Here is a 57,671-nt window from a genome sequence, read left to right on the forward strand (position 1 = left end):
TCATGCTTATCTTTCGTAAAGCGCGTGCCTTCTAAATAGTTCAACAACGTAAAAGGTTTGTCTTTTAACAATGCACAAGCACGCTTCGCTTCCTTAATATCTTTACCTTTTAAAGCAGGATTTTTAGCAACCGCTTTTTTAGAGTGACGACGCATCATCGGGAAATCTAAAAAGTAAAAAGCCTGACCAACAATTGGGATGTAAATCAGCTCAAATTTTGTAAAAAATCGCGTGAGGGGTAAGCGTTTTTCGCTAATGTACTGCACAATACTGGTATCAACCCAAGATTGATGGTTACTGACCAGCAGATATTTGCCATGCATATGAACGTCATCAGGTAGAGTAATGCGCCAGTCTTTACGTGGTAAGAGATTGTTTATTAAGGTATTGTTACTGCTAATCCAGTGATTGGTAATTTTAATCACCGTTTGATCTGCAATGGGCGCGCCAGTGATAATTTTGCCCATACCCATCAACCACAAGGGAATACTACCACCGAAGCTATTGGCAGCAATGACACCCGTTGCCGTTGCTAGCGAAACCGCTTTGCCCAACTTTGGGGCGCGTTGATGGAGTTTTTGCATGGTGGCGTTCAGGCGCATGCCCCATTCCTCTCTGTTAATTTTATAAGTATATCAATAGTATGTTTTAAGTATTGCTAACATTACATAGCCACAAAGGCTTATCTTGCAAATAATAAAAACGACGTGCTAAGTTGGTTTTTTACTTATTATGATTTTTTGATAATATAGCTATAGTCACTTAGTCTACAGACATCGCTAATGCTAATAGCTGACGATAGCCCTTCATAAATAAAGCTTTGATAAGTAAAGAGTCCTCTATGTAGCGTTATTTCTTTTCTGCTCTTTAGCACTGACTGTCAATAAAATAGCATTTGAGTGATGGGATACTTAGTCTGGTTCTTGTAATGTTGCTGAGTGATTTTATCAGAAAAGAGTAGAGTGTACGGCTGTAAACATGACTTGCGATAGCAAATTATGAATTTAATAAAGTGGTATTTATCAACACTTATGCACTTCTCATACATAGATGTGACAAAATATTACACAGAATGAGCATGAGATTGCCATAATGTTTTTAGTGTTTATGAATACCCAAACAATATGGTTAATGGCTGATTTGTCATTGGCGTCTGTCATAAAAGTAACATTATTTTTTCAACTTAAGAGGACATATTATGCGTAATACATTAATGGTTGCAGCAATCGCTTCAGGCTTGGCTCTTACCGGCTGTGTGACTGATCCTAACACTGGACAACAACGTCTTAACAAGTCTGCGATCGGCGCTCTAGCTGGTGCTGCAGGTGGTGCCACTATCTCAAAAGCGACTGGTGGTGATAAAACGGGTCGTGATGCTGCTATTGGTGCTGCATTGGGTGCTGGCGTTGGTTATTATATGGAGCGTCAGGCTCGTCAGCTTGAGCAACAAATGGCGGGTACTGGTGTGACAGTTACACCAAACGCTAATGGTAACATTGACTTAGTTATGCCAGGTAGCATCACTTTCTCGTTTGATGATGCGACTTTGAACAACTCGTTTAAGCCAACGCTTGAAAAGCTTGCCTCGACGATGAATGAGTATAACCAAAACACCATCACTATTGCTGGTCATACAGACAGCAAAGGTACTGATGCTTATAACACGAAGTTATCACGTGACCGTGCTTATGCAGTAGCGAACTACTTAAGTGCACGTGGCGTATCATCTAACCGTATCAATGTAGTTGCTTATGGTGAGTCACGTCCTGTTGCTGATAACAATAGCGAGTTTGGTCGTCAACAAAACCGCCGTGTTGAGCTAACCGTTAACGCACCACAAAGCGTTCGTTAATTTTAAATGATTAGCTAACAGTTAATATCTAAAAAGGGTCAGCATAAAGCTGGCCTTTTTTTCGCTTAAAATCTATCTTCTATTTAGAAATTATATTTGATAATAGTTATCAATAACATTATAATTCCCATGCATTTATCTTGCAGATATTTGTTTTTTTAGTTTTTAAAAGCAAGCTGATAATTGCTAGTATCTATAATCAAGCTATAGGTAATCCACTTTTAAAAAGGTACAGAACTAATGGGGTTAATTATTCGCAGCTTCTGTCTGCGTAGGCACAGCAAGCAAGAAAAATTAACCCTAGTAGTATTTTATAACATTTGTACTTCTTTTATTTAGGATCGACTATATTTCAATGCCGACATAGTGCTGGTTTTGCCTATTTTTAGTACTAGTATCGATGTGAAAGATTTATTTTATCTCTTCTTTATTTTGTTGTAGCCTATCAAGGACATCTATGAATATCATGACAGTGACAAGCCGTAAAATCTTACCGACTACTTTAGCTGCTGCACTGGCAGGGATATTGATGGTGTCAGGTTGTAGCAAACAGTCTGATGAAAAAGCGAACACAGATACGCCAGTTGAAACCGCAGAAAAGACAGCTAGCAAAACTTCATCAGCAGCTGATCAAGCTCATATGGATCGCTTGCTTATTAGCTACGCGGATATGGCGAATGCTGCATACAAAGATTCGTTAGAGACCGCAAAGCTTTTACAGAGCGCCGTTAATACTTATGTAGAAACCCCGACACAAGAAAATTTGGATGCCGCAAAAGCCGCTTATAAAGCCGCGCGCCAGCCCTACTCACAGACTGAAGTATTTAGATTCGATGAAGGTTTTGTGACTGCCAATGACCAACGTAAAATTGACAGCACGGACAGCTGGGAGGGGCAGGTGAATGCTTGGCCTTTAGATGAAGCCTTGATTGACTACGTAAGTGCTGACTATGAAGGCGAGTACAATAGCAAAGATAACATCATTAATAGCGATAGCATTAGCGTTGGTAGTATCAAGCAAGATACCAGTACCATCGCCCCTGAGCTGCTCGCAGAGATGAATGAGATTGGTGGTAGTGAATCCAATGTGACCACAGGCTACCATGCTATTGAGTTTATGCTATGGGGTCAAGATACCAATGGCGTCGCTGAAGGTGCTGGTAATCGCCCGTTCAGTGACTACCTCACGACAGATGGTCAATGTACTAGCGGCGAGAGTGTCAATCCTGAGGCTAATATCTGTGAGCGCCGTGGACAGTATTTAAAAGCAGCAACTCAACTACTGGTTGATGATTTGACCGCGATGGAAGCGCAGTGGCAACCTGACAGTGAAAATACCTTACGTAGCGACATGATGGCACGTAAGGATAGCAATAGTCTGCGCCAAATTATGTATCAAATGGGCAGCTTAGCACTTGGGGAGCTTGCCTCTCAGCGCATCCAAGTAGCGTTCGTCACTGGCTCTACTGAAGATGAGCATGAGTGTTTTAGTGACTTGACACACTTAAGCTACGCCAATAACGCTCGCGGTATCCAAAATGTCTTTAATGGCAGCTACAAAACAGTCGCGGGCAAAACAATAGGTGGTTACGGGCTCAAAAACTATCTTGTCGATACAGGCAACACTGAAGCGGCGGATAAGCTAGCGGCTGACTTTGCACGAGTAGAAGCGGCCTTTAATGTCATTGTTGAAAAAGGTGAAAAAGAAAACATCAAGATTGATCAGATGATTGCTACCGTAGGACAGGCGAGTAAACAGGGTGTGACGGCTGAAGAGCAAAACAAGCGCCGCGGTTGGATTGAAACCAGTATCACAAGTCTGCAAGAGCTGACAGCTGGTATTGAAAATGCCGCAAAAGCCGTCGGTATTGACAATTTAGATGCAGATGCAGGTTCGCAGTTTTAACTCGTCACTAATCTACTGGCTTAACAGCGAGCATTGCATTGATGGATTGATAGTGCCTGATGAGTCGCTATCATTGAATGAGAATTATTTTCATAAGAAAATAATGTAGGTATAATAAACACGTTGTCAATTTTGCTTGGCACCGTGTTTTTTTATAGTGTATTAAAATAGCCAGGTAAGTCAGTGTGCCGCTGCCACTTATCGACTAGAAGTGAAAAACTTTATAGCACGCGATTTTAATGGTTCTATACTAGAACTAAGGTACTCTATGCACATCCAAAAAGCTTTCAAAGCCAAGCCACGTCCCGCGATTTATTCTTCTTTTATATCCAAGTCTATAACCACATCTACGCCCATATCTGCGCCGTCGACACTATCGCTAGCGCTTGTATGTGCCCTGTCAATCAGTGCCTGTCAGCCAAGTACAGACGTTGCTAATGATAGCGCTGAAAATAACCGCAAAATTCAAGAGCACTCACAATCTCAGGCATTGACTCTTGAACGTGCTCAGACGATTGAGGCATTAGCTGGCGTACCTATGCAGCAGCTTGCAAGCTTTGATGCGCAGGAGATCAAGCAAGGCGGTGATACGGGTATCAGTATTACCAGTAGTGAGAGCTACTCTAAACCTTCATCAAATATCACCGCATCTCGCAAAGGCAATTTTTTTATTGGTAATGCGTTTTTTCGTCAGCCGTGGGTGATTGCGCCCGCCAGCACCGATAGCCGTGATGGTCTTGGCGCATTATTCAACGTTGCTGCCTGCCAGTCATGTCATGTAAAAGATGGACGTGGTCACGCTCCGATGAACGCCGATGACGATGCCGACAGCTTACTGGTTCGTTTGGCGATGCCAGCCACTACCGACGAGCAACGCCAACAGTTAAAAAGCTCGCTCATCGAAAAAGTCGCTCATCCTATGTATGGTGGTCAGTTGCAAGACCGCGGTATTCAAGGCGTGCCGGCCGAAGCAAGAATAGCTGTAAAGTGGACAGACAAGCCGGTTACCTTTGCCGATGGATATGTGGAAACCTTGCGCGCGCCGACCTTTAACTTAACCAATCCAGGTTATGGTGCGTTTGATGAGGCGCTCATGGTATCGCCACGCGTTGCTTTACCGATGATCGGGCTTGGGCTGCTCGAACAAATACCAGATGCTGATATTAAAAAACAAGCGGTTAGCAATCATAAAAATAGCAATGATATTACAGGTAAATTCAATGTGGCCATGGACCCGCGAACGGGTAAAGTTGCCTTAGGGCGCTTCGGCTGGAAAGCGGGGCAAACCGAGCTGATTACCCAAAACCAAAGTGCTTTTAATGAAGATATGGGTTTGACGTCAAATATTCGCCCACATGAATCATGCATGCCAACGCAAACCGCTTGTAAGAATGCGATAACGGGCGCGGATGAGCAAGGTAGCGGTAAATCACCGGTTGAAGTTAGTGATGAAGTGGCAAAATTTGTAGAGTTTTATACTCGTAATTTGGCAGTACCGCATCGCCGTAATGCTGACGATAAGCTGGTACTGGCTGGCAAAAAACGCTTTTATGATATGGGCTGTCAAAGCTGCCATACGCCAAGATATCAGCTACCAAAAACTGCTGATGATCATCTTGAGCAGCATGGACAAGTGATTTATCCCTATACAGACATGTTGTTACATGACATGGGTGATGATCTTGCGGATCGCACCATCGCTGGCAAGCTACCGGCAAAAGACTTGCAGGTTGAGTTTTTGGCAAATTCGTATGAATGGCGTACGCCGGCTTTATGGGGTATTGGACTTGCCCAAACGGTTGATTCACAAGCGACGTTTTTACATGATGGACGTGCGCGTACGCTGATGGAGGCGGTACTGTGGCATGGCGGTGAAGCAAAAAAACAACAGCAAAGAGTGTTGAAGCTAGATAAACAAGGGCGTGCTGAATTAAATGCGTTCTTACAATCATTATAATAATTTTATTACTTAATTTTAATGACTGAATAACAGCTTGATAAGGTTATCCGCTTTATCAAATGAGAGACATAACGCACTAAATAATTATTAATAATATTACTGAGAAACTTATGAAAATAAACCATGCTTTAGCAATGGCACTGTCGGCATTAAGTGCGGGAATACTCATTAGCTGCGTCAAACCTGCTGATGACAATAAAGCGGCTGAAGTAGATAGCCAAGTTGAACAAGGCAGCGCTGCGCCAAAAACTGGCGAGAATGCCACGGTTAATGGTAGTGCAGATAAAAATGCTGAAAAGATAGTTACTGTGGATATTAGTGCTGAGGTGGGGAAAACGTATTTAACCCATGTGGCTAATGATATTGTCATTCCAGCGTATACGGATGCGGCGAAACAAAGTGATTTGTTGCATGATTTGGCACAAAAGCAGTGCCAAAAAGCACCAGTAACCGGTGACGAGTTGCAAGCGCTGCGCGATCAATGGTTAGTATTAGCGCAAGCATGGGCAAATGCCGAGATGGTCAATTTCGGTCCTGCGACTGCCAGTATGAGCAATCTATACATTAACTATTATCCTGACGAACGTGGTCTGATACACAAGGGCGTTGCAGACCTTATCACCGCCAATCCAAAACTGACCGCTGAGCAGTTGACCAATGAAAGCGCAATTGTTCAAGGTGTGCCAGGATTAGAAGAAGTGCTTTATGCCAATGACAGCTTGGACTCGGGTCAGTGTGCGTATGTTATAAGCGCGAGTAGTGCACTGAGCACACGTTTAAAAGATATCGAGAAAAACTGGCAACAAAATGCGACTAAGCTATTAGCAATTGACAAAACTGCTGAAAGCGACCAAGGATTGAACCAATGGTTTAATTCTCTGCTATCATTGCTTGAAACTATGAAGACCAATGCTATTGAGCAACCATTAGGTTTGAGTGGTAAAGCGAAAGGTCATCTACCAGCCGCGACCGCAGAGCAAAGCCGTGCGATTATCAATGCAAAATTAGCGACTTTAAATAAAGCCATGACCGATCCGGTACTGACTGCTATCTTGGGCAGCAATAGTGAAAATGACGTGGCTGACAATCTATCGACTGCGCTCGCTGATACCACGACACTATTGGCGCAAATGCCAGAAGATCTAGCCACTGCCGACAAAGCCACGCAGCAAGAGCTATTTGATCATCTTACGAGCGTTACGCGCTTAATTAAGCGTCAATTGATTCCGGCACTTGGTCTCCGTGTCGGCTTTAACAGTAACGACGGTGATTAAATAATGGCTATTATCAAAGCGAGTCAAAAGGTCTCAGTGAATAAAAATAATAGGCAGTCGTATGAGCTAAAAGCGAAACCGTTTAGCCATGAGCTGCTGACAACCTCACTATTGACAGCGCTTGGTACGGCAACATTCGTCGGTATTCATCATCGTTATCGTAAGCAGCGCCTAGCCGATGCTCGCGTACAAGATTATGTCACTGGCATTTATACTCAATTGAATGCTTTGCAATCAGCTGCTGCTCCGAAGTCAACGCTCACGCGTTTTCGCTATGCTTGCCAGCAGGCAGCGTCTGCATGGCAACAAGCGTATCGTCTGCCAGTCAATCATGAGCAGAACAGTGGCAGTGGTTTGGCTGCCAATGATTTTAGTGTAATGCATAAAACTACGATGCTTGCTCGTCGTGTGTGCTGGGTCAGCGGCGTCACTTCTATGCCAAAAAATATCTCATTGATAAATGATGAAAAAGAAAGCGGTTTTGGCGTGGTCGGTGTCGATGCCGATAGAGAGTTAGTATGGCAAACCACCATGCCTGAGCGCGTCCATGATATTGTCGTTCAACCTGTCTTTAGCGATAAAGACAGTACGGTCAACGATCATCTAAATAATCATAAAAATCGTGATGTAGTGGTCATGGGTCGTCGTCCTAGTGAAAAATTCTGGGTGCTTGATACGGCGACAGGACAAGTAATATTTGCTATTAGTGCTGCAAGCAATCGTCATTTTTATGGTCATGCTTGCTATAGCTTGGACGGCTCAATATTATATGTGACTGAAAATGACACGCTAAGTTTAGATGGCAAAATCGGTGTTTATGCCGCTGATAGCGGTTATAAAAAAGTAGCAGAGTTTGACTCGTACGGTATCGGTCCGCATGAGCTTATTATGCATCCAGATGGCGAGACTTTGGTCATTGCCAATGGCGGTATCAAAACCGAGCAAGCCTCACGCGAGGAGTTGAACCTTGATACTATGTGTCCCTCATTGGTCTATCTAAATCGCTATGATGGCACATTGCTTGAGCAAATCACTCCTGAACACAATCAGATGAGTGTGCGTCATTTGGCGATGCACGATGATGAGACGGTGATGATTGGGATTCAGTTTCAAGGTGAGAAGCATATCAATGTGCCGTTGGTCTTGACCCATAAGCGCGGCGACATCGATTTTACTCCTTTGACGATGCCCAATAATCAGTGGCAACGCTTTCATCAATATATCGCCAGCGTGGCAGTTGATAGTGAATGCAACTTGTTATGTGTAACCACCCCGATAGGTGGCTGTGCGGCACTATTTGACCTCACCAGCCGTACATTGATGGATGCTGTCAGTTTGCCAGATTGTGCAGGGGCATCTGTTTATAGCAGTCAGATAGAGGCTGATAATAGCACTCATCGTAAAAATAAAGAATCTCGCTTTATCGTTAGTGATGGGCAAGGTCAATTGACTGTATTAGGTGTCAATGATTTGACAGGGCTAGAGTCAGATATTATCGTCAACGACAGCAAACGCCATATGATGTGTTTTGATAACCATTTACAAGCGCTATGATATGAATGTGCCACCTGAGTATCATAGCCCCTTATTGCAAAGCGCGATTCACTGTTTGTCTGAGGCAGGTATTGAGCTGCAGGTGAGCAAAAAGCGTGTCAAAAATATCAATTTTCGCTTAAAGCCTCATATACTAATGGTGTCAGTGCCCACATTTATTAGCCCCGCACAAGTGGCAGAGTCTATTACTAAGCGAGTGCCGTGGGCGATACAAAATCACGCGCAAGTTTTAGAACAATATAAACGTAAAAAAAGCACCTCGTCCGAGTATTCAGTTGCTGACAGTCCCGTTTTATTGTGGGGCATAGCGCAATCCTTCAGTTTAAGCCACGATAAGAAAATAGCCTACTATCGACAAGCACTGTCTAAAGTCACCCCTGTATTGTTTGATAAGTGGCAGCCGATTGTCGGGGCGAACGCCAATGAGATACGCTTAAAAAAGATGCATACGCGATGGGGAAGTTGTAATACCCGCGCGCGCCGTATTTGGCTGTCTGTTTATCTGCCTGCTTATCCTATTGAATGTACCGAATACGTCATCGTCCATGAGCTGTGTCATTTACATCATGCCAATCATAGTGCTGCGTTTTGGCAAACGGTTGCGACAGCGATGCCTGACTATCAGCAATGGCATAATATGCTGGCAGGCAAAGGTGGTCAACTCGATTAGAAATAATACTTAGGTAGGTTCAATAATGTCGATAAGCTTGATATGATTACTAATAACGATAAAAATCGTCTTATTTAATAAAAATATTATGTAAATAAAGTTAAATAGACAAGGATGTCTTATGGAAAATGTTAATCAAGCTCAGTTTTGGCAACAGCGTTACGAGCAAGATAGTATCGGTTGGGATATGGGACAGGTATCGCCGCCACTAAAGGCTTATATTGACCAGTTAGCTGAAGCCGCTAAAAATCAGGCTATCTTGGTACCAGGGGCAGGCAATGCTTATGAAGTTGGCTACTTGTATGAGCAAGGTTTTACCAATGTCACTTTGGTTGATTTTGCCTATGCACCGATTAGAGACTTTGCTGAGCGTCATCCTGATTTTCCATCTGATAAGCTAATCTGTGCAGATTTTTTTGATTTATCAGATGAGCAATATCAATTTGATTGGGTGTTTGAGCAGACGTTTTTTTGTGCGATAAATCCTGCTCGCCGAGATGAGTATGTAGAGAAAATGGCACGATTGCTTAAACCAAATGGTCAGCTGATTGGTTTGCTATTTGATAGAGACTTTGGACGACAGGAGCCGCCGTTTGGTGGTACAAAAGAAGAATATCAGCAGCGTTTTGCGACTTATTTTGACATTGAAATCATGGAACCGAGCTATAACTCGCATCTTGCGCGGCAGGGTAGTGAGCTGTTTATCAAGATGCGCGTAAAAAACTGATTTCACGCTTAATGTTTTTTCGCGCTTGCATCTCTAACCGCTCGTGGTAATACGCTGTCAGATAGAGTGATGAGTGCGCGAGTAATTTCTCCAAGACCACAATGCGCCCAACGCGGTAATTTTCTTTTGCTACATGTACATATTCTTTACGGACGGCTTGTGCATACTGATCATACTCAGACCAAGGCGCACCTAAAATACTTAAGTCCATATCTAGTAAATAAGCGGCATCGCTGATTTTATCCTCATGTGCCAACGTATCCATTTGATGAGTGGCAGTCATCATAATCAGTGCGTAGATAGGTTGGCATTGATCCTCACTTAGAGAGCACCTTAACGCTTCTATCGCATATTCTGCACTTTTTAACTCATTATCTGAGCGCCTTGGGTCATAGATGACATCATGATAATAAAGCGCTAAGGCGATGAGATGCGGCTCATGCAAGCGTGGTTTGATTTGTTCAAACTGTCCAAATAGTTGCTTGAGATGGTCTAAGGTATGATAAGCGCGCTGCGGCTCGCTATAGCGAGTCGCGATATCCTGCCAAAGCTCTGTAATTGCTACTGGCGTGACAGCATCATTCAGCGCCGATAAGTGCATCGAGAAATCCTTTCCTAGCTCACACCTCACCTGTGAAAAATCAGCCATATAGTTGTTCCACTGTTAAAGAGTACAGCACTACTGAGGTTAATGATTCGCCGCCTCTGTCGGCTAGCTCTACAGCAAGCAAGAAAAATTAACCCCAGTAGTGCTTGATAATATTTGTATTTCTTTTACTTAGGACTGACTATAGTTAAGCTATCTGCTTAAAAACCCTCATTATTCATGATGGTTTTTATTTTCTATCATCGTGGTCTTAGTCCTTGTTGGCAGCACCTTCAAATGCCTGTTTAAATACTTTACCAAGCAAATTGACATCATCGACGCGGGCATAATTTAGACGCGTGACAAAGGCAATATGACGATGGGGACCTTTTTCTGCTAATGGTATAGCTACCGCATTTTGGTTTTGTAGATGCAATTGATTGAGGGCCATTTCTGGTACTAGCGTCGTACCCATATTGGCAAGTGCCATTTGGATTAATGTATTTAAGCTGGCATCTGAAAAGCTGGATTTCATCTGCGCGCGGTCAAAATGGCAGACAGATAGCGTTTGGTCAGTTAAGCAATGCCCTTCGCCAAGTAGCATAAGATTTGCCGTTGCCAGTTCATCAGCGTTGATGGTTTTGAGCTTGGCATGCACATCATCTGTTGGGAACACTGCAAAAAAATCCTCGCTCCAAAACTCAAAGCTATGCAAGCCATCTACCGCATAAGGCAGCGCAATAATAGCGGTGTCAATATGACCGTAACGCACTTGTTCAATTAAGCGCTCAGTTTGTTGTTCGACGATGGTCATGCGAAATTCTGGATAGTACTCACGCAGCGCAGGCAACACTTTTGGTAGCAGATAGGGCGCAATCGTTGGAATAATCCCAACGGTCATAGGATAGGCAAGCGGCGATTGATGGCTATGCGCGCGCGTGGTCAAGTCGTTGACTTCAGAAAACACCCGCTGCGCCCGAACCAAGATATCTTCACCAATAGGCGTAATTAATACTTGCTTATTATTGCGCTCAAAAATCTGGGTATCGAGCTGCTTCTCTAACTCTGCAATACCGAGGCTTAATGCAGACTGTGAGATATTGCAATCCTCTGCTGCGCGCTTAAAATGGCGGTGTTTAGCGACGGCTAAGGCGAACTCGAGTTGACGTAAAGTAATCATAAAACCTCTCTATAATTGGGTTTTTCATGTAATTTGTTTTACTCATTTATCTTGTGTACACTATCAATTTAATACTGATGTACGGATAAAAAAGCAGATAGAATAGTTTAACAAGTTTAATAAAACAAAACATCACATTAAAAACTTTTAACTGGATTAACCATAAGATTCGCGTATAGTTTGTCAGGTAGCCCAGATAGTAAAAGGGTTAATAGAAACAAGCCTATCAATAAATTCCAATCAACCTAACTATAAAGGAGCCACTCATGGCGTCTATTATCAATCAAGAAATCCCAGAATTTTCAGCAGATGCGTTTGTAAACGGTGAATTCAAAACTATCACCTCTGAAGACGTAAAAGGTAGCTGGGCGATTTTCCTATTTTACCCAGCCGATTTTACCTTTGTTTGCCCAACAGAACTTGAAGACATGGCAGCTCATTACGACGAGCTAAAAGGCTTAGGCGTAGAAGTGTACTCAGTATCGACCGACACCCATTTCACCCATAAAGCATGGCATGATTCTTCAGAAGCAATCGGTAAAGTAACTTACCCAATGATCGGCGATCCTACTGGTCGTATTACTCGTGGCTTTAACGTCATGATTGAAGAAGCAGGTCTGGCTGAGCGCGGTACATTCTTAGTAGATCCAGATGGCTTAATTCAAGTTGCTGAGATTCATGCTGGCGGTATTGGCCGTAGTGCAAAAGACATGCTACGTAAAGTAAAAGCGGCACAATACGTTCGTGAAAACGACGGCGAAGTTTGCCCAGCCGCTTGGGAAGCTGGTCAAGAAACTTTAAAACCAAGTCTTGATCTGGTTGGTAAAATCTAAGCGACAATCGCTTGGATAGTGTGAAAAAAGGCAGTATCTGCTTATTCATCATGCTAAATAAAGTATAAAAAAGACCCCATTAACTTATGCTAATGGGGTCTTTTTTTATTTTAATCTTATAAGCTTCTATGATATCTAATCATCTAAAACGGCCGTTATCTAGGCATGAGATCCTAATTTATTTTTATCGATTATTTTATAAAGCTCATCTTTTAGATGCAGCTTGCGCCGTTTCATCTGCTCGATTTCTTCTTCACGGCTAGCGTGCGTGACCACATCTTTATCAAGCTGATTGATTTGCTGGTCTAGCTGGGTATGCTCATCAAAGATAGTTGCAAAGTGACTGTCTTTTTGCTTAAGCTCGCAAATAATATCTTTGTTATCTTGCCATGTATCTGTCTTTCTCATCTTGTCATCCTTGTTATGAAGCGCAAGCCTGCATAAGCATTCGCGCATGGTCGTAAACTTGTTTTGATGAATTACTATGATTATGAGACTTAGATTTTATGGAACCAAACCGTTATTTAATTGAGTAACGATGAGGCTTAATGCCAGCGAATTTACTTTTTAAAAGTACGGTTAATAAACAGGGTTATCAAATACTTATAAAAGTAAATCTGCCATAACACGCCTAGAATTCCTCTATTCGCATCATTCGATTGTAGCGAAAAAAATACCTAGATACTATAGTTAGTATTGATTATCATTTAGAGGTAATTTTAAAATTAAATATTAATAACGTTTTATGATAGGTTTTATAAAACATAAGGTTTGAGTTTATCCGCTTGCTCCAAATCCTCAAACCTTTGATAATAGACCAATCAGAGGTTATATGCCGCCTATAAATAGCAGTATTGGCATATGACTCTTACCTATTTAAATGCGTAGCTTAGACGCTGACGTTACATATTCGATAATAACAAGGAACAATTATGATAGACCAAAGCTTATTAGATGCCGTAAAGAGCTATAGCGTAAATATGACCCGCCCAATCAGCTTTGTCTTAGGTAATGGCGAGCACAGCAAGCGTGCTGAGCTTATTGATTTTTTGACTAAAATCGCTGGTACGACCGATAAGATTCATTTTGATACACAAGCTAACGATGATAGCTTACCAAGTCCAATCAGTTTTAAAGTAATCAGTCATATCGAGGGTGCGTTGACGGATACGGGTATAGTCTTTAGTGGTATTCCTGGTGGTCATGAATTTACTTCATTGATATTGGCGATTTTGCAAGCGGGTGGTCATACGTTAAAACTCGATGAAGGCATTCAAAAGCTGATTAAACGCTTTAATAAGCCACTACAGTTTCAAACTTATGTGTCGCTTTCTTGCCACAGCTGTCCAGAAGTTGTGCAAGCGCTGAACCAATTCGCGCTGCTAAACGATGATATCAGCAATGAGATGATCGATGGTGCATTGTTCCAAGAGCAAGTCGATGCCAATAACATCCAAGGTGTTCCAGCAGTATTCTTAAACGGTAAGCCATTTGCTAATGGTCTGATTGATACAGCTAAATTGATTGAGAAGTTACAAGAGCAATTCCCTGATTTGTTAGCAGAAGCTGATGATGCTGAGCAGTTAGAGCAACAAGATGTGACGATTATTGGTGCGGGTCCTGCTGGGGTTGCTGCGGCGATTTATACCGCGCGCAAAGGTCTAAAAGTGACGATGGTTGCTGACCGTATCGGTGGGCAAGTAAAAGATACCCAAGATATTGAAAACTTAATCTCAGTACCTTTAACGACAGGTGGTGAGCTATCGGCAAACTTTGAAACGCACTTGCGCGAATATAACATCACGCTTAAAGAGCACGTCAGCGTCAAAGAGATTAGTGAAACGGCTGATGAAAACTATCGCATTCATCTAAATACCGGTGAGACCTTTGAGACGCGTAGTATTATCTTGGCGACTGGTGCGCAGTGGCGTAAGCTTGGGGTCGCTGGCGAAGAAGAAAACATCGGTAAAGGCGTGGCTTTCTGTGCGCACTGTGATGGTCCATTCTTTAAGGGTAAAGATATTGCCGTCGTCGGTGGTGGTAACTCTGGTATCGAAGCGGCATTAGATTTGGCTGGTATCGTGAAGCATGTGACCGTGCTTGAGTTTGCTAATGATTTGAAAGCGGATCAGGTATTGATTAATAAAGCCAAAGAAAAGGCAAATATCGATATCATTACCAGTGCAGCGACCCAAGAAATCAAAGCGACTGATGGTAAAGTGTCGTCCATCGTCTATCAAGATCGTGGTAGCAGCGAGAATAAAGAGCTTGATGTTGCAGGGGTGTTTGTGCAGATTGGCTTAATATCCAACAGTGATTTTGTCAAAGGCTTCATCGATTTAAACCGCTTTGGTGAGATTGAAATTGATGAGCGCTGCCGTACGGATCGCAAAGGTATCTTTGCTTGTGGTGATGTCACGACCGTACCGTTTAAGCAGATTAACATTGCGATGGGTGAAGGTTCAAAGGCGGCATTATCAGCGTTCGAATACTTGGTTATGCAGTAAGTCAGTCTTTAATATCTTCTAAAATAAAAAGCTCCGATATCCTAATAGGTATCGGAGCTTTGTTACTTATAGACGTTAAGTAAATGTTATTTAGCTAATATCCCTTCTACAAATAGTATTTCACCTGCCTCATCTTCTTCAATGATGCGAGTTTCTTTAAGTGCTGCTTTTTGCCATGCTTGGACATGGGGATTGTTTAGAATAGTCTGACAATATTGTTCAGTAAGCGGTGTTAATATGATTCCTGAAGCCTTGACGTAGGTTTGTAGCCGTAAAACAACAGGAGCAAAAAACGCATCAGCGGCAGTAAAATGACCAAACAAATAGCTATCTGATGATCTGTTTGTTAAACACTCTGCAAAGATATGCTCAATACGGGCAATATCGGCTAAGCAAGCGGCACTCGGACGTATTTTAGCAGTCGCTCTGATGTTCATCGGCATGTCACTACGGATACCCATTAGCCCTGAGTGCATCTCAGCGATGATGCTTTGACAATAAGCGCTATTTATTCTGTTGCTAGTATCGCTCTCAGTATTAGACTTACTCAATCCTGTCCAAATATCTAAGTCTGTCAGATAATCATTGGCATGAATGGCAATCGCTAACGTATCCCATATCGTAACTTTTTCATCACCTTGACCATAGACCAAAACCGGCACTTTTCCTGTTGGCGCATGTTCATTGAGAATGGGTGTCGCTGATGGATGAAACAGCTCAATCAGTTGCTCATCGAAGTCAATATTGAATGCCTTGAGTAGTAGCCAAGCTCGCAGTGACCATGATGAATAGTTTTTATTACCGATAATAAGTAGCGGTTTTGCATCATAAAATCCTATTAGGTCATATTAAGTAGCGTTTTATTATATTCTCAATATTAGAGATCAACCAGTCTATAGTTCAGTAATTTCAAAAAAATGCCCATCCTAAATTTGGACGGGCATAGCTTATAGCTTCGTTGAGGCTTACTTACTCAATGCTTACTTCTAATAAGAAAAATAATGGGCAGCGCAACCCCATACATCAGTACGTCATATACGGCAGCGAGTAGGGCCATGATCTGCAATGTACTGACGCCTATATATTTATAGGGGCTTCTTGGTTTATGGCTTTACGTTATTGATTATGATATCAGTCGTCTAACAAGTCCATGCGCTTGGCTGCTTCGTAGATACCGGTTGAGCGATTACCCGTACGGCAGAATATCAGCATTGGCTGCTCGGCTTGATTAAAAAAGTCAGCAAACTCTTCAACGTGAGTTTGATTAAGCTCACTGCCAGCAAAAGACACTTCTTTGTAAGCAAGTCCTGCTTTTTCAGCGGCAGCAGCAATCTCAGCACTGGTTGGCTGGTTCGGCTCTTCACCATCTGGACGATTATTAATAATGGTTTTAAAGCCATTTTCTGCAATCATCGGTACTTGGTCAGGGGTGATTTGTCCGGTAATACTCACTTGATGGCTCATAAGAGCTCCTTGTATTTTTTATATTAAAATTAAATGGATAGTACGAGAATACAAAGCCTAAGGGCAATGGATAACTTTCTAAAGATAAAGTATGTAAGCTTTATTGCGTTTTTATATCAATGCTTTTATATCAATGCTTATAGCAGCCCTTGCATCAATGCGCTTTGATACAGTAGTTTGGCGCGCGCGCCTGTACCACAGAACATCAATATGGGTTTGGGCATCGTACGATAAAAAGCAGCAAACTGCTCGACAGTTGCCCTACTTAAGCGTTCATCATCAAATGGCAAATGATGATAGGTCAAATTGGCTTTGGCAGTTGCATGTGCCAAATCACAGCTATTGGGCTGGGTTTCTGTCTCGGCATCAGGACGAATATTGAGCACAGAACAATACCCAAGCTCTGCAATTTTGATACATTGGCTTGGATAAATTTGCTTATAAATGGTTAAGTCATCGGTCATAAGTAATATCAATAAAAGTTATAAAAAAGAGTAGAGATTATAATTCGTTTAAAAAAAACTGCGGGCTGGTATTTGTTCTCTACTGGCCCTAATAATTTAGCATAACACAGCTTTTATCATATCTATATGTTATAGATAGCCAATAATTATTCTTGGCCTAATAAATAGCACAAATGACGTTAATGAGTGGTTTTTAAGTCATTAACCGCATCCATAGTGCTTAAATAAACGCGCCCTGATAAATCAGTAATCACTGGTGTGTGCTCAATGATATCCATCACAGGTCCTTTGATAAAGCTAAAGCTCAAATGCTTGTTTTGATTCAAAAGCTCTTTGTTTAAGCTGATTAGCATCTCTTGTCCGGTCAAATCTATATGATTGACCGCTGACATGATAAGAATAATCTCGCTTGCCTCTGGATATTGACGCGTGGCTTGTACCACGTGGCGATGTACCGATTCACTGTTGCCAAAAAACACACTCTCATCAACGCGCAGCATCAACAGATTATGAAAGGTCACGACATCATGACGATTGATATTACGAAAATGCCCCGTACCTGCTAGCTGACCAACGATAGCAACATGCGGTTTGCTTGACTGCCAAATTAGGCTAGCAAACGACACCATAAGTCCAATCACCAGTCCTGTATTTAATCCAAATATCAGCACACCGGCAAAAGCGGCGATAAAGCTCGCTGCATCTAAGCGGTCACGGTGCCATGCCGACTTCAACGTCGCTATGTCAATAAGACTGATGATGACAGCCATGATCGTTGCGCCCAAAATCGCATAGGGCAGTGGAGCGAGCATATAGCCAAATGCTATCAAGGCGGCAATCATAACAAGCACTGTAACCAAGCTCGATAAAGGTGTTTTGGCGCCTGAGTCAACGTTGATGGCGGTACGAGAAAACCCGCCAGCGATGGGGAAGCTTTGAAAAAAGCTGCCAGCTACATTAGCAAGTCCAAGCCCAGTAAGCTCGCGATTGGCATCAAATACCTCACCACGCAAACGCGCATAAGTACTAGCAACAGAGCTGCTCGATACAAAGGCAATCAGCGCCATCAGTCCAGCCGTCGGTAATAGGTTGAGCGCTTCATCAAAGTCTGGCAGATACGGCGCTGTAAAGCTTGGCAGTCCTTGCGGTACACTACCAATAGTGGCCACACCCCTTGTCGTCCAATGCAAAATAGTACTCAAAACGATGGCAATAGTGAGCAGAATCAGTGGAAATAGGCGCTCTGCCCATTTGGCATAGGATGGGGACAGCCAAGAGCGCCAAACCCATTGCTTACCATAACGATTCAGCACCATGAGTATAAAGGCGCTCATGCCAATCACTAACGTCAACGGATGCAGCTGACTGGCATACATTTTCATACTCGATAGATAACCAATTAAGCCATCGCCTGAAATAGGTATACCAGTCAAATACTTAAGCTGGCTTATAAAGATAAGCACAGCGGCACCACTGATAAATCCAGCAGAGACGCCGCGGCTAATAAACTGCATAATCCAGCCCAGCTTTAGCTGTCCTGCCAGCCATAAAATAGCGCCCATCATCAACGCCAGCAAAGCTGCCATCAATACATACTGCTCAGCGCCTTTATCCGCATAAGGATGCAGCGCACTTGCAGTCATAATGGCGGTCACAGCAGCAGGTCCAACAGCCTGTACATTACTAGAGCCTAGCCACGCATACATCGCCACAGGCACGATAGCAGCGTATAAGCCATACACTGGCGGCAGTCCTGCCAATACCGCGTAGCCCAAGCTTTGCGGAATAACGAGCACACCAACCACTATCCCTGCAATCATGTCGGCTGGCAAGGCAGATAACTGGTATTGACGTAACCAAACCGGAATCAGTCGAGTAGCGATAGAGGGCATATACGCAGTCCTAAATAAAAAAAATACAAATGTTATCAATCACTGCTGGGGTTAATTTTTCTTGCTTGCTGTAGCTAGCCGACAGAGGCTGCGACTAATTAACCCCAGTATTGCTGTACTCTTTTAAAAGTGGATCAACTATAGCAGTACGTCCTCACAATAAAAAATGTTCATAAAAACTAGAATCTAGTCAACAAGGCGTAGCCAACCCGCTATGCCTTAGCAGGAGCACAAAAACGCTGATACAACAGCTCTAGTACGGCTAACGCATCATCACTAGCGATACTGTAATAAATTTGCTTGCCTTCACGGCGTGTGGTCACCAGCTCATCTTTACGCAAAATACCAAGCTGCTGCGATAAGCTTGGCTGACCAACGCCAACTAAGCTTTCAAGCTCGCTGACGCAGTACTCTCCTTGGGTCAACTGACACAGAAGTAACAGGCGATTAGGATGCGATAATGACTTGAGCAGTTGGCTGGCTTGCATCGATGCTTGTTGCATTTTTTCAGCAAGGTCTTTTGGCGTAAAGCCATCATTGCTGTCACTATTGGTATCAAATGTGCTCAATGCTGAAGTAGAGGTAATCAGAGCGAACTCCTTAGACAAGATATGAAGAAACAAGATATAAAGGATAAGATAAATAGAAAGTTTATAGATAAGCGTATAGGGTTAATTATCAGTGATATTGTGATATATAGCAATTTATCATTATTTACATTATATAAATTTATATATTACAAAATAATTGCTATATTGATATTCATAGCCAATTAATCAACTTATCTTAATTACGATAGATACCGCCCTATTATACGTAACAATTTATCGAAAATTAGAACATCCCTGGAAAAGTGGAGAGTAGCCATGCAAGTTCATTCATTCTTACATAGCGATACAGAAACCTATACTCATGTGCTTGCCGACGTTGAACAGCAAGTGTGTGCGATTATTGATCCCGTATTGGATTTTGATGCCAAGTCAGGACGTACTAGCACGACGAGCGTCGATGAGGTGGTTAAATTTGTCAAAGAACATGGATGGGAGCTGATCTATATCATCGAAACCCATGCACATGCTGATCATATATCGGCAGCTATTCATGTCAAAGAGACACTTGGCGGGCAGTTAGTCATCGGTCAGCACATCACTGAAGTACAAAAAATATTTAAGCAGATTTTTAACTTTGATAGCAGTTTTCGCACCGATGCCAGTCAGTTTGATGTTTTGACCGATGATGGCGATACTTTAGCGCTTGGTGCCATTACGATTACCGCTATGTATGTCCCCGGTCATACGCGTGCTGACATGGCTTATCTTGTCACTGACGATGAAAAAACCCTGATGTTTGTCGGTGATACTTTGTTTGCCCCTGATGTGGGTACGGCGCGCTGTGATTTTCCAGGCGGAGATGCCAAAACTCTATATCAGTCGATTACAAAACTGCTCGAATTGCCAGACGATACCATGATGTACCTGTGTCATGATTATCCAAGTAAAGGTCGCAAACATTGCCCAACCACGACGGTTGCCGCGCAGAAATTAGGCAATATCCATGTAAAAGATGGTATTAATGAAGCTGAGTTTGTAGAGATGCGTGAGCGCCGTGATGCCAATCTTGAGATGCCAAGGCTTATTATTCCAGCAGTACAAGTCAATATCGATGCCGGTCATTTCCCGAAACCTGAGGACAATGGTACACGTTATCTAAAAGTACCTATCAATATCCTTGGAGAGTAACTGTATGGAGACAAGATTGTGGTATATTTACTAGAAGCGGCTGAGCCGTGCAAATAAAAGTAAAAGAGCAAAAATACTAAAGTAGGAGATATAAAATGAGTGAGCCAAACTCTCACGTGGTATGTCCACATTGCCAAGCGACCAATCGCGTACCAGCGACCAAATTAACGGCAGCCGCAAAATGCGGTAAATGTGCTCAGCAGTTATTCACCGCTATTCCTCATGAGCTGAACGGGCAAACCGTTAATAAAGTCATCCAAAAAAATCAAGTGCTGACCATCGTTGATTTTTGGGCCAGTTGGTGTCAGCCTTGTCTTATGATGGCGCCAGAGTTTAAGACAGCTGCCAGCCAGTTACCGCAAGTCGTGTTTGCAAAGATACAAACCGATAAATATGAGCAAGCGGCAGCACCTTATAATATTCGCAGCTTACCTACAATGGTGGCATTTAAAAATGGTAAAGAGGTAGCGCGGCAGTCAGGTGCATTACCAAGCCACCAAATCGTACAATGGGTACAGAGCTTGAAGTAGTTATAATTGATCTATAGTTAAAATATCTCAAAAACGCTACAGTGCTGCTGATATAAATTTTTTGCAGCCTCTGTCTGCATAGGCACAGCAAGCAAGAAAAATGAATATCAGCAGTACTTGATGTATCGATATTACTTTTCCCTGACTATACATGCTCGCTAATAAGTTTGACTTTATTGAATCCAACAAAAAGCCAATACGTGTATCGCGTATTGGCTTTTTTATTCTGCTTAATAGATTAAAGCATTTTTAGTCTACTCACCATAAATCTTGATGCCATTGGCAAAGCTACAGCGCTGAATACGAGCGGATTGAACAATTGCATCACGTTCGCCGTACAGACGCGATAACTTGGCATCGCGAGCTTTAGTATTGTTGCTTTGACCAACCCCAAAGCTGATATTGGGGGATATGCCCCAGCGCCCTGCCGATATCCCAACACCAACGCCTGTCGATGCTAAGGTTGATTGCTCGTTGCGGGCAGCGTTTACGTAACTATTAACACGGACATACTCTTGATTTAGTGCTTGACAATCATAGCTCTGATAGGTGCTTGGCGGGATATATTGCGGCGTAATATTGCCCGTAGAAGCACAGCCTGAGAGACCAAAGATGCCAGCGGTTGCTAGTAGTGCTGTTACAGTAAAAGTTTTCATAGCGGCTCCAGTAGGCTAACATTGCGTTTTTATTTATTTAAGATAGCAAAAATAATCTGATTAAGATATTGAAAATACATAGAATATTTAGTCATCTTCATTGCAGAGATAGTTGTGCTTATCTATGCACTGATTAGAATAAGTTACCCGGTTTGGTAAAGGCAAGTATCACAATACCCACGTATGCTGCCCCAGCAATGAGAATACCGGTTTTTCTTTGACTGGCTGTTGCCGTATTATTAAAGGCTTTTATACTGGCGCTGATAGCAGCCACAAGCAAGATGATTTTGGCAAATACCCACTGTACAGGTGCATTGGCACTCATCAATTGCATCAGCATCCCAACGCCGGAAAGAATGATAACAGCGTAGAGGATATGCGACGATATCTTGACCACGCGCGGTGCTTGCTTGTTGGCGCTTAATACCAGATAGCTTTGATATAAAAACAGCACAATCAACAGCACAGCCATGAGCATATGTAAGTGTTTCATTGAATATAGTTTCCTTTAAAATTGCATTTTGTCATCTATAACGTCTAATAATTTATAAAAAATAAGCACCATTTAGCTTTATTCTTAGCCTTTATTCTGTCCAGCACATAACGGACTATCAGGGTTTTGACCTTGCCACTCTGTCGGTGTATAGGCGTGAATCGCCAACGCATGAATTTGACCACCTTTTGAGGTCAATAACGCATCTGCCAAATGATAAACCATTTGATGACGGGCAACCAAGCGCTTGCCTGTAAAGGCGTCACTGACCATGATAAGTTTAAAATGACTCTCTTTACCATCAAAGTAACCGGCATGATTCATGGATTCATTAACCAGTTGCATATGTAGCGGTTGTAATTCTTGCAGCTGATGACTAAGGGCGTCAGCAGTAGGGGTGATATTGGTAGTAGGGGTGATGGTAGTCATAACAATCCTTTATTCTATTACGCATGATTATCGTTAGACAATATATTGTCGCCATTATAGCAGACGCCGATAGTGAGTCTGCAGGGTATTAATGGACTGAATTCTATGAGTGACAGGTATAAAAAAGCAGAGCGCCACATGATGATGTAGGCTCTGCTTGTCTTAATTTATGATTATCTGCTTCAAAAGCTCTGCCTAACAAACACTCTTAACGACGTGCTCTTTGATAGAGAGGCATCACCTTTGGCATCAATGACTGCAACTCAGCGATACGATTGTTACTGCTTGGGTGAGTGCTTAAAAATTGTGGTGGCTCGCCTTGGCTGGCGCGCTGCATTTTTTGCCACAAGGTAATAGCGGCTTGTGGATTGTATCCTGCACGTGCCATTAGCTCAAGACCAATCTGATCCGCTTCAGCTTCTTGGGTACGACTGTGCGGACGGCTAAGACCTAAGTCTCCTGCAACGTTTGCAATTTGAGCTTGTCCTTGTGACAGACCAAAGATACTTGCTGCAACACCGATACCGGTCTGAGTCGCGTATTGGCGTGATAGACGTTCACGTGAATGCTCACGTAGGGCATGAGACATTTCATGACCCATAATCGCAGCGATTTCGTCATCAGTTAAATTCAGACGATCAATAATGCCTGTGTAAAACATAATTTTACCGCCCGGCATGACAAACGCATTCAGCTCGTTAGATTTAATCGTGTGTACTTCCCATGGCCATTTTGCAGCATCAGGGCGATAGACGCCAACTTGACCGACCAAACGATTAGAGATTTTTTTAAGGCGATTCAGCTGAGCGGTATTGGTATCAAGCAAACGGCGCGCTCTTGCTTCTTGTACCGTTTTATTATAGCTCTGCGCTGATAGCTGCAATACTTGCTCGCTCGATACCAATAGCAGCTGCTGACGATCAACGCCGACCGCACCCGTACTGGTTGTGCTAGTACAGCCTGTTAGTGCCAGTGCTGACAATGAAGCCGCCATGACTGTCGTGGTAAGTAATTTTTTCATAGTAAAGGTCCTCGCTATAAGAATAAGTGGGAAAATAAAAGTAAATAAAATCAATGTTGATAGAGTAGAGGCAAGGGAAGCTTATTATTGACGTTCTACTACCTTCTCACAATCTACTAAAACAGTGAAATTCTACCTGAACCGTTCTTGTGCATAAGTATAATTATGTTAACTGTTGAAAACCAATAGAGCAAAAGTAACAATACAAGGTAGGATTGTAAGTGACACCACTGCATAATATAGTCAGTTCAAAATAAAAGCGCTACGATTGTAATAATATGCTATTGGCTATAAACTTTTTGCAGCCTCTGTCACGCCTGCGAACAGCAAGCAAGAAAAAATTATAGCCAATAGCACTGTATCGTTTTAAAAATGGATCAACTATATGCTGATAGTATGGTTCAGCAAAGATACACTAGGCTAAAGAGCGAAGTAGGCCAATGATTTATAAAAATAATTGCGTATTGACGATTAAAAAATAAACCATAAAATCAATTATATGTGAGCATTACTGTTTTAATAAAAGCCTAAAAGTAGCAACACTGTTGAAAAATTTAAAAAAACCTGTTGACACGCTCAGGATATTTGCTAAAATAGCCAGCCTATCGAGACGTAGTAGTAAATGACTTACGAATTGATTCAGCGGGAATAGCTCAGTGGTAGAGCATAACCTTGCCAAGGTTGGGGTCGAGAGTTCGAATCTCTTTTCCCGCTCCAAATATGGCTTGAAAAAGCACTAAAGCCTCACTTCTTATAATAAGAAGTGAGGCTTTTTTTATGGGTTAATCTAAGTGTCTAAAATTTGAGTTAACAATCAGTTAGCAGTATATGCAGCTCATGGCAATGCCTATAGTGGCACGATAATCGGTCAACTATAAATCATTACAAAAAGTGCATGAACCTAGCACATTAAAACAAGCCATCCCACGCATAATTATTTCTAGTCAGCGCGGCGATTACAATCGCATTGAAAATGGTTATATTGGCAACTGCTTAATCTTAAGATTAATGCATGTATTAGCTAGCTACTTTCAGTACCTATCTATAGTTACAGTATCTTAAAAACGCTACAGTGCTGCTGGTATAAATTTTTTGCAGCCTCTGTCTGCGTAGGCACAGCAAGCAAGAAAAATTAATATCAGCAGTACTTGATGTATCGATATTACTTTTCCCTGACTATATTAGTACTTATCTATTCAATAGTGCTGTAAATGAGCTGAGCACAATTATACTAAGGAATCATTATGCAAGAATTTCAACATAAAGCGTTTAACGAACTATTCGATTTGTCAGGTAAAGTTGCCATTGTGACGGGCGGTGCAAATGGCATCGGTAAAGCCACGGCGCTACGTTTGGCAGAAGCGGGTGCTAACATTGCCATTGCCGATTTAAAACTTGAAGATGCACGAGCAGCGGTAAAAGATATTGAGGCGCTTGGTGTCAAAGCGCTTGCCGTAGAATGTAATATTTTAAAAGATGATGATTTGGTCGCTATGGTCGATAAAGTGGTCGCTGAGTTTGGGTCTGTGAACGTCTTAATCAACAATGCAGGCGGCGGTGGCGGCGGTCGTGAAAACCCAGATACAGCATCGGTCGATGACATTCGCCGTGATTTTGAATTAAACGTCTTTAGTGGTTGGCGCTTGAGTCAATTGTGCGCGCCGCATATGAAAGCGTCAGGGTATGGCTCGATTGTATTTACCACTTCGATGTCAAGTATCAATAAAAGCCCAAATATGAGTGGCTATGCAGGCTCCAAAGCGGCGGTCAATCACATGGTGGCAAACTTAGCCCATGATTTTGGTCCTGAAGTGCGTGTCAATGCGGTCGGTCCAGGGGCGACGCGTACTGATGCTTTAAAAACAGTACTAACGCCAGAGATTGAGAAGAAAATGTTAGCAAATACGCCTATTAAACGTCTAGGTGAAGCTGATGATATCGCCGGTGCTATGTTGTATTTTGCTGCGCCGATATCGACTTGGGTGAGCGGTCAGACCATATTTGTGAATGGCGGTGGTGTGCAGACTTTGGATTAATAGACAGTAGCTTTTACGATATAGGTGATCCACTTTTAAAAGAGTACAGAACTATTGGGATTAATTATTCGCAGCCTCTGTCGGCTAGCTACAGCAAGCAAGAAAAATTAACCCCAGTAGTGCTTTATAACATTTGTATTTCTTTTATTTAGGACTGACTATAGTAACGGCACTTAATAAGAGATTGGGTGCCGTTTCTTTATTGTATAAACGCAACTTTTGACGTATCCCTTTTATTTAGAATTGGCTATATTAAAAATATAGAAAAAAATAGTTTAGAAAATAACATTAAAAATAATATCGACTCTCATTATTTAATTTAGCTATGATTCACTGGCGCGCTTACGACCCATTAAGCTATTGGCAACCCATGCTGGACCAATCAGCAAGAATTTTAAATCTTCAAAAAAAGACGGTTTTTTACCTTCGATTTTATGACCGATAAACTGTCCAATCCATGCGACCACAAAGAGGGATGCCCAAACTTTAAAACCCCAAGGCAATAACGCCATTACTGAAATACAGATTAAGATAAACATGGCCATCGCCATAAATAGTGGCGTCGATAAGCGCATATAAAATAACAGTACCAAGGCGCTCATTATCAAGGTAAACCAGACAGATAGCGACATTCCCATCCCGAGTAAACTGACAAAAATAGCCGGAACACAAAGCCAATGGATTTTTTTATTGATAAGGTTTTGATGACTGACCGAGTACTCACTGAGCCATTGCTCAAGCGTGCGTTTGGACATTCGTGGTTGACGATTACGAGACATACTAACCTCCCTGTTAGTAAATGAATGGCTGATAATAGATAAAAAACTGATCTACTTGCAACTACCAGTTGTAGCACTAATCGGAGCAATCCGCCATTTTATCTGTTAGACCGTAGAGTCAAATACTCTAATCTAAAATGTAAAATCTAAAATTCTTTCATTTACTCAAGCTGAAGTGCCACACTATTTTTCATATAGAATCGGCCTATTGCTCTTTATTTTCTGATGTGTATTGGTGTCTCTATCGATTCTTGCTCACTGCGATACCATTCATAGAGCCCGACAAACGAGTTTACTTGATAAACCATGGTCTGAATGGCAAAGATATAATTGCCAGACATGAGGTTTACGGTCAGCCAGACGAAGTTGGACAAAATCCATAACCACCAGTTAAAAGAATAACGCAGAATCATTGCTGCCTGAGCGGTGATAGAAAGCACAAAGGCGATGACGTTAATCCAAAAGAAAGAGATAAGGCCCAAAAATTTACTATTATCATCTTCAACGACAGCATAACCATAGCTTGCCAATAGATTATTAACCGTTGGAAATAATGCCAGTCCAATCACCATAAAGCTAATGGTCAGTAGCCAAATCCATTTGCTCGCAGATTTGGGTACCATATCACCATCGGCATCGGTATGCTTTGACCAATAAAAAATACCATAAACGTGGGTAAAGAAATTGAACAATGGCGCAAGCATCAGACCGACAGCGCCAGAGGTCGCTTGTACAACGACTTCACCAGCTGTCGCGCCCATACCAAAGCCATTACCTAAGATATTTTTTCGAAAGGACAGCGACACGACACATACCAGTCCAATGAAAGACACGCCTAAGTAAAACCAATCGAGCGTCGTATGTTCGGTGGTCAGCCAAAATCCTGCAGATAGAGCAAGCACGCCGAAAACGAACCAAATGACAATCCATTGTATGGCCCATTTTCCAGTGATATTGTCTAGTAGCTGAATGCGCATAGCGTTATATTCCTAAAATAAATAATGGTGTCAGAAAGGTTTTTTCATTGGGAGATGGCTATCTATTACCGCTGTTGACCATAAACATACTGGTCGATGAATAATAACGCCTGCTGATAGCGCGCATCATAATCTGGCTGATCAATCATATGCGGCTCGATATAATGACGGGCAAAAATATCCAATAGCCGCTGCTCAAAACGACTACGTGCTTCAGGTGTGCCCAAAGAGCGCATGCCATCGTCAACCCATGGCGTATTGTTATCGAGCATAATCGTATGGTCTAAACGAAACTCATCAATACAAGCCGCCATAAAAGGGTGGCTGCGACCTTCGTATTCCTCACAAAATGCTTGGGTTGTCACAAAATCGGTATCAATAATCGTTACGGGCGCTGTGGCGGCGCTTTTAGCATCACGAATGGCTTGCGCATGGTGCAGGGCAATGGGACCGTAATCACTGTATTGTAGCCCAATTTCGGTGCCGCCCAAATCTGTAACGACATAAACCCGCCCCATCTCAAGCGCAAAACTGGCACCGTAATAATTGGCAAGTTTGTGTACCAGTGTGGTCTTACCTGAGCTTTCTCCGCCGACGATAGCAACCGTCTTAGTATAGTCACTGCGTGCTTGTGGATGTAGCGCTGACCAATGGGCGACCGGATTGCGTGCAATAGCATAAGAGTCAAATTCAGGCTGTAATGTGGTCGTAACTATCTGCATGGTTAGCTGCTTACAAAAAGCAGACTGTGCCAATGGATGATTCTGTGCGACAAATAATACGGTTTTGGCTGGTAAATTTAACGCCTCTGCTAGACGTTTCAGCTTGGCATTGCTGACAGTAATATCAATGGTCACATCGGCGAAGCTTTCATGTACTGGCAGCTCAATCTCATCAGTGGTATGAATATGAACAAAAGGCAAATCTGCACATGCCATCTGCAACCAGCGTGCTTTATCTTGCAAAGTAATTTTAAAATCTGGATGTGGTGAAGGATGCGCCATGATGACGATATGTAAGGTTTTTGCTTGTCCTGCTGCGTCCAATATACTGCGCATGTGTCCTAAATGTAGCGGCTCAAAATGCCCAATCATCAATCCTGACTCGTACATAGCTGTCCTTATTTACATTTACTGAGTGCAATTTATTTTTAGTGGTCTAGAGTTTTCGGTATTTATGAGCATGGTATAAAGGTTTTCGATGACTTACCCGTAGATTATTGTAAATTGGCGTTATTTCATAGCGTATAGTCAAAATATCTTAAAAACGCTACGGTACTGCGGGTACAAATTTTTTGCAGCCTCTGTCTGCGTAGGCACAGCAAGCAAGAAAAATTGATACCAGCAGTACCTAATGTGTCGATATTACTTTTCATGACATATTTTTTAACAAAATCATGATTTATGTGTTTATCACATTTGCGTTTTATCAGACTGTGGCTCTTATAAATAACCCATCATTTTTAAGATGGAATAATAGAGTCTAAGCGTTTGGTTTAATGAGAGAATATCCTATATGTAACAAAATTTGTAATATGCGAGAAACAAAGCTATCTCCGAAACATTTTGAAATAACTATTTAAAATCAGGGGTTTACGAGAGTTAATGAGAGGTTAGGGTAAGCTTAAGTAGCATAAACTCACAAAGTACGTCTATATACTCAACAGATAGAATATAAATGCTTGCTATAATAATTTATAAGTTCAAAGGTAAGCACAAGACAGCTTTAACGTCTTCAGAATAAAATAATAAAGCCGTTTATAAGAACCGTACTAAAATAAATATAAAAAGAGGTATTTGATTTGGCTAAGTTAGCAAAATTACATCGTTCACAGAACAATCGCATGATTGCGGGCGTGATGGGCGGCATTGCAGAATATGTCGGCTGGTCACCAACGTGGGTAAGGTTACTGTTTTTTATTGTTTCAACCTTGAGTGCAGGAGTACCTGGTATTTTGATTTATATCATTTTATGGATCATCATGCCAAAAGCGACCAACCAATCGTATCAATAAAGTTGAGATAAGTATGAATGAATTTAGGTTTTTCCAAAGCAATCAATTCTAAAAAGCTAAGTTCTAAAAAGCTAAGTTTGAAAAATAAGGCAATAAAAAAATAAAAGCCGACTAAAAAACAAAAAGCCTGATCAATCAGGATGCCAAAGACATACCTTTCCTCCTGCCCGAATGCTCACGCATTTGGGTATTTTTTTATTTGCACTATTGGTGTTTGCGATATCAGAATTTACCCATAAATGAGTCATAACGCTGGCTATTTTTGCATGCTGGCTATTTTTGCATATTGGCACTCCTATATAAGTCAGATACCGTATCAGGCTCGCTTATTTTGCTATACGTATAGTTAAAATACTCTAAAAACGCTACGGTACTGTGGGTACAAATTTTTTGCAGCCTCTGTCTGCATGGGCACAGCAAGCAAGAAAAATTGATACCAGCAGTACATAATGTGTCGATGTTACTTTTCACTGACTATAGTACTTTCATTCGCCTTTCTGGTATCTAAATTATCTTGAACCGACCATACGATATAAATTTAGTTCAGGTAGATATAGATAAAATAGTCAATTTTTAGTAAGGTAAGCAGGCAAAAGCTAAGCAGGCAAATAGCCTCGTTGCCTTGTAGGCGATACGAGCGCCATCAAAGATTTATTTTATAACACTCATTCACAGTGGCTTTATTATGACAACCCAAACTATGGCGTCTCAAACTATGACATCCCACGCGAAGCACGCCGAACCGATGACCTTTCAAGATTTGATCTTAACGTTACAAAATTATTGGGCCGACAAGGGCTGCGTTATCTTGCAGCCTTATGATATGGAAGTTGGCGCAGGCACCTTTCATACGGCGACTTTTTTGCGCTCATTAGGTCCTGAGCGCTGGAATGCGGCTTATGTACAGCCATCGCGTCGCCCAACCGATGGTCGTTATGGTGATAACCCAAATCGCTTGCAACATTATTATCAATTTCAAGTCGTGCTAAAGCCCAATCCACCCAATATCCAAGAGCTATACTTAGACTCGCTAAGAGCCATTGGCATTGATCCATTGGTGCATGATGTACGTTTTGTTGAAGATAACTGGGAGTCGCCAACGCTAGGAGCGTGGGGTCTTGGCTGGGAGATTTGGCTAAACGGTATGGAAGTAACGCAGTTTACCTACTTCCAGCAAGTGGGCGGTATTGAGTGTTTCCCCGTGACCGGCGAGATTACCTATGGTCTTGAGCGTCTAGCGATGTATGTACAAGGCGTCGATAGCGTTTATGATTTGGTCTGGGCAGATGGTGAGTTTGGTCGCGTCACTTACGGCGATGTCTTCCATCAAAACGAAGTTGAGCAATCTACTTATAACTTTGAGCACGCCGATGTGCCGATGATGGGGCAGATGTTTGATTTTTATGAGCAGCAAGCGGATAAGCTGGTTGAAGCTGGCTTACCATTGCCAGCTTACGAGATGGTACTAAAAGCCTCGCATGCCTTTAACTTACTTGATGCACGCGGTGCGATTTCAGTGACCGAACGTCAGCGTTTCATCCTACGCGTACGTACTCTGGCACGTAAGGTTGCCTTTGGTTATGTTGAAGCACGCGCCAAGCTAGGCTTCCCACTGGCGGACGAGGCCCATCGTCAAGCGGCGCTTGATAAGTATTTGCCAAAAGAAGAAACCGTTGAGAGTACAGAAAGCAAGCAAGCTACCGATGACAGTCAATCTACTAATAACAATAAATAGGAGCATCCCATGAGTACCATTTTATTTGAACTGGGGTGTGAAGAGCTACCTCCAAAAAGCCTAAAACCTCTACGTGATGCGCTACAAGCCAGTGTTATTGAGCAGTTGACGGAAGCTGATATTACCTTTGATAGCATCAAAGCCTTTGCAGCATCGCGTCGTTTAGCGATACAGATTGAAGGTATTAGCGCTAAGCAGCCGGATCGCACTGAAGAAAAACGTGGTCCTGCGATTAAAGCGGCATTCGATGCTGATGGTAATCCAACGCGCGCTGCAATGGGATTTGCAAAAGGCTTAGGTATTGAAGCAAGCGAGCTGAGCACCATCAATACTGATAAAGGTGATTATATCGGTTATGTGCAGACTATTCAGGGGCAGGCGACCACTGAGCTGTTACCTGCGATATTCCAAACCGCACTTGATAATCTGCCAATTGCTAAACGTATGCGTTCAGGCGCGAGCCGCAATGAATTCGTGCGTCCAGTACAGTGGGCAGTATTGATGCAAGATGATGCTGTCATCGATGCGACTATCCAAGGTCATGAGACAGGCAATAAAACGCGTGGTCATCGCTTTCACAGCCCTGAATATTATACTATTACGCATGCCAACGATTATGAGCAACTGCTTGATGGTTTAAAAGTGGTGGTAGATTTTGATAAACGTCAAATGCTGATTAAAAATCAAGTTAAAGCATTATCAGATGAAGTAAACTCGGACGCTATTGTACCGCAGAGTTTGTTAGATGAAGTTACCGCCTTGGTTGATTTCCCCATTGCCCTGCGTGCCAGCTTTGAGGCGCGCTTTTTACAAGTACCACAAGAAGCGCTTATCTCTACCATGCAAGCGGATCAAAAATATTTTTGCTTAACGGATAAAGCAGGTAAATTGCAGCCTTATTTTATTTTTATCACCAACATTGAATCGAAAGACCCCAATCAAATTATTGAAGGCAATGAGAAGGTTGTGCGTCCGCGCTTAGCTGATGCAGAGTTTTTCTTTTTACAAGATCAAAAACAGCCATTATTTGCACTGACAGAAAGTCTCAAAACTCGCGTCTTCCAAGATAAGCTGGGTACGATTTGGGAAAAATCTGAGCGTATTGCCAAGCTTGCGGCCTTTATCGCGGCGTTAATGCAGCAGCAAGGGCAAGAGATCGATATCGATGAAACGGTGCGTGCGGGGATTTTGTCCAAAGCAGATTTGGCAAGCTCACTGGTCGGTGAGTATCCTGAATTGCAAGGCATTGCAGGCACGTATTATGCGCGTCTGAATAATGAGCCTGAAGCGGTTGCAGCAAGTCTAGAAGAGCAATATCTGCCCAAGTTCAGCGGCGATGTATTGCCACAGACAGCGGTTGGGATTTGCTTAGCATTGGCGGATCGCTTAGATACACTAGTGGGCATTTTTGCCATTGGTCAAGCGCCGACTGGCTCAAAAGATCCGTTCAGCTTACGTCGTTCAGCGATTGGTATTTTGCGTATTTTAATCGAGAAGCAGTTGCCGATTAATCTGGTAGCGTTGGTCGAGCAAGCGATTAAAGGCTATAGCTCTAGCGATAGTAGAAAGATTGACAAGATGGGCGATACGTTTACTCAAGTGATGGCGTTCTTAAACTCGCGCTATCGTGCGATGTATACCGAGCAAGGCGTTAGCGTTGATACTATTCAAGCAGTACAGGCGATTAATCCACATATGCCACTTGATTTTGATCAGCGTATTCGTGCAGTACAAACATTTAGCGAATTGCCACAAGCGTCGATGTTAGCAGATTCAAACAAGCGAGTTGCCAATATTTTGGCGAAATCTGAAGGCGCGGTAGCTGATGATGTCAAAGCATCATTACTGACTGAAGATGCTGAAAGGTCTCTATATCAAACTGTGCAACAAGCGCAATTGGATGTCACCCCATTACTTGAGCAAGCTGACTATACGCAAGTATTGCAGACGCTTATTAGCTTAGATGAGCCATTGACGCAATTCTTTGATAATGTGATGGTCAATAGTGAAGATGTAGCGCTCAAAGCCAATCGCTTAGCACTGCTCAAACGAGTGCGAGCCTTGTTCTTGACGGTTGCTGATATTAGTGAGTTGCAATTATAATATTGTGAGCATAGTTGTCACATCATGCAATTTTAAAAAAACTGGCTCACTGTAGCCAGTTTTTTATATGACTATTCTGAAGTGTTGAGTTTATAATGTATTCAGCCATATTTGAAGGAGTTCTGCCGTGTCAGCTGTTATTATCATCATCCTCATTATCTGGGCTTCGATGTGGGGATTCTATAAGTTTATGTACCCGCGCGCGCCCAAAAGCATGATGCCAAAAAAAGGTGATGTCATTACACCGCGTCAGTGTGACTTTTGTGGCAATAGCTTGGCTGAGTATCGCGGCGTGCTTGAAAACGATGTGAACGCTAAAACGATTGATGTCAGCGGCGATACTGATCCCAACATAGCGGCAGAGAGTATGGATAAATCAGCATCTGGCGAGCTGTTCTTTTGCAATTATGAACACCAAGCAGATTTTCATGCAGGCAAAACGTATCAATAAGAAGTATAAAATAGACTTATCTATTGACCATAAAAAACGCTTAGTTTATAAAACTAAGCGTTTGATGTATTTATAAGCATCAACAACAGCGTTGGTTTATAAAATAGAATGAGCGTCTTGGATGACTTTATTCAGTAGAGCTACAGATTGCTTGTCCTGCTGCCCGCGATCTTCTTCATTTCTTTCATGAGTTTGGATTTTCTCATATAAATCTAAGCAGCATAGTACCAATAAGCTTTCTTGGCTAAGGCTTGGTGCATCTCTCTTTAAATTTAGCGCATAGTCATTGATATAAGAAACTGCTGAACGTAACTCTTCTTGCTCATGTACTGGGCAATAAATTGGATAAGTCACCCCTGCTATCGCAATATCGACTTTTTTAATTTGTGGTTCCGGTGCGCTATGCACTTTAGTGGCAGCGCTGCTTTGCGTATTTGCATTATTTGATGCAGTACTTTGTGCTTGAGGTTCAGTTTTTTGTGCCTGACTGTTTTTTACTTGATTGGTTTCTACTTGAGCGTTTTTTACTGGACTGGTTTGCGACTGTTTTTCTGTGGTTTTGTTATGGTTGTCGGTCATGATAAATCCTACAATGTCTGGTCAATAAAGTGGAAGAGGGATGCTGTCATCGTGAGCGTTTGTGAGCTTCATTAACGAAAATAGTGCTAACTTTCGATTATAAGCGACTACTGGCTTTCTGTTTGATCAATACGGGTTAAGCGTTGCAATACCACTTGTGTACGCTCAGCTGCCAATTCATTTTTCTTTTTTAAGTCGCTGTTTTGCTGCTTGATATCGCTATACTGCTGCTTTAATTCATTATTATGCTGTTTTAGGTCATGATTTTGTTGTTGCAGATGCTCAATTTGCTTGTGTAATTTATCTTGCTCTTCGCCTATCATATGGTGCGCTTCAGCTAAGCTTTGATAGCGCTTATCGAGATCATGAAATTGTTTTTTGACACCATCGCGTTCTGTATAGCTGCCATCAAGTTTGGTTTTTAGGGCGCTAAGCTCTTTTGGATCGGTAAGAGGTTGTTGCTTGAGGCTGCTAAGTTCAGCACTGACAAGCTGATACTGTTTTTTGATGTCGAGTATCATTTTTTCTAATATTCTAAGTTGGTCATACATAGTCAGTTTTTATCCTTAACAAATAAGCGTGAATGAATGTTGTTGTCTGCGTTTAATAATGCCATAGGTGACCGCATAATATCTATACCAACAAAGTAATTACCAGCAGTGGGCTTGATCTCTTTGCTTTTATGAATCGCTGCTTTTTCAAGAACATCGTGCTACGTTTATTCTTATTTTATAAGCAATCATGAACCATCAATTATTAACTATGAATTATTAGGACATCTATTATGAATGACAATATCTCTGGCTGGAATACGTGGCTAAAGGCTTTTGACGACTGGACTGATGTGTCTATCAGTGAGGTGCATGGCCTAATGACGGGGCTAATGACTGCTTGCGACGCACCTGATGAGCAGGTATGGGCCAAGGTGTTTGAAGAGCTGAGTTTTGCGCCACTACCTGACGAAGCGTTGACCTTGCTGACCGAAGAAGCCGAAGACACCGTATTTCAGCTAAAAGACAAAGACGATGCTTATTCTTACACGCCATTAGTACCCGATGATGAACATGATTTATACGAGCGCGTGATGGCATTGAAACAGTGGGCAAATGGTTTCATGACAGGTTTCGGTATCACTGATTGTCGTCTGAGCAGTGAAGAAAACGAGATGCTTACTGATTTGGCAAAAATTGGTGGTATTCGTTTAGAAGATGATGAAGATTTTGAAGGCGGCGAAGAGTCTTATTTGTACATTTATGAGTTTGCCCGTATGGTACCAGTGAGCTTTGCCACTCGTCAGCGTAAGCCTGTCAAAGACATTGCGCTAATTGCGGGTCTTGCTATCGATGCCAAAACCACCAAAGAGCTGCAAACTGAAGGTAAGGCTTCTAATACTAAGCCAAAACCGATGCCACCTGTTATTGATGTGATGAATCAAAACCATCCATCGTAAGTCAGATCCGTCATAAAGGGTTTGATAGGATATGATGTACTATAGTTGATCTGGTTTTAGAAGGGTACAGCACTACTGGGGTTAGTTATTCGCAGCCTCTGGCGGCTAGCTACAGCAAGCAAGAAAAATCGACCCCAGTCGTGATTGATAATATTTGTATTTCTTTTATTTATGACTGATTATATAGTGAGTTTATTACAAAAGTGTTATAGCGCTATTGGTATGAATTTTACGCAGCCTCTGGGAACGCAGCACGCCAGTAAAATTTATACCAATAGCGCGTTTAAATTTTCATAACATTTTTGTTTTCATCTGACTATATATAGCCTAACAAGGATGGTGATTTGCCATAAGACAATAAAAGGGTGACTGAGATGATAACTGACAATGATATGATTCATTTGCGCCGCTCTATTGAGCTTGCTACCGAGGCTCTAGAGGCGGGTGATGAGCCATTTGGGAGTGTATTGGTCTCTGGTGATGGTCAAGTGTTGCATGAAGACCGTAACCGCGCCAATAGCGTCGATGCTACTTATCACCCTGAGATTGCTGTTGCCCAATGGGCAGCAAAGCACATGACGGCAGAAACGCGTGCGCAAGCAGTGGTTTATACCTCAGGTGAGCATTGCGCCATGTGCTCAGCGGCTCATGCGTGGGCAGGGCTTGGTCGCATTGTGTATGTTAGCTCATCAAAACAGTTGGATGAATGGATGCAGGAGATGGGTGTAAAATCTTCATCACCAATCAATTCATTGAGTATTCAAGAGGTAGCACCAAATGTGCCAGTTGAAGGTCCGATTGCTGGATTAGATGCAGAAGTAAAAGCGCTGCAACAACGTGCATTTCAAAGACGCTAAGGCTCTTTTTATCTTTATCGTATTAAGGATTTTTTATGACTGTATCAACTCGTACTGATGGCTTATCTCACGCTGTAATGGATACTGATTATCCATTGAATAGCATTGACTGGCTCACAAGGCTGATAGCCTTTGATACGGTCAGTCGTCATTCAAATTTAGCATTGATTGAAGACGTGCAACGCTATTGTGAGCAATTAGGCTTAACCGTAGATTTGACCTTTAATGATGCCAAAAATAAAGCCAATTTATTTGTCACCGTAGCAGCAGGTGGCAATGCTAATAACAGTGCTAATATCGTCAATCATGGTTTGGTGCTATCTGGTCATACTGATGTGGTGCCAGTTGATGGTCAAGAGTGGACGTCTGAGCCTTTTGCGGCGACGATTCGCGGTGACAAACTATACGGACGCGGTGCTTGCGATATGAAAGGCTTTATTGCGTGTGCGCTGACACTATTGCCAAAAGCGGTGAAGCTGTCTAACGCAGGTCAGCTGCGTCGTCCCTTACATTTGGCGTTATCCTTTGATGAAGAGGTTGGCTGTCTAGGTGCACCCTTAATTTTGGCAGACTTAAAAGCTCGCGGTATTACCCCTGATTATTGTATCGTTGGTGAGCCGACCAATATGACGATGGTCGTGGCGCATAAAGGCATTGCCGTTTATCGCTGCCGCGTCCACGGAAAATCAGCACACTCATCATTGACAGCGACAGGTGTGAATGCCATCAGTTATGCCAGCCGCTTAATTGGTTACGTTGATAGTTTAGCAGAAGAAATTAGCCATCGTGATGACAACGACGCGCTGTTTGATGTTCCGTATTCAACATTGTCTGTGGGCACGATACAAGGTGGTACAGCGACGAATATCGTGCCCAATCTGTGCGAGTTCACCTTTGATTATCGCAACTTGCCGCATATGACACAGGATGATATTCTGCTACCGATTCAAGCAAAAGTCGCAGAATTAAGCGCACAAATGCAAGCGCGCGCTGCCGATACCGGCATTGAGCTGATGCAAGAAGAAAGCGTACCGGCAATGACAGATGATGAGAGCAGCGAGCTACAAGCGCTAATAGCCGCACTGACAGGCGAGAGCAAACGCCATAAAGTTGCTTACGCCACAGAAGGCGGGCAGTTTACGAATAGCGGTATCCCAACGATTATCTGTGGTCCCGGTAGTATTGAGCAGGCACATAAAGCCGATGAATATGTCGAGTTAATTGAGATTGAGCACTGTGATAGCTTTTTACAGCGTTTATTAGAAAGTTGTACTACGGATAAATAAACCGCGAGGCTTAGGTCTTTGTATAACAAACACCGTCTTTATGGCGGTGTTTGTTTTTTTAGTGATGTATTTGGTTCAAAATAAAAAAGCAGGGGTTAGGTGATGTCTTCGCATCTATAGTTAACATATCTCAAAAACGCTACAGTGCTGCTGGTATAAATTTTTTGCAGCCTCTGTCTGCGTAGGCACAGCAAGCAAGAAAAATTAATATCAGCAGTACTTGATGTATCGATATTGCTTTTCCCTGACTATATTTGCGGTATATTTTGCAAGTACGTTTTTTATCTCAGCGACACCAGGTCCGAATATGTTAGTGGCATTTCAATATGGCATCAATTACGGGGTCAAGCGGACATTATAGACGCTAGCAGGTCTCAGCCTTGGGCTGTTTTATTTGCACCAATGATTAAGCTAAAACTGCTTCAATCTCGCCTTTTACCATGTGCGGACTCACAAAGTCAGTGATGCGTACGCTCACAATTTTACCCAACATCTCATCCATTTTATCAACATCGTAAGGGAACATGACCGTACGGGTATTGTCTGCTGTACCAATTAGACAATCAGGATGACGATTGGCAACTTGCTCAACTAAGACGCGAGTTGTAGTGCCAACCATCTCATGGGTTTTAGCAAGCGTTGAGTCAATAATCACTTTTTGGAATTCTGCCAAGCGCTCTTTCTTAGTTTTGAAACTCACATCGTCCGGCAGTTCTGCTGCTGGTGTACCCGGACGCTTAGAGTAGATAAAGCTATAAGAGTGATCGAAGTTTAACTCTTTTGCCAAGTTCAACGTATCTTGAAAATCTTGCTCAGTCTCACCGGGGAAGCCAATAATAAAGTCACTAGATAAGTGAATATCAGGACGTATGGCTTTGAGCTTATTGATCTGATTGATATAAACATCAATGGTATGGTTGCGCTTCATTGCTGCCAATATCGCATTTGAGCCGCTTTGCACGGGCAGATGCAAGTGTGATACCAGCTCTGGCAATTGCGCATAAGCGTCAATGATGTCGTCGGTGAATTCTAGCGGATGGCTGGTGGTATAACGAATACGCTCAACGCCATCGACGTGTGAGACATAGTGTAAGAGTTCTGCGAAACGGCAAATACTGCCATCGTCTTTTTCGCCGCGATAGCCGTTGACGTTTTGACCAAGTAGGTTGATTTCACGCACACCTTGCGCCGCTAAGCTATCAATCTCAGCCAATACATCGTCCAGTGGACGTGATAATTCTTCACCGCGGGTATAAGGCACGACGCAAAACGAGCAATACTTTGAGCAGCCTTCCATGATAGAAACAAAGGCTTTAAATCCTTCTACTCTTGGTTCTGGTAAAAAATCAAACTTTTCGATACTGGGGAAAGATACGTCCACTGTACCAATACGGTTTTTTGGCGCAATCTCACGTTGCTCGTGCGACTGGTCATACAATTCTGGTAAACGGTGCAAGGTTTGTGGACCGAATACCATATCGACATAAGGCGCGCGCTTTTGGATATTATCGCCTTCTTGTGAAGCGACACAGCCGCCAACACCGATGACAAGGTCAGGGCGTTTTTCTTTGAGTTTGCGCCAGCGACCCAATTCTGAAAAAACTTTTTCTTGGGCTTTTTCGCGAATAGAGCAAGTATTCATCAGCAGTACATCGGCTTCGTCGATATTATGCGTCACTTCCATGCCATGTGAGTCGCCAAGGACATCGAGCATTTTGCCCGAGTCATAGACATTCATCTGACAGCCTTGGGTGGTTATAAATACTTTTTTATTTGCAGCTTTTACAGGTGCTTGAGCTGAACTTAGTTCATTGAGTGCGGTGACGGCAGCAATGTCAGAGGCAGCAGCGTCATCGATACGGGGATTGAATACAGTAACACTCATAAGGATAAGTCCATGATTGACCAAAAATATAGCGGGCTAGCCGATTAACAGGTGGCATATTTTATCACAACCCTGCGCTAATGTGAAAAGTTAGCGTCTGCTCATTATTATAAGTAAGTTCAATTATTTATAATAGTATCAATTGCTTATCGGTAATCATGTTGTTATAACGAAGATGCATAATGATTGATGCCGATTTGTGCGCAATAACACCTTCGTGTTACGCGGTGCTCTCCAATTTATTAATGAAAAGTAAAGCTTATCGTTGAAAGTGCAACGAGTATAGTATGATGAATGTCACCTTATTAGCGTCATTGAATAAATGCCGATTTCTATCTGTCTAAAATATCGATTTAGACGTGTATTTTTTAAACCGATATTTTAGAATCGTTTGATTAGAATCACTTTTTTAAAAGCCTTTTTAGAATATTATTTAAGACACATTATATAAGACCCACTATAAAAGAGAGTCAGTATGAAAAAGCCGCAGGTTGCTCCTGATATGATTGACAAAAACACCTATCAAAATAATACGCAAAAGAGGTCTAAAGTAATGACACTCAAAAAAAGCGCACTGAGCTTGGCAACGGCAGTCGGTGTCTTGGGCTTTTCGCAAGTGGCCTGTGCAGAATTGACATGGGGTGAGAGCGGCAGTTCTGAGCAACAAGGCAAGTATCAAGTAGAGCGCTATCAGCCTGATGGTTACCAGCCAAATAGTCAGCAAAGCAGTTCTCAGCAAAGTACTTTTCAACAAAATAATGCTTATCAAAACAGTGCTTATCAACCAGACAATGGGGTGGGTTCATTCACCGCAGCAGCCATTGCGGCAGAGCGCGGTGATGTCAATGCGCTTTATGATTATGAGCAAGCGATGAGCGGTGGCTTATTTGCCATGTATCCTACTTACTGGCGGATGAATGTAGATTTGAATTCGCAAAGCCCTGCGGCAGTGTCGCAGTTTGTGCGCCAATATCCAGATACGGTCATGGCAGAAAAGCTAGCGGCTGATTTTGCTGAAACCAAAGCGGGTTCAAATGATTATGCTGCTGTGCGCCAAGTGGCAAATCTGATCACCAATGCCGATGACAGTGAGAAATGTGCCGTTGCGCTTGGGTTTAATAATGGCGGCGATACCATGCGCGCTATGGCGGCCAAGTCTGATGTCTGGCTGACCACCAAAAAACAGCCAGCTCTATGTGATCAGCTAGCGCTTGAGATGAATAACAATGCTTTGATTAGCAATTCAGAGAGAGTCTCTCGCCTCAAGCGTATGCTACGTAAAGGCAAAACCGGCGATATCATGGCGTTATCTTCGCGCTTAGGTATGCCCATTCCTTATGCGTCATTGAGTGAGATTCAGCTCAATCCTTCATCGTTCTTTAGTCGTTTTGCCCGTGAGCCTGCCAGCCAAACCAATCAATATCTGTATCTTTATGCGATGGGACGTGTTGCCGAAAAGTCTTATCGTGAGGCGGCGTTGCAGTTAGAGTTTGATATCAAGCAAGACAATCAGCGTTCAGCCAAATTATTAACCGATGATACTCGCCGCGCAGCTTATCGTACTCTTGGTGTACAGCGCATGAATCACAATACCGATGATGGCTTTAACGTTGAAGCCGTCGACTGGTTCCGTAATAGCTTAGACAATGACTTTAGTCTTGAAGAAGCCGAATATTATGCCATGGCAGCGATTCGTTTTAGTCGCTGGGATGATGTGGTCGAAGCCATCTCAAGAATGGATGCCGAAACCCAAAAAGCCAATCAATGGCAATATTGGCTGGCGCGCGCTTATGAGCAGTCAAATGATGGCAGCAAGCGTAATACTGCTAAGAAAATGTATCAAAATCTCGCCAAAAGTAATGAGTATTATGGTCTGATGGCAAAAGAAAAAGTGGGTCAACGTTTTGATGCCAGCCGTTTGGGCGGTAGTAACTTACCTAATGTCAGTAGCGCGGATCGGGCGCGCGTCATGCAAAATCCACATTTTGCCCGTGCATTTGCGTTATATAACGCTGATGCCAGCCGTGCTTATGCCAATCGTGAGTGGAACTGGGCAATCAAAAAAGCACGTGACAACCGTGATGAAAAATTAATTATTGCCGCAGCGCGTCAAGCCTATGATATGGGTTGGCTCGACCGTGCGATATATGCCATTGACAATACCGACAACGTCAATAGCCTTGCGATATCACATCCGATGCCGCACCAAGATGCTGTGGTACGCTACAGTCAGTCTGCCGGTATTGATCCTGCTTGGGCATATGGCATTATGCGTCAAGAGAGCCGATTTGTAGCCTCTGCACGCTCGAATGTTGGGGCAAGTGGATTGATGCAAGTCATGCCCGATACCGCAAAATATATCGCTCGTAATTTGGGTGAGACCTACAGCGCAAGCCGTGCCAATAGCGGCGATACCAATATCCGTTATGGTACATGGTATATGGGTGATATCTTTGGCAAGCTAAACAGTCAGCCTGTATTGGCAACAGCGGGCTACAATGCTGGTCCAAACAATGCCAAGCGTTGGCAGCCAACCTATGGCTCACTGGCAGCGGATCAGTACGTTGAGTCCATTGCTTTTCCTGAAACCCGTAATTACGTCAAACACGTGATGGAAAATGCCACCATCTACAGCAGCTTATTGGGTAATGGTCAGCCAATCACTCAGCGTATGGGCACTGTACCTGCTGCATTTTGATTTGAGTAATAGTAAAAAACCATTAACAATAAAAGGTTAATGGTTTTTTTACAGCTGCAATTTGCTGTCTTAGCATTCGTATTTTGACGACCAAATTTTTTTAATAATGACAATGGTCAATATATAGTCAATGAAAAGTAATATCGACACATTAGGTACTGCTGGTATCAATTTTTCTTGCTTGCTGTGTCTACGCAGACAGAGGCTGCAAAAAATTTGTACCCGCAGTACCGTAGCGTTTTTAGGATATTTTGGCTATAGATGATTCATCTATTATATAGGTTTACGTTTTTGCTATAGATTAACAGGGGCATTTTGCTACCATTGTTGTCATTATAAGTGATTTTTTTATAAGGTATTTTTGAGACAATCAATCGATGCTTTGAGTCTGATTAGCCAATTTGCGTAACATTAATCAAATCTATAAGCTACTTTGCAAAAACTGATTTTTATTGTTGCTCAATACTTTGTATTTTTATGATTAAAGACACCTCAATTTGCCCATATCGTTGCTTAATTAGGCGTCGATTATCTCTTTAAACCAAGGTGGGCTTGATGCCAAAAATAGTGATACCCAAGTATGCAAGACAGAACATGATGAGTAAACAGCCTAATACTACAAGCTATACATTTATGAGTATCGCCGCATTATTATTGCTGCAAGGGATGATAGCTATGCCTGCCCAAGCGGCTAATGCGAGTAAAAGTGGTCAGCGGGTATTGATGATTGAGATGACGCCTGCTTTGTGTAGCTTGCAACCGACGCGTTCGCGTATGCGCCAGTGTCTAGAAGGTTATTCTTTGACTGTGTCAGGTTTAGACATGGGTTATGGAGAACGCTGCGGACGTGGTAGTGAACCGCGTATCACACCGCTACAGTTAAAAGTTGTCAACCGTATTATGCCTGATACCACAGTGCGTACCCAAGCGTGGCAACGTTATGGTGCCTGTAGTCCATTAAGCTCTAGCAATTATTTCCGCCAAATTACCAATTATGCTGGCGCTTTAAAGCTGCCAAATGAGCTCAATACGGGTAACAGCTATACCGTATTGAAGTCTCGTTTTATTGGTCAAATGAACAGCTTAAATAGTGGTATGACTCCTGCCAGTATTGATTTGATTTGTCAGGCAGGTACGCGCCAAATGATATTGACGGATGTACATGTCTGTTATGAAGGCAGTGAGTTTGGCAACTGTCGTAATGTCGTGGACAATTGTGGCAGTAAATTCGTCATTTCAGGCGGTAAGTAATACGTTTTTATCTTTTCTGGTTGTCTCTTGTTTTAATTTGGATATCTTGCGCATAAGATATCCCCATCCTGCTATACAAACTGTCGATACTTTGTCGTATAAAATGTAACAATATAGTTAGGAATAGGTTTCTTGCTTTACCTAGACGCTTAATAGACTGAAGTGCTACACTAGCTGCCGGTTTATGGCTATTATATTAATCGAGTAAGTATTCAGCGAGTAAGTCGCTATCTAAATCGATAATCACCAATTAGAATCGTGAATATCTAATCAATAATTAGGGAGTATTCAATGTCAATGAAACAGCCTGTACGCGTTGCCGTGACTGGTGCCGCTGGTAATATTAGCTATGCTATGTTATTTCGTATTGCCTCTGGCGAGATGTTAGGTAAAGATCAGCCAGTGATTTTGCAATTACTTGAAATCGCCCCAGCACTTGACGCCCTAAAGGGTGTGGTCATGGAATTAGAAGACTGTGCGTTCCCGTTATTGGCTGGAATTGTCCAAACTGATGATGCCACCGTGGCTTTTAAAGACGTCGATTATGCGTTACTTGTAGGTTCACGCCCTCGTGGTCCTGGTATGGAACGTAAAGATTTGCTAGAAGCCAACGCTGCGATTTTCTCAGCGCAAGGTAAAGCATTGAATGATGTTGCTAGCCGTGATGTGAAAGCATTGGTCGTAGGTAATCCTGCTAATACCAATGCTGTTATCGCTCAGCGTAACGCACCAGATTTAGATCCACGTAACTTCACTGCGATGACGCGTTTAGATCACAACCGCGCAATGGCACAGTTGGCTGGTAAAACTGACAGCACCGTTAATGATGTGAAAAAAATGATCATCTGGGGCAACCATTCATCAACTCAGTATCCTGATCTAACTGCTTGTACCGTTAATGGTAAGCCCGCTTTAGACTTGGTTGATCGTACGTGGTATGAAGGTACTTATATCCCAGAAGTACAACAACGCGGTGCTGCAATCATTAAAGCGCGCGGTGCATCATCTGCCGCTTCTGCTGCCAACGCAGCTATTGCACACGTACGCACGTGGGTAATGGGTACTGATGAGAATGATTGGGTATCTATGGGTGTCTATTCAAACGGCGAGTACGGTATTGCCAAAGGTTTGATTTACTCATTCCCAGTGACTTGCGCTAACGGCGACTGGTCTATCGTAGACGGCGTCGATGTGTCATCAGAGTTCTCAAAAGAGAAAATGGCAGCCACTGAGCAAGAGCTTAGCGAAGAGCGTGATGCAGTAGCACACTTACTACCGTAAGTAGATAATTTACTAAAGCTATCATATAAACATTAGTATTAAAAAAAGCCCTCCTAAAATGTGAGGGCTTTTTTATATCTTAAGACTCAGTATTTAATTTATTACTAAGGCGTATCACAATTTTTTGACCCATTGAGATGATTATCGATTGAGTTGGAGACATGCCCTAGTACAGCGAGCCGTTAACATAATTGATAACGTTGGCTTAACGTTGAATAACAGCTTTTAAAAGAAAGCTTGCTACAATAAGTAGAGTATTTTAAATAATAAAGACAATTAAACTGGTAGCATTTAAGGAGAAAAAGTATGTTAGGTGAACCTGAATATAGTATGAATGAGCTATTCGCTCAGTTGGGACTGGATAGCTCTGATGAAGCGATCGATAGCTTTATTGAAAAGCATCAACTGGCTAAAAACGAAGAGTTGATAAAGTCTGACGTTTGGAATGACAGTCAACGTATGTTTTTACAAGAAGAGTGGACGCAAGATGCTGCATGGGTTGAAATTATTGATGAGCTAAATGTTCGTATGCATCCAGACGCGTAAAAACGGATAAATTTAAAAACAGATAAGCTCAAGGAAAAACCCACAGTTCTATAAGTATAGGACTGTGGGTTTTTTCTTTTCTATATTCTAAATATAAAATGTGTCGTTTAAGTGCTAGCTAGGCTGTTTTGCTCGCCATTCAATCAATTGTTGTACATCATGATGAATGCCTTCTTTTAGTGCATCCAAACTCTCGTAATGGCGCTCACCATGCAAATAATGCAAAAAGCGCACCTGCAAGGTTAAACCATATAAGTCGGCTTGCAGCTTTGGAAAATGCACTTCTAAGCGCCACTCGTGGGTTTTATCAACAGAAGGTCTGGTGCCGATATTAGCAGTACCAAATAGGCTATGTGGCTGCAAACCTGATATACCTTTATGGTCATTATCTGCACGTTTCTCTAAACCGTCTGCTATAACATTACCATTATTATCTAGGCTAACCACATCGACGGCAAAGATGCCATGTAAGGTAGGCTTAATACGTTTTAAGTCAATATTAGCGGTCGGGAAGTCCATGGTGCGACCAATTTTATCACCGTCAACGACCGTGCCAGTAATAGCATACTCTCGACCAAGTAATGCATTAGCCGCATCGATATCACCTGCCAACAATAAATCACGAATACGAGTGGAGCTGATGCGTGCTGCTTTATGATTATCGTCAGTAATCGTATCTAGATTGGTCACATGTAGCCCATAATCACGCAGAAATTGACTGTCGCCGGTACGATCATGCCCAAACTTAAAGTCATCACCCAGTACCAATGCTTGTACATTTAAACGCTGTGCTAAAATATCTGCAAATGCCTGCGCTGACAATGAGCGAAATTCGTTGTCGAAGCCTGCCACAATCAAGGTTTCAACACCATATTTTGCTAATAGCGCTTGTTTTTCGGCAAGATTGGTTAAACGGGCAGGGGCAGCAGCAGGAGCAAAGAACTCTCTTGGCTGTGGCTCAAATATCATCACAGCAGAGCCAAGATTACGCGCCTTTGCAAGTTCGCGTACTTGAGTAAGCATCGCTTGATGACCCAAATGCACACCATCAAAATTGCCGATGGTCAGTACACAGGGCGCTAAAGCTACTGGACTGGTATTGGTAGGCAGCGCGCTTGGCGAGGTCATCAATTGTTCAAGAAAATAGGTATTCATAAATGTTCAGCTATGATAGATGAAACCAGATGAAAAATAAAAACACGTCTGGATATAAAATCGATGTGTTTAAAATCAGCCATTATAAAGTAAAATAGCCACACTAACATCCTATAGTCTGCTGATAATGGCAGAACGTTGCTATCCGTTTGACAGCATAGTTATTTTACTCAGCTGAAGCTTGCTTGACTACCTAGAGCTCGCTTTATAGGATGGTCAAACCATTAACGATGAATAACCCATTACGGAGGTGTTATGTCTATGATAACAGCCAACCCAAATGCTAAACCTGTTTTTGGTCATACTAACTTGCCGACATTAACCAATAAGCTTGGCGATAAATCTATTGTGCAGTACGCAGTAGCAAATGATTTAGTAGAAGTTTTAGCCATTTATAATCAAAGTATTGCGGGCAAGCAGGCGACAGCCAATCTAACAGCAGTGACTTATGAAGAGCGCGCAGCTTGGTTTGCAGAACATCTCGATAGTGCAACGCGACCTATTTATGTCGTTAGAATGGCAGATATAGCTATGGAAACTGGCATACAAAAACAAGGTTCGCCAATCGTTGCATGGGGCAGCTTTAGCGATTTGTATGCGCGTCCGGCCTATCATATCAGCAGCGAGATTAGCATTTATATTCATAACGACTATCATGGTCAAGGGCTGGGCAGCCTATTGGCACGCTGGATGTTGCATCAAGCACCAAGCTTGGGTATTCATAATGTCGCTGCGCTTATTTTCGCCCATAACCAGCCAAGCTTAGGGTTATTTCGTAAGCTCGGCTTTGAGCAATGGGGTTTGATGCCACAAGTCTGTGATATGGATGGCTTTATCGCCGATGTGGTGATGCTGGGTAAACGTGTGATAGACAATGACAATAATAGCTAGGATGACTATGGTTACATTCCTGCTTTAGACCAGCATTTTTTACCCCAATATTTTCCATTCGCCATTGATTTTTTGCAGCTCATAAGCCAAAGGTGCAGGCTCACTTTGACCTTTTAATCTCAGCTCACCTGTGACCGTGGCTTTTGTTTTATCGCTATTGTACTTGGTGTCAATGATAGTGACCGCTTCAACCGTCTGCTTAAAGGCAAACTGAGTATTTTTCAACTCTTCAGCGAAATTTTCCATATCGACTTTATAGTATGATGCCGCTTTTTTAACGTCGCCATAATATAAGGTATCAAGCGCCAGTTTTACGGTATTTTCTGGCGTACCGGCTTGTGTTCGATTGGTTAGTATACTTGGCTCTTTTACAGCGGCTGCGATAGGGCTGATATCGTGACTAACAATGTCGGTATCTGTTTTAGCTGTAGTATTTTCTTCTTGTATACTATTAACATCAGCATTAGCTGCGACATCATCCGTACTCTTAGCGGTATCTACGGCAGATGAACTGTCTGTCGTCTCTTTCGCTTGATTGGTCTCTACATTATCACTATTGCTACAACCACTTATCAGTAGTCCAGTACTCAATAGAGAAAAGCCAAGTAAAGCAGTCGCAATAATCTTAGGTAAGCGTCGGGCGTTAAGCTGCTGAGTTGTCATATAAAACCTTAATAGTGAGTGATTAAACAATGAGCTATTATGGCAATTATCAACATCATTCATTGTCAATTCTCATATTGCGCTTGTTTTGGTTTGGTAAGCCAATAATTTATCTAGTGCTTTTAACCATGTTTCAGATGGCGCGGACGGAAACCTGTTGCCAATAACACGCCGCCGTAAATCACTGCACCGACCACACACATAATCAGTAGCGCAACCAAACGTTGCCATTGTGCCTTATCGGCTGGAAAGTACGGTAGCATGACATAAAGCACGGCGACCATGGCAGTGGTGGAAATCGCAAACTGCGCAAACAGTTTTTTCCAGTGACTGCCAAAACGAAAAATATCACGCTGATGCAAGAAGTAATACAGTAAGCCTGCATTTACAAATGATGCGCCAGTCGTTGCAAGTGCCAGACCGCCATGTAATGGAATTTCAAGAAAGTAAAATATCCCAATAAAGATAACACTAAAAATCATATTAGCAAAAACGGAAATAATACCGATTCTGACGGGTGTGCGGATATCTTGACGGGCAAAGAAAGCAGGGGCAAAGACTTTAATTAGCATAAAGCCTAAAATGCCACCTGCCATACTTTTTAGGGCTAGAGAACTCATTTGCGCATCACGTAAGGTAAATTCGCCGCGTAAAAATAGCGCTTGCATGAGCACATCTGACAGTATAAACAGTGCTGCTGAGGCAGGCACGCCGACTAAAATAATTAAGCGGGCTGCCCAATCGATGGTCTTTTTAAAACTGACATCATCTCTTTGCGCTTCACTTTTTGATAGGCTTGGCAAAATAACCGTCCCAATTGCCACACCAATTAAACCAAGGGGTAACTCGCTCATACGTTCAGCGGCATATAGCCACGAGACTGAACCACCAATCATCAAAGAGGCAAAGATAGTATTTAATAATAGATTAATCTGCGTAACCGATACCCCAAAGATAGCCGGTAGCATCAGCTTTAATATGCGTCTGACGCCTTCATGCTGGAAGTCGATTTTGGGCATCACCAGTAGTTTTTGCTGGGATAACTGTGGCAATTGCAGTAGGAGCTGTAATAAACCGGCGATAGCGACCGCGTAACCGAGCGCCATAATAGGCGTCTCAAACATAGGTGCAAAAACCAGTGCACCACCAATCATACACAGATTGAGCAATACGGGTGCAAAGGCAGGTGCCGCAAAACGTCCGTAGCTTTGTAAAATACCACTGGCAAAGGCTGTCATTGAGATAAACAATAAATAAGGAAAGGTCAGGCGTAGCAATTCAGCAGTAATCGCAAACTTATCAGGTTGATCGGCAAAACCGGGCGCAAATAAAGTCACGACCCACGGTGCCATTAAAATAACCACTACAGTAAGCATCGATAAAATTAACATCAGCGCGCCTGACGTACGACTGACTAATATCTGTACTTCTCGTAAGCTGTATTTTTCTTTATATTCTGATAGAACAGGTACAAAGGCTTGACTGAACGCGCCTTCAGCAAAAAGGCGTCGCAGAAAGTTCGGTATCTTAAAGGCAACCAAAAAGGCGTCCATCAGACCGCCAGCGCCAAAGACGCCTAATAAGACAATATCGCGTACCAGACCTAAAATACGTGACAGCATGGTCATGCTACTGACTACCATGGTTGAACGAAATAACCGACTTTTTGCCATGAGAACCTATTCTGCCAATTTGTTTAGTGATGGTTGCTTGCTGATTTACAAGAGTCAAAAAAACTGACAGATTATAGCACTTTCATAACCTAGGTAAATGTATTGAATAGGGAGTCTGTTATCAATAATACCTTTACCTTAGTTAAAATAAGATTTAAGTATCAAGAAGGCGGGCAATCATCTCACGCAATCTTGTCCATTCAAAATAAGCACCGGGGTCAGTCTTGCGACCGGGAGCAATGTCACTATGACCGGTCAGATGCCGACGGGTTTTGGGATACGCGTCATAGATTGCGACGATTGCTTTTGCCAATACCTCATATTGCGGCGCGCTAAAGGGCACAAAATCAGACCCTTCAAGCTCAATGCCAATGCTATAATCATTACACTCAGCTCGACCAAGATAGCTCGACCTGCCGGCATGCCATGCACGCTCGTTAAAATTCACAAACTGCGTCATCGTACCGTCACGCTCGATAAATAAATGTGCGGAAACTTCAGCCCCTTTTATCGTCTGAAAATAAGGATGGGCGTCCCAGTCTAATTGATTGGTGAACAAGGCTTTGACGTAGTGGCTGCCACCATCGCCGCACGCGCCAAACTCGTTAGGCGGTAAGCTGATATTGTGAATAACAATCGTATCAATGCTGGTGTTTTTAGGTCGTTTATTAGCGTTCGGAGATGCAAGCCAAGTGGCTGCTGATAATTGACCCTCGTTGATAGTCATCGATGATGCTATAGACATAATGCTCTCTTTTATCATGGTTATTAATCAGCAGAAAAATGCGTTTTATCATAAATTTTGTATAAATAAATAGCAAATATATCGTCATTTCAGTATAAATAAGAGAGACGCAAATAATATTTTGCTAACAGTCTATTGTTACTAATAAATGTTCAAATTTTTAATGAGCGTCCGTCACGCGATAAGCGTACCACCTTTATAGTGCGAGATTTTACTTATGTCTATACACTCAGTTTTAAATCGTATTGCGCTAGATGGTATGCCAATACCGCTTATCCGGTATGCACGTTTGCCCTTGGCGATAGCTGGACTGCTACTAACTGCGCAAGCACAGGCATTTTTACCAACGCCTGCTTCACTGGTCACAACTGGTGAGCTTGCCCTTAATCCCGATACCGATACCGATACCGATAACAATGCTAAAGCCAAAGCCGAAACAGTTGCTGAAACCGATGCCAAACAGCTGCTGACTTTATGGCGTGAGCAGGCTCAGATAAAAAATCTTGCCCAGCATACGACATGGCGCCGCTTATTATATTTCTCTGATGACAAAAAAGGCTTGTTTGGCAAAAATAAAAACATCAGCACGGTCGATAACGCTCGTTTCTTTTTGAGCCCAAATGGGCGTGAGGATTCAGCTGCTGAGCTTGATGCCATGCTTGTTGCATTCGCTGATGAGATGGCTAAGACAACGAATAGTGCCAAAGCTAATAATGCCAAAGCTAATAATGCTGCCGAAGCTAGTAATAGTAACTCTGCGCTATGCCGTTTTCCAGCGCGTACGCAGTGGTTGAGCGAGACATTGGGCATTGATAATTCAGCGATGCAGGTAACTTGTCCAGAGCTGACGGCATGGATGCAAAAACTGGCACCTGAGCAGCTGTCTATGATGTTTGCGCAAGAGTACTTAGACAATCCTCAGTCTGCTTTTGCTCATACTTTATTGCGTATCGACTCAAAAGCAAGCGTGGCTGACCCAAGCCAAATTCATCATGCTTATGCGCTAAATGATACGGTCGATGGTGATACCAAGGATAACTTTGTACTGTACACCATCAAATCTATGACGGGTGGCTATAACAATCTGATTGAGATTGACCCTTATCCAAAAAAACTGGCCAATTATCTGCAAGACGATGAGCGTGATGCATGGACGTATCGATTGGACTTGAGCCCGGAGGAAGTAGAGCAAATCATACTGCATGTTTGGGAGACCAAAGATGTAAAACTGCCCTATTATTTTACCACCGACAACTGCGCCTCTGAGATTTTGCGCTTGATAGATGTGGTACGTCCAGAGCAGCATTTGTTAAGTCAGTTGCCTTATGCCGTTATTCCATCAGACGTGGTACAGCTACTGAATCAAGAAGGTTTGCTTGCCAGCACCAACTATACGCCGGCTGATAGTACCTTACGCCAAGCACAATTGAATAAAATCAAACAGCAGCGTGATCAGCTCGGCTATCATAACAATCCAAAACAGTCGCTTAATGAGATTAAGTCGGCGCAGCTAAATACGGTTTCGAGTATGTCAGCCGATGGTCAGACGTTACTCAATCATCAGATTGCGGTCTCAGATACCAATCCTCTTAATAGACATTCGCTGCAAATGGGACATATTGGCATCGGTCAGCGCGGGGATAACAATTACATTGATCTTGGCGTGCGCGCAGGCTATCACGATACCCTTGATAGTCCATCTGGTTTTCCGCAGTTTTTTGATTTAGAAGGTGCAGCGGCGACTTTTCGTTTGTATGACACAGATAATGATAAAGCCAATCAGCCAAAAAGTGTGCTGTTACAGAATTTGACTGTCATTAAAGGGCGTTCTTTTAATCCCGTCAATTCTGCCAAAAAGGGCAAAACCTGGGGCGCGAGTATCGAGGCTACGCGCGTAAACGATGGCTCGCAGCAAGACGGTAGCGATCATTTAGTTGGAAGCTTGGGCTATGAATCAGGATGGTCATGGGCATTTGGCACGCCTAGTGCAGGTACAGGCGAGATGCCGCCGCAGCTCTGCTATACCTTTTTGGCAGGTACCGCGCAAACGGGACGTGGTATCAATAAAGGCTTTCGTGTCGGCGCAGGCGTGAACGCTGGTTGTCGTTACCAGATTAACAATCAGTTACGCGCGCAGGCTGAATTGCAACTGCCATATTGGTATCATGGCAGCAGCGATGGCTCTAACGTCCGTGGTCATTATTGGCAGCCGATATCAAGCTTAGGGCTGCAATACGATATCGACAAAAAGCAAGCATTACGTATCAATGCCAATTATGAATGGCAAGATCGCATTGATGCCAACGACGATGTTCAGTTGTCATATCGCCGCTATTTCTAGTAGCCAACAGTACTTTAAGTAGCATATGAAAGGCAGGCAGAAATTATGATGAATACGCACAATATATTAATTATCGGTCAAGGTGATATTGGATTGCCAGTGACCAATAAACTTGCGCAAGACGGCTTAAACGTCACTGGGCTGGCACGTCGAGAACGTCAGAATTACGCATTGATTGATAAAGCTAGGTTTATGCAAGCCGATGCGTTGACGCTCACGGCGGAGCAGCTGCAAGATTTTACTCATATTGCGATTATCGTCACCCCTGATGAGTATTCAACCAGTGGTTATCACAACAGCTATTTGGCGATTAATCAGCATTTAGCAGTGCTTGCGGATAAACTATCCAATCTTCAGCGCATTGTTTTTATTTCTTCAACGGGTGTCTATGGGCAAGATAATGGCGAATGGATCGATAAAGATACCGTGCCGATGCTGCCTAGACGCGAAGCGTCACAAGTGATATTGCAAGCAGAGCAAATGCTGCAACAAGGTTTTGATGATAAAGCAATCATCATCCGTCCAAGTGGCATTTATGGACGCGAGCGCTTAATGCGTGTGCGCAAAGCCAAAGCGCCACAAAAACAGCCGATAGCAGCTGGCACGTGGACCAATCGCATTATGGACTCTGATTTGGTGACTGTTATTACCAAGGTATTGACGATAGAAGAAACAAAGCCTATTTATATTGCAACCGATTATCTACCAGTGACTTCCTTTGCGCTGACCACTTGGCTATGTGAGCAATTAGGTGAAGCGGTACCAGTACTTGACGATAAAAATACTGCTATAAGCGGGAAACGGCTACATAGCAATATTCCGTTAGCGTGGCTGACGTATCCTGATTGGCAAGTGGGATATGAAGATATTTTGCGTCATCAAAATTGATAGCATTGATAGCATTGATAGAGCCGCTATAGCCCTTAAATACATTTTTAAATATATTGTTCATGGGTGCTATTTTGTAAGGGCGCTCACTTAGGAAAATTTTATGACCCAGCCTTTTATTTCTGAAGATGGCTTACTCAGCACTGATTTTGCGGCAGATGGTCAGTATGCACACAGTCATGCGCAGCAATTAGCTGCTTCACCCAATAGTAACCAGCCCGCCATTGTGCATCCTAATTTTGACCCCACGCAATCACCACTAGATCCTGCAAGACCGCTAACGGATATTCCAGAACCAGCGCGACGCCTAAATGGTCAGCTTCGCCGCTTATACGGCAATGCTGCGCGTTTTTATCAGCCTGATAAGGGCAGTTTATCGAAATGGGATATTATTGCTTCAGAGACATTGGCGGAGCATTTATCGTTACTAAGCGCTGCGAAATTGGTAGCGCTACCTGATGGTTTTTATCACACTCATAGCGAGCAGCCACTACTATCCTCGTTAAATGAGATGGTTTTGCTCGATATGTCAGATATTCAGCAAGCTATTCGAGCATATCCAAAGCTAAATCGTTACGGGTTTTTGTCAGCAGATGGTACAGATGAGTTAAACAGTAAAGGAGATAATCATAAGAAAGACACCGCTAAAGCCAAAGTATCTGCTGCACTGTCTCTGCGCGCCCTGACCAAACGTTATAATCCTGATGAGCTGTTGAGTAGTATGTATGCGGATGACTGGCATGTGATATTGCAGCCGCAGCAGTTTGACACCGGCGAGGGCAGTTTGGCTACCGATATTATGGCGTGTAGCGTTGCGGTCTATGCTTTAAAGCAGTGTAATAGTCGCAAAAGTATCAATCATAGTTATAGCGCCGCGCAAATTTGCCAGTATGTTCGCAGTTATTTACTCAGTCAGAGTATTTGTGAGCCTACTCAGCGTCATGCCTATCGGCAAATTCGAATTTTTGCAGGTCATGTGATCGTTGCTGCTCATCACTTAGGTTTGGATATACAAGTAAGTCAGGACGGTCACGGTTATTTTAATCTCTCATCACGCTGTGGTCTTTTGACGCGCTATCCCAATATGCAAGATTATGATATCAATGGTTGGTCAAGTTAAGCGCCAACGCCTATAATGTGCTTCATTACAATCATTTTCAAAATAATCATTTTCAAACTTTCTTTTTGTTCATAGGAATTCTCTAATGCCCCATGCCCAATACGCTAACAATGTCCCATTTTCATCTCATGCCTTTATTCAACTGGCGTTAGACAACCAAGTCTTAAAGTTTGGCGAGTTTGTCTTAAAGTCTGGTCGCATTAGCCCGTATTTTTTTAATGCAGGTTTGCTTGCATCAGGTGAGATGTTGTCGCTATTAGCGCGTGGTTATGCGGATGCCCTAGCTGAAAAAGTGACTGAGCAGATGGCTACTACAAATGAGGGTAAAGGCGCACAAGAACTGGTTATCTTTGGTGCCGCTTATAAGGGTATTCCCTTTGTGGCAGCAACCGCACAGGCTTTATGGTTACATCATGGTATCAATGCCAACTGGGGCTACAACCGTAAAGAAGCCAAAACGCATGGTGAAGGCGGTAATCTGGTGGGCGCTAATGTCAAAGGCAAGGCAGTCTGGGTATTGGATGATGTGATTACTGCTGGCACAGCGATGCGTGAAGTGGTTGAGATTTTAGAGCAAGCAGGCGCGAGTGTTGCTGGCATTATTGTGGCGCTTGACCGTAAAGAGAAAGGCTTGGCTGAGCACTCGGCGATTCAAGAACTGGCAGCAAATTTAAACGTGCCAGTGCTTGCCCTTGTTGATATTGATGATGTAATCAGCTACTTGGCAGAGGGCAGTCATCCGAACAAAAATGCGACCCAACTTGCAAAAATGCAGCACTATCGTGCTCAGTACGGCGTATAGTTAAGCGCCGTCGTTGCTAGCTATATTGTTGGCATGCTGACATAGGGTTTATGTCCGTTTTATCTATTAATAACACCACGTAAATGAGTCTTCTTATGAGCCTAGAACAGCCAAAAAAATCGTTGAATATACTTGTCATTATGGATCCTATTGAGCAAGTTAATTACAAAAAAGACACCAGTCTGGCGATGATGTGGTCCGCGCAAGATCGAGGTCATCGTATTGGTTATTGTCAAATTCATGATTTATGGCTCGATCGTGGGCAGCTAATGGTCGATACGCAGTCGGTCACTGTCAAGCGTGATCCTCAAGATTTTTATACATTGGGCGACAAAAAGACGAGCACAGTTAGCGATTATGATGTGATTTTGATGCGTAAAGATCCACCGTTTGATATGCGCTTTATCTATGCAACTTACCTGCTTGATCATGCAAAGGCCGCTGGTGTGTTGGTGGTCAATGACCCACAAGCCATTCGCGATTGTAATGAGAAACTGTTTGCGACGTGGTTTAATGATTATATGAGCCCTACGATTGTGACCAGTAAACAGGCGCACATTCGCAAATTTATCGCTGAGCACCAAGATGTCATCGTTAAGCCGTTAGATGGGATGGGTGGTACGGGCATTTTCCGTTTGACCGCTGACAGTCCAAACATTGGTGTGACGCTTGAGATGTTGACTGAGCTTGAAACGCTGCCAATTATGGCGCAGCGTTATCTGCCGGAGATTAAAGAGGGTGATAAGCGTGTACTTATCGTCGATGGTGTCGTGGTAGATTATAGCTTGGCTCGTATTCCAACAAAAGGTGAAACCCGCGGCAATCTTGCCGCCGGTGGTAGCGGTGTGGCAATGCCGTTGACCGATATTGAACGCCAAGTAGCAGAAGTCGTTGCGCCTATTGTCAAAGCAAAAGGGCTGATGTTCGTTGGTTTAGACTTAATTGGTGGTCGCATTACGGAGATTAATGTGACCAGTCCGACGTGTGTGCGTGAGATTGATGACCAATGTGGTACAGACATTGCGACCGATTTTATCATCGCCATCGAGCGAAAACTGGCAATTTGATAGAGTTGCTGAAATTGGTTGCTGAAATTAGTTGCTGGGCTTGGTTGCCGAGAGAAGCTGTAAGAATAGAGTAATGTAATACCCATCTATGGGCACAATGAGCAAAAAACAGTTGTGCTAACATAGATCGTTAAAACGTCAGAGAATTAACGTTTTTATGAAGATATAGCGGTATTGATTGAAACCAAGTCGCGTTTACTCACGGCTTGGATTTTTGTTATTGGTCGGGCAGAAATGACTGTATATCAGACAGCGATTTACACTATACTATGCGGGCTTTTAAAGTGCCCTTATTACCCGATGATTAAGATGGCTATAGGACAATAAGTCCTTCATATCAATAAAGAAAAGATAGGCAGGCGTTCATGAAAACACCGCATATACTAATGATGGCTGCTGGGACAGGTGGGCATGTATTTCCAGCGCTTGCTGTTGCTGAGGAATTGACTAAGCGCGGTGCGGTGATTCATTGGTTGGGTACGGCAAACGGTATGGAGAATGGCTTGGTTGCACCAACGGGTTATACTTTTCATGCCATTGCTATGCAAGGCTTGCGTGGTAAAGGCGTTGGGCGTTTGCTGAAAATGCCCGTTACTTTATTATCAGCGACAATGGCGGTTATTAAAATTATTCGCAGTAATCAGATCGATATGGTCGTTGG

Annotated in this window: 53 protein-coding genes and 1 tRNA gene (2 of these 54 cut by a window edge); 31 read left to right on the plus strand and 23 right to left on the minus strand. The window is 42.8% G+C overall.

The annotated features are described in order from the left end of the window. Positions 1 to 602, minus strand: the 5' portion of a protein-coding gene (locus JMW90_RS05175) for an acyltransferase (protein WP_201562002.1). It extends 367 nt beyond the left edge of the window; 602 of the gene's 969 nt are visible here — the first part of the coding sequence; it begins with the start codon at positions 600 to 602; the stop codon falls past the left edge of the window. 596 nt (positions 603 to 1,198) lie between these two features. Between JMW90_RS05175 and JMW90_RS05180 the strand changes: the two genes are divergently transcribed. The 7 genes from JMW90_RS05180 (at position 1,199) to JMW90_RS05210 (ending at position 9,943) form a co-directional block, all read left to right on the plus strand. Further along, positions 1,199 to 1,852, plus strand: coding sequence for a YiaD family glycine zipper/OmpA-like lipoprotein (locus tag JMW90_RS05180; protein ID WP_201562003.1), 654 nt, complete (start codon positions 1,199 to 1,201; stop codon positions 1,850 to 1,852). 457 nt (positions 1,853 to 2,309) lie between these two features. Further along, entirely contained in the window at positions 2,310 to 3,758 is a 1,449-nt protein-coding gene (locus JMW90_RS05185; protein ID WP_201562004.1) for an imelysin family protein, read from the plus strand. Between the two features lie 268 nt (positions 3,759 to 4,026). Beyond that, positions 4,027 to 5,715, plus strand: coding sequence for a di-heme oxidoreductase family protein (locus JMW90_RS05190; protein WP_201562005.1), 1,689 nt, complete (start codon positions 4,027 to 4,029; stop codon positions 5,713 to 5,715). A 113-nt stretch (positions 5,716 to 5,828) separates the two neighbouring features. Continuing rightward, a complete protein-coding gene (locus tag JMW90_RS05195; protein WP_201562006.1) occupies positions 5,829 to 6,992 on the plus strand; it encodes an imelysin family protein in 1,164 nt (387 codons plus the stop codon). 3 nt (positions 6,993 to 6,995) lie between these two features. Further along, complete coding sequence (locus tag JMW90_RS05200) at positions 6,996 to 8,546, plus strand: DUF1513 domain-containing protein (RefSeq protein ID WP_201562007.1); 1,551 nt, start codon at positions 6,996 to 6,998, stop codon at positions 8,544 to 8,546. A 1-nt stretch (position 8,547) separates the two neighbouring features. After that, a complete protein-coding gene (locus JMW90_RS05205; RefSeq protein ID WP_201562008.1) occupies positions 8,548 to 9,216 on the plus strand; it encodes a M48 family metallopeptidase in 669 nt (222 codons plus the stop codon). A 121-nt stretch (positions 9,217 to 9,337) separates the two neighbouring features. Continuing rightward, a complete protein-coding gene (locus JMW90_RS05210; protein ID WP_201562009.1) occupies positions 9,338 to 9,943 on the plus strand; it encodes a methyltransferase domain-containing protein in 606 nt (201 codons plus the stop codon). Here JMW90_RS05210 and JMW90_RS05215 read toward each other — a convergent pair. Beyond that, positions 9,921 to 10,544 (minus strand): HD domain-containing protein, encoded by a 624-nt coding sequence (locus tag JMW90_RS05215; protein WP_227691866.1) that lies wholly within the window; start codon positions 10,542 to 10,544, stop codon positions 9,921 to 9,923. The genes JMW90_RS05210 and JMW90_RS05215 overlap by 23 nt on opposite strands. A gap of 256 nt (positions 10,545 to 10,800) precedes the next feature. Further along, positions 10,801 to 11,709 (minus strand): hydrogen peroxide-inducible genes activator, encoded by a 909-nt coding sequence (locus JMW90_RS05220; RefSeq protein WP_201562011.1) that lies wholly within the window; start codon positions 11,707 to 11,709, stop codon positions 10,801 to 10,803. A gap of 266 nt (positions 11,710 to 11,975) precedes the next feature. Here JMW90_RS05220 and ahpC point away from each other — a divergent pair, with 266 nt between their 5' ends. Continuing rightward, positions 11,976 to 12,542 carry an alkyl hydroperoxide reductase subunit C gene (gene ahpC, locus JMW90_RS05225; protein WP_201562012.1) on the plus strand — a complete coding sequence of 189 codons (567 nt, stop codon included), beginning with the start codon at positions 11,976 to 11,978 and terminating at the stop codon, positions 12,540 to 12,542. Between the two features lie 159 nt (positions 12,543 to 12,701). On the opposite strand, the gene JMW90_RS05230 is transcribed toward ahpC, so the two are convergent. Further along, the gene (locus JMW90_RS05230) at positions 12,702 to 12,950 is read right to left on the minus strand and encodes an HP1242/YdcH family protein (RefSeq protein ID WP_201562013.1); all 249 of its coding nucleotides are present in this window, start codon (positions 12,948 to 12,950) and stop codon (positions 12,702 to 12,704) included. Positions 12,951 to 13,474: 524 nt separating this feature from the next. Between JMW90_RS05230 and ahpF the strand changes: the two genes are divergently transcribed. After that, positions 13,475 to 15,049 (plus strand): alkyl hydroperoxide reductase subunit F, encoded by a 1,575-nt coding sequence (gene ahpF, locus JMW90_RS05235; protein WP_201562014.1) that lies wholly within the window; start codon positions 13,475 to 13,477, stop codon positions 15,047 to 15,049. Positions 15,050 to 15,135: 86 nt separating this feature from the next. On the opposite strand, the gene JMW90_RS05240 is transcribed toward ahpF, so the two are convergent. The 5 genes from JMW90_RS05240 to JMW90_RS05260 form a co-directional block, all read right to left on the minus strand. Beyond that, positions 15,136 to 15,888, minus strand: coding sequence for a glutathione S-transferase family protein (locus JMW90_RS05240; RefSeq protein WP_201562086.1), 753 nt, complete (start codon positions 15,886 to 15,888; stop codon positions 15,136 to 15,138). 292 nt (positions 15,889 to 16,180) lie between these two features. Beyond that, positions 16,181 to 16,513 carry a protein tyrosine phosphatase family protein gene (locus JMW90_RS05245; RefSeq protein WP_201562015.1) on the minus strand — a complete coding sequence of 111 codons (333 nt, stop codon included), beginning with the start codon at positions 16,511 to 16,513 and terminating at the stop codon, positions 16,181 to 16,183. Between the two features lie 137 nt (positions 16,514 to 16,650). Then, on the minus strand, positions 16,651 to 16,977 hold the full coding sequence (locus tag JMW90_RS05250; protein ID WP_201562016.1) for a protein tyrosine phosphatase family protein: 327 nt from the start codon (positions 16,975 to 16,977) through the stop codon (positions 16,651 to 16,653). Between the two features lie 179 nt (positions 16,978 to 17,156). Further along, complete coding sequence (locus JMW90_RS05255) at positions 17,157 to 18,869, minus strand: SulP family inorganic anion transporter (RefSeq protein ID WP_201562017.1); 1,713 nt, start codon at positions 18,867 to 18,869, stop codon at positions 17,157 to 17,159. A gap of 212 nt (positions 18,870 to 19,081) precedes the next feature. Beyond that, positions 19,082 to 19,492, minus strand: coding sequence for an ArsR/SmtB family transcription factor (locus JMW90_RS05260; RefSeq protein ID WP_379607700.1), 411 nt, complete (start codon positions 19,490 to 19,492; stop codon positions 19,082 to 19,084). Positions 19,493 to 19,735: 243 nt separating this feature from the next. Here JMW90_RS05260 and JMW90_RS05265 point away from each other — a divergent pair, with 243 nt between their 5' ends. Together JMW90_RS05265 and trxC are read left to right on the plus strand one after the other, a co-directional pair. Further along, positions 19,736 to 20,608 carry an MBL fold metallo-hydrolase gene (locus tag JMW90_RS05265; protein ID WP_201562018.1) on the plus strand — a complete coding sequence of 291 codons (873 nt, stop codon included), beginning with the start codon at positions 19,736 to 19,738 and terminating at the stop codon, positions 20,606 to 20,608. Positions 20,609 to 20,703: 95 nt separating this feature from the next. After that, on the plus strand, positions 20,704 to 21,138 hold the full coding sequence (gene trxC, locus JMW90_RS05270; RefSeq protein ID WP_201562019.1) for a thioredoxin TrxC: 435 nt from the start codon (positions 20,704 to 20,706) through the stop codon (positions 21,136 to 21,138). Between the two features lie 254 nt (positions 21,139 to 21,392). Here trxC and JMW90_RS05275 read toward each other — a convergent pair whose 3' ends face one another. The 4 genes from JMW90_RS05275 to JMW90_RS05290 all read right to left on the minus strand — a co-directional run bounded on the left by JMW90_RS05275 (position 21,393) and on the right by JMW90_RS05290 (position 23,737). Then, a complete protein-coding gene (locus JMW90_RS05275; RefSeq protein WP_201562020.1) occupies positions 21,393 to 21,794 on the minus strand; it encodes a hypothetical protein in 402 nt (133 codons plus the stop codon). Positions 21,795 to 21,927: 133 nt separating this feature from the next. Next, entirely contained in the window at positions 21,928 to 22,287 is a 360-nt protein-coding gene (locus tag JMW90_RS05280; protein WP_201562021.1) for a SirB2 family protein, read from the minus strand. Positions 22,288 to 22,371: 84 nt separating this feature from the next. Then, positions 22,372 to 22,716, minus strand: coding sequence for a BolA family protein (locus tag JMW90_RS05285; RefSeq protein WP_201562022.1), 345 nt, complete (start codon positions 22,714 to 22,716; stop codon positions 22,372 to 22,374). A gap of 208 nt (positions 22,717 to 22,924) precedes the next feature. Beyond that, complete coding sequence (locus JMW90_RS05290) at positions 22,925 to 23,737, minus strand: M48 family metallopeptidase (RefSeq protein WP_201562023.1); 813 nt, start codon at positions 23,735 to 23,737, stop codon at positions 22,925 to 22,927. Between the two features lie 642 nt (positions 23,738 to 24,379). Between JMW90_RS05290 and JMW90_RS05295 the strand changes: the two genes are divergently transcribed. Both JMW90_RS05295 and JMW90_RS05300 read left to right on the plus strand, forming a co-directional pair. After that, positions 24,380 to 24,454, plus strand: a tRNA-Gly gene (locus JMW90_RS05295). A 527-nt stretch (positions 24,455 to 24,981) separates the two neighbouring features. Then, a complete protein-coding gene (locus JMW90_RS05300; RefSeq protein ID WP_201562024.1) occupies positions 24,982 to 25,773 on the plus strand; it encodes a glucose 1-dehydrogenase in 792 nt (263 codons plus the stop codon). Between the two features lie 323 nt (positions 25,774 to 26,096). Here JMW90_RS05300 and JMW90_RS05305 read toward each other — a convergent pair whose 3' ends face one another. From JMW90_RS05305 to nadR, 3 genes are all read right to left on the minus strand, one after another. Then, positions 26,097 to 26,552, minus strand: a complete 456-nt coding sequence (locus JMW90_RS05305; protein ID WP_201562025.1) for an Mpo1 family 2-hydroxy fatty acid dioxygenase — start codon at positions 26,550 to 26,552, stop codon at positions 26,097 to 26,099. Between the two features lie 215 nt (positions 26,553 to 26,767). Beyond that, entirely contained in the window at positions 26,768 to 27,529 is a 762-nt protein-coding gene (gene pnuC, locus JMW90_RS05310; protein WP_201562026.1) for a nicotinamide riboside transporter PnuC, read from the minus strand. Positions 27,530 to 27,594: 65 nt separating this feature from the next. Next, positions 27,595 to 28,641, minus strand: a complete 1,047-nt coding sequence (gene nadR / locus JMW90_RS05315; RefSeq protein WP_201562027.1) for a multifunctional transcriptional regulator/nicotinamide-nucleotide adenylyltransferase/ribosylnicotinamide kinase NadR — start codon at positions 28,639 to 28,641, stop codon at positions 27,595 to 27,597. Positions 28,642 to 29,330: 689 nt separating this feature from the next. Here nadR and JMW90_RS05320 point away from each other — a divergent pair. From JMW90_RS05320 to JMW90_RS05335, 4 genes are all read left to right on the plus strand, one after another. Then, complete coding sequence (locus JMW90_RS05320) at positions 29,331 to 29,543, plus strand: PspC domain-containing protein (protein ID WP_201562028.1); 213 nt, start codon at positions 29,331 to 29,333, stop codon at positions 29,541 to 29,543. Between the two features lie 745 nt (positions 29,544 to 30,288). Continuing rightward, a complete protein-coding gene (glyQ, locus tag JMW90_RS05325) occupies positions 30,289 to 31,278 on the plus strand; it encodes a glycine--tRNA ligase subunit alpha (RefSeq protein WP_201562088.1) in 990 nt (329 codons plus the stop codon). A 9-nt stretch (positions 31,279 to 31,287) separates the two neighbouring features. Next, the gene (gene glyS, locus JMW90_RS05330; protein ID WP_201562029.1) at positions 31,288 to 33,381 is read left to right on the plus strand and encodes a glycine--tRNA ligase subunit beta; all 2,094 of its coding nucleotides are present in this window, start codon (positions 31,288 to 31,290) and stop codon (positions 33,379 to 33,381) included. 127 nt (positions 33,382 to 33,508) lie between these two features. Continuing rightward, on the plus strand, positions 33,509 to 33,832 hold the full coding sequence (locus tag JMW90_RS05335; RefSeq protein ID WP_379607706.1) for a hypothetical protein: 324 nt from the start codon (positions 33,509 to 33,511) through the stop codon (positions 33,830 to 33,832). A 96-nt stretch (positions 33,833 to 33,928) separates the two neighbouring features. Here the strand turns inward: JMW90_RS05335 and JMW90_RS05340 are convergent, their stop codons facing one another. Both JMW90_RS05340 and JMW90_RS05345 read right to left on the minus strand, forming a co-directional pair. Continuing rightward, on the minus strand, positions 33,929 to 34,411 hold the full coding sequence (locus tag JMW90_RS05340; protein WP_201562030.1) for a cell division protein ZapA: 483 nt from the start codon (positions 34,409 to 34,411) through the stop codon (positions 33,929 to 33,931). A gap of 107 nt (positions 34,412 to 34,518) precedes the next feature. Continuing rightward, entirely contained in the window at positions 34,519 to 34,962 is a 444-nt protein-coding gene (locus JMW90_RS05345; RefSeq protein ID WP_201562031.1) for a hypothetical protein, read from the minus strand. 233 nt (positions 34,963 to 35,195) lie between these two features. Here JMW90_RS05345 and JMW90_RS05350 point away from each other — a divergent pair, with 233 nt between their 5' ends. From JMW90_RS05350 to argE, 3 genes are all read left to right on the plus strand, one after another. After that, positions 35,196 to 35,861, plus strand: a complete 666-nt coding sequence (locus JMW90_RS05350) for a UPF0149 family protein (RefSeq protein ID WP_201562032.1) — start codon at positions 35,196 to 35,198, stop codon at positions 35,859 to 35,861. A 374-nt stretch (positions 35,862 to 36,235) separates the two neighbouring features. Then, positions 36,236 to 36,718 carry a nucleoside deaminase gene (locus JMW90_RS05355; RefSeq protein ID WP_201562033.1) on the plus strand — a complete coding sequence of 161 codons (483 nt, stop codon included), beginning with the start codon at positions 36,236 to 36,238 and terminating at the stop codon, positions 36,716 to 36,718. A gap of 35 nt (positions 36,719 to 36,753) precedes the next feature. Next, on the plus strand, positions 36,754 to 38,004 hold the full coding sequence (argE, locus tag JMW90_RS05360) for an acetylornithine deacetylase (RefSeq protein ID WP_201562034.1): 1,251 nt from the start codon (positions 36,754 to 36,756) through the stop codon (positions 38,002 to 38,004). Between the two features lie 406 nt (positions 38,005 to 38,410). Here the strand turns inward: argE and miaB are convergent, their stop codons facing one another. Next, positions 38,411 to 39,889, minus strand: coding sequence for a tRNA (N6-isopentenyl adenosine(37)-C2)-methylthiotransferase MiaB (gene miaB, locus JMW90_RS05365; protein ID WP_201562035.1), 1,479 nt, complete (start codon positions 39,887 to 39,889; stop codon positions 38,411 to 38,413). Between the two features lie 475 nt (positions 39,890 to 40,364). On the opposite strand from miaB, the gene JMW90_RS05370 reads away from it, so the two are divergent. From JMW90_RS05370 to JMW90_RS05385, 4 genes are all read left to right on the plus strand, one after another. Beyond that, a complete protein-coding gene (locus tag JMW90_RS05370; protein ID WP_201562036.1) occupies positions 40,365 to 42,587 on the plus strand; it encodes a lytic transglycosylase domain-containing protein in 2,223 nt (740 codons plus the stop codon). A gap of 633 nt (positions 42,588 to 43,220) precedes the next feature. Beyond that, positions 43,221 to 43,838: a ribonuclease T2 gene (locus JMW90_RS05375; RefSeq protein WP_227691867.1), complete on the plus strand. Its 618-nt coding sequence runs from the start codon at positions 43,221 to 43,223 to the stop codon at positions 43,836 to 43,838. A gap of 291 nt (positions 43,839 to 44,129) precedes the next feature. Next, positions 44,130 to 45,119 carry a malate dehydrogenase gene (locus tag JMW90_RS05380; RefSeq protein ID WP_201562037.1) on the plus strand — a complete coding sequence of 330 codons (990 nt, stop codon included), beginning with the start codon at positions 44,130 to 44,132 and terminating at the stop codon, positions 45,117 to 45,119. 306 nt (positions 45,120 to 45,425) lie between these two features. Then, complete coding sequence (locus JMW90_RS05385) at positions 45,426 to 45,665, plus strand: DUF2789 domain-containing protein (protein ID WP_201562038.1); 240 nt, start codon at positions 45,426 to 45,428, stop codon at positions 45,663 to 45,665. A 114-nt stretch (positions 45,666 to 45,779) separates the two neighbouring features. Here JMW90_RS05385 and ribF read toward each other — a convergent pair whose 3' ends face one another. After that, positions 45,780 to 46,793 carry a bifunctional riboflavin kinase/FAD synthetase gene (gene ribF, locus JMW90_RS05390; RefSeq protein WP_201562091.1) on the minus strand — a complete coding sequence of 338 codons (1,014 nt, stop codon included), beginning with the start codon at positions 46,791 to 46,793 and terminating at the stop codon, positions 45,780 to 45,782. Positions 46,794 to 47,075: 282 nt separating this feature from the next. Here ribF and JMW90_RS05395 point away from each other — a divergent pair, with 282 nt between their 5' ends. Then, the gene (locus JMW90_RS05395) at positions 47,076 to 47,711 is read left to right on the plus strand and encodes a GNAT family N-acetyltransferase (RefSeq protein ID WP_201562039.1); all 636 of its coding nucleotides are present in this window, start codon (positions 47,076 to 47,078) and stop codon (positions 47,709 to 47,711) included. A gap of 39 nt (positions 47,712 to 47,750) precedes the next feature. On the opposite strand, the gene JMW90_RS05400 is transcribed toward JMW90_RS05395, so the two are convergent. The 3 genes from JMW90_RS05400 to ampD form a co-directional block, all read right to left on the minus strand. Next, positions 47,751 to 48,374, minus strand: coding sequence for a hypothetical protein (locus tag JMW90_RS05400; RefSeq protein WP_201562040.1), 624 nt, complete (start codon positions 48,372 to 48,374; stop codon positions 47,751 to 47,753). A 122-nt stretch (positions 48,375 to 48,496) separates the two neighbouring features. Further along, the gene (murJ, locus tag JMW90_RS05405; RefSeq protein WP_201562041.1) at positions 48,497 to 50,047 is read right to left on the minus strand and encodes a murein biosynthesis integral membrane protein MurJ; all 1,551 of its coding nucleotides are present in this window, start codon (positions 50,045 to 50,047) and stop codon (positions 48,497 to 48,499) included. A 154-nt stretch (positions 50,048 to 50,201) separates the two neighbouring features. Then, positions 50,202 to 50,792: a 1,6-anhydro-N-acetylmuramyl-L-alanine amidase AmpD gene (gene ampD, locus JMW90_RS05410; protein ID WP_201562042.1), complete on the minus strand. Its 591-nt coding sequence runs from the start codon at positions 50,790 to 50,792 to the stop codon at positions 50,202 to 50,204. A 217-nt stretch (positions 50,793 to 51,009) separates the two neighbouring features. On the opposite strand from ampD, the gene JMW90_RS05415 reads away from it, so the two are divergent. From JMW90_RS05415 to murG, 6 genes are all read left to right on the plus strand, one after another. Further along, positions 51,010 to 53,133, plus strand: coding sequence for an Lnb N-terminal periplasmic domain-containing protein (locus JMW90_RS05415; protein WP_227691868.1), 2,124 nt, complete (start codon positions 51,010 to 51,012; stop codon positions 53,131 to 53,133). A 48-nt stretch (positions 53,134 to 53,181) separates the two neighbouring features. Next, positions 53,182 to 54,021 carry an SDR family oxidoreductase gene (locus tag JMW90_RS05420; RefSeq protein ID WP_201562092.1) on the plus strand — a complete coding sequence of 280 codons (840 nt, stop codon included), beginning with the start codon at positions 53,182 to 53,184 and terminating at the stop codon, positions 54,019 to 54,021. Between the two features lie 103 nt (positions 54,022 to 54,124). Next, entirely contained in the window at positions 54,125 to 55,141 is a 1,017-nt protein-coding gene (locus JMW90_RS05425) for a hypothetical protein (RefSeq protein ID WP_201562043.1), read from the plus strand. Positions 55,142 to 55,226: 85 nt separating this feature from the next. Further along, entirely contained in the window at positions 55,227 to 55,943 is a 717-nt protein-coding gene (gene pyrE, locus JMW90_RS05430; protein WP_201562044.1) for an orotate phosphoribosyltransferase, read from the plus strand. 95 nt (positions 55,944 to 56,038) lie between these two features. Next, entirely contained in the window at positions 56,039 to 57,010 is a 972-nt protein-coding gene (gene gshB / locus JMW90_RS05435) for a glutathione synthase (protein WP_201562045.1), read from the plus strand. Positions 57,011 to 57,375: 365 nt separating this feature from the next. Continuing rightward, positions 57,376 to 57,671: the 5' end (the start) of an undecaprenyldiphospho-muramoylpentapeptide beta-N-acetylglucosaminyltransferase gene (gene murG / locus JMW90_RS05440; protein WP_201562046.1), read on the plus strand. It continues 790 nt past the right edge of the window; 296 of the gene's 1,086 nt are visible here — the first part of the coding sequence; it begins with the start codon at positions 57,376 to 57,378; the stop codon falls past the right edge of the window.

The sequence above is a fragment of the Psychrobacter glacincola genome, assembly GCF_904846215.1.
GTDB lineage: Bacteria > Pseudomonadota > Gammaproteobacteria > Pseudomonadales > Moraxellaceae > Psychrobacter > Psychrobacter glacincola.

Coding starts and splice junctions, on each gene's coding strand:
- JMW90_RS05180 (WP_201562003.1), top strand. CDS start 1,199: ATGCGTAATACATTAATGGTTGCAGCAATCGCTTCAGGCTTGGCTCTT.
- JMW90_RS05185 (WP_201562004.1), top strand. CDS start 2,310: ATGAATATCATGACAGTGACAAGCCGTAAAATCTTACCGACTACTTTA.
- JMW90_RS05190 (WP_201562005.1), top strand. CDS start 4,027: ATGCACATCCAAAAAGCTTTCAAAGCCAAGCCACGTCCCGCGATTTAT.
- JMW90_RS05195 (WP_201562006.1), top strand. CDS start 5,829: ATGAAAATAAACCATGCTTTAGCAATGGCACTGTCGGCATTAAGTGCG.
- JMW90_RS05200 (WP_201562007.1), top strand. CDS start 6,996: ATGGCTATTATCAAAGCGAGTCAAAAGGTCTCAGTGAATAAAAATAAT.
- JMW90_RS05205 (WP_201562008.1), top strand. CDS start 8,548: ATGAATGTGCCACCTGAGTATCATAGCCCCTTATTGCAAAGCGCGATT.
- JMW90_RS05210 (WP_201562009.1), top strand. CDS start 9,338: ATGGAAAATGTTAATCAAGCTCAGTTTTGGCAACAGCGTTACGAGCAA.
- JMW90_RS05215 (WP_227691866.1), bottom strand. CDS start 10,544: ATGCACTTATCGGCGCTGAATGATGCTGTCACGCCAGTAGCAATTACA.
- JMW90_RS05220 (WP_201562011.1), bottom strand. CDS start 11,709: ATGATTACTTTACGTCAACTCGAGTTCGCCTTAGCCGTCGCTAAACAC.
- ahpC (WP_201562012.1), top strand. CDS start 11,976: ATGGCGTCTATTATCAATCAAGAAATCCCAGAATTTTCAGCAGATGCG.
- JMW90_RS05230 (WP_201562013.1), bottom strand. CDS start 12,950: ATGAGAAAGACAGATACATGGCAAGATAACAAAGATATTATTTGCGAG.
- ahpF (WP_201562014.1), top strand. CDS start 13,475: ATGATAGACCAAAGCTTATTAGATGCCGTAAAGAGCTATAGCGTAAAT.
- JMW90_RS05245 (WP_201562015.1), bottom strand. CDS start 16,513: ATGAGCCATCAAGTGAGTATTACCGGACAAATCACCCCTGACCAAGTA.
- JMW90_RS05250 (WP_201562016.1), bottom strand. CDS start 16,977: ATGACCGATGACTTAACCATTTATAAGCAAATTTATCCAAGCCAATGT.
- JMW90_RS05255 (WP_201562017.1), bottom strand. CDS start 18,869: ATGCCCTCTATCGCTACTCGACTGATTCCGGTTTGGTTACGTCAATAC.
- JMW90_RS05265 (WP_201562018.1), top strand. CDS start 19,736: ATGCAAGTTCATTCATTCTTACATAGCGATACAGAAACCTATACTCAT.
- trxC (WP_201562019.1), top strand. CDS start 20,704: ATGAGTGAGCCAAACTCTCACGTGGTATGTCCACATTGCCAAGCGACC.
- JMW90_RS05275 (WP_201562020.1), bottom strand. CDS start 21,794: ATGAAAACTTTTACTGTAACAGCACTACTAGCAACCGCTGGCATCTTT.
- JMW90_RS05280 (WP_201562021.1), bottom strand. CDS start 22,287: ATGAAACACTTACATATGCTCATGGCTGTGCTGTTGATTGTGCTGTTT.
- JMW90_RS05285 (WP_201562022.1), bottom strand. CDS start 22,716: ATGACTACCATCACCCCTACTACCAATATCACCCCTACTGCTGACGCC.
- JMW90_RS05290 (WP_201562023.1), bottom strand. CDS start 23,737: ATGAAAAAATTACTTACCACGACAGTCATGGCGGCTTCATTGTCAGCA.
- JMW90_RS05300 (WP_201562024.1), top strand. CDS start 24,982: ATGCAAGAATTTCAACATAAAGCGTTTAACGAACTATTCGATTTGTCA.
- JMW90_RS05305 (WP_201562025.1), bottom strand. CDS start 26,552: ATGTCTCGTAATCGTCAACCACGAATGTCCAAACGCACGCTTGAGCAA.
- pnuC (WP_201562026.1), bottom strand. CDS start 27,529: ATGCGCATTCAGCTACTAGACAATATCACTGGAAAATGGGCCATACAA.
- nadR (WP_201562027.1), bottom strand. CDS start 28,641: ATGTACGAGTCAGGATTGATGATTGGGCATTTTGAGCCGCTACATTTA.
- glyQ (WP_201562088.1), top strand. CDS start 30,289: ATGACCTTTCAAGATTTGATCTTAACGTTACAAAATTATTGGGCCGAC.
- glyS (WP_201562029.1), top strand. CDS start 31,288: ATGAGTACCATTTTATTTGAACTGGGGTGTGAAGAGCTACCTCCAAAA.
- JMW90_RS05340 (WP_201562030.1), bottom strand. CDS start 34,411: ATGACCGACAACCATAACAAAACCACAGAAAAACAGTCGCAAACCAGT.
- JMW90_RS05345 (WP_201562031.1), bottom strand. CDS start 34,962: ATGTATGACCAACTTAGAATATTAGAAAAAATGATACTCGACATCAAA.
- JMW90_RS05350 (WP_201562032.1), top strand. CDS start 35,196: ATGAATGACAATATCTCTGGCTGGAATACGTGGCTAAAGGCTTTTGAC.
- JMW90_RS05355 (WP_201562033.1), top strand. CDS start 36,236: ATGATAACTGACAATGATATGATTCATTTGCGCCGCTCTATTGAGCTT.
- argE (WP_201562034.1), top strand. CDS start 36,754: ATGACTGTATCAACTCGTACTGATGGCTTATCTCACGCTGTAATGGAT.
- miaB (WP_201562035.1), bottom strand. CDS start 39,889: ATGAGTGTTACTGTATTCAATCCCCGTATCGATGACGCTGCTGCCTCT.
- JMW90_RS05370 (WP_201562036.1), top strand. CDS start 40,365: ATGAAAAAGCCGCAGGTTGCTCCTGATATGATTGACAAAAACACCTAT.
- JMW90_RS05375 (WP_227691867.1), top strand. CDS start 43,221: ATGAGTATCGCCGCATTATTATTGCTGCAAGGGATGATAGCTATGCCT.
- JMW90_RS05380 (WP_201562037.1), top strand. CDS start 44,130: ATGTCAATGAAACAGCCTGTACGCGTTGCCGTGACTGGTGCCGCTGGT.
- JMW90_RS05385 (WP_201562038.1), top strand. CDS start 45,426: ATGTTAGGTGAACCTGAATATAGTATGAATGAGCTATTCGCTCAGTTG.
- ribF (WP_201562091.1), bottom strand. CDS start 46,793: ATGACCTCGCCAAGCGCGCTGCCTACCAATACCAGTCCAGTAGCTTTA.
- JMW90_RS05395 (WP_201562039.1), top strand. CDS start 47,076: ATGTCTATGATAACAGCCAACCCAAATGCTAAACCTGTTTTTGGTCAT.
- JMW90_RS05400 (WP_201562040.1), bottom strand. CDS start 48,374: ATGACAACTCAGCAGCTTAACGCCCGACGCTTACCTAAGATTATTGCG.
- murJ (WP_201562041.1), bottom strand. CDS start 50,047: ATGGCAAAAAGTCGGTTATTTCGTTCAACCATGGTAGTCAGTAGCATG.
- ampD (WP_201562042.1), bottom strand. CDS start 50,792: ATGTCTATAGCATCATCGATGACTATCAACGAGGGTCAATTATCAGCA.
- JMW90_RS05415 (WP_227691868.1), top strand. CDS start 51,010: ATGTCTATACACTCAGTTTTAAATCGTATTGCGCTAGATGGTATGCCA.
- JMW90_RS05420 (WP_201562092.1), top strand. CDS start 53,182: ATGAATACGCACAATATATTAATTATCGGTCAAGGTGATATTGGATTG.
- JMW90_RS05425 (WP_201562043.1), top strand. CDS start 54,125: ATGACCCAGCCTTTTATTTCTGAAGATGGCTTACTCAGCACTGATTTT.
- pyrE (WP_201562044.1), top strand. CDS start 55,227: ATGCCCCATGCCCAATACGCTAACAATGTCCCATTTTCATCTCATGCC.
- gshB (WP_201562045.1), top strand. CDS start 56,039: ATGAGCCTAGAACAGCCAAAAAAATCGTTGAATATACTTGTCATTATG.